This window comes from Flavobacterium sp. KACC 22758, assembly GCF_028736135.1.
GTDB classification, from domain to species: domain Bacteria; phylum Bacteroidota; class Bacteroidia; order Flavobacteriales; family Flavobacteriaceae; genus Flavobacterium; species Flavobacterium johnsoniae.
The window spans coordinates 4,785,520-4,843,190 of sequence record NZ_CP117878.1; the positions used below are offsets into that span (position 1 = coordinate 4,785,520).

At 32.9% G+C, this 57,671-nt stretch carries 51 protein-coding genes, 2 tRNA genes and 1 pseudogene (2 of these 54 only partly in view); 19 read left to right on the forward strand and 35 right to left on the reverse strand.

Annotated elements, in window-relative coordinates; genetic code table 11:
• From PQ462_RS20225 to PQ462_RS20260, 8 genes are all read right to left on the reverse strand, one after another.
• On the reverse strand, window positions 1-532 hold the 5' portion of the coding sequence (locus PQ462_RS20225; RefSeq protein WP_274251338.1) for a magnesium transporter CorA family protein. The gene continues 395 nt to the left of window position 1, outside the view; the window shows 532 of its 927 coding nt (coding positions 1-532); the start codon lies at window positions 530-532; its stop codon lies beyond the left edge, outside the window.
• Window positions 533-951: 419 nt separating this feature from the next.
• A complete protein-coding gene (locus PQ462_RS20230) occupies window positions 952-1,839 on the reverse strand; it encodes a bifunctional 5,10-methylenetetrahydrofolate dehydrogenase/5,10-methenyltetrahydrofolate cyclohydrolase (protein ID WP_012022350.1) in 888 nt (295 codons plus the stop codon).
• A 138-nt stretch (window positions 1,840-1,977) separates the two neighbouring features.
• Window positions 1,978-3,330, reverse strand: a complete 1,353-nt coding sequence (ffh, locus tag PQ462_RS20235) for a signal recognition particle protein (RefSeq protein ID WP_012022351.1) — start codon at window positions 3,328-3,330, stop codon at window positions 1,978-1,980.
• A gap of 360 nt (window positions 3,331-3,690) precedes the next feature.
• Window positions 3,691-5,373, reverse strand: coding sequence for an MBOAT family O-acyltransferase (locus PQ462_RS20240; RefSeq protein ID WP_274251339.1), 1,683 nt, complete (start codon window positions 5,371-5,373; stop codon window positions 3,691-3,693).
• Between the two features lies 1 nt (window position 5,374).
• Window positions 5,375-6,706, reverse strand: coding sequence for an SGNH/GDSL hydrolase family protein (locus tag PQ462_RS20245; RefSeq protein ID WP_274251340.1), 1,332 nt, complete (start codon window positions 6,704-6,706; stop codon window positions 5,375-5,377).
• 82 nt (window positions 6,707-6,788) lie between these two features.
• Window positions 6,789-8,261, reverse strand: coding sequence for an SGNH/GDSL hydrolase family protein (locus tag PQ462_RS20250; RefSeq protein ID WP_274251341.1), 1,473 nt, complete (start codon window positions 8,259-8,261; stop codon window positions 6,789-6,791).
• 279 nt (window positions 8,262-8,540) lie between these two features.
• On the reverse strand, window positions 8,541-9,953 hold the full coding sequence (locus PQ462_RS20255; RefSeq protein WP_274251342.1) for an HmuY family protein: 1,413 nt from the start codon (window positions 9,951-9,953) through the stop codon (window positions 8,541-8,543).
• A gap of 12 nt (window positions 9,954-9,965) precedes the next feature.
• On the reverse strand, window positions 9,966-12,128 hold the full coding sequence (locus PQ462_RS20260) for a TonB-dependent receptor plug domain-containing protein (protein ID WP_274251344.1): 2,163 nt from the start codon (window positions 12,126-12,128) through the stop codon (window positions 9,966-9,968).
• 103 nt (window positions 12,129-12,231) lie between these two features.
• On the opposite strand from PQ462_RS20260, the gene PQ462_RS20265 reads away from it, so the two are divergent.
• Window positions 12,232-13,134: a DUF6607 family protein gene (locus tag PQ462_RS20265; RefSeq protein ID WP_274251345.1), complete on the forward strand. Its 903-nt coding sequence runs from the start codon at window positions 12,232-12,234 to the stop codon at window positions 13,132-13,134.
• 483 nt (window positions 13,135-13,617) lie between these two features.
• Here the strand turns inward: PQ462_RS20265 and argS are convergent, their stop codons facing one another.
• Entirely contained in the window at window positions 13,618-15,396 is a 1,779-nt protein-coding gene (gene argS, locus PQ462_RS20270; RefSeq protein WP_274251346.1) for an arginine--tRNA ligase, read from the reverse strand.
• 322 nt (window positions 15,397-15,718) lie between these two features.
• Between argS and PQ462_RS20275 the strand changes: the two genes are divergently transcribed.
• Window positions 15,719-18,136, forward strand: a complete 2,418-nt coding sequence (locus tag PQ462_RS20275; protein WP_274251347.1) for a TonB-dependent receptor domain-containing protein — start codon at window positions 15,719-15,721, stop codon at window positions 18,134-18,136.
• A gap of 98 nt (window positions 18,137-18,234) precedes the next feature.
• Here PQ462_RS20275 and PQ462_RS20280 read toward each other — a convergent pair whose 3' ends face one another.
• The 6 genes and pseudogenes from PQ462_RS20280 to PQ462_RS20305 all read right to left on the reverse strand — a co-directional run bounded on the left by PQ462_RS20280 (window position 18,235) and on the right by PQ462_RS20305 (window position 23,182).
• Entirely contained in the window at window positions 18,235-18,906 is a 672-nt protein-coding gene (locus PQ462_RS20280) for a copper homeostasis protein CutC (protein WP_012022359.1), read from the reverse strand.
• Between the two features lie 104 nt (window positions 18,907-19,010).
• Window positions 19,011-19,335, reverse strand: a pseudogene (locus tag PQ462_RS20285) (GIY-YIG nuclease family protein).
• Between the two features lie 317 nt (window positions 19,336-19,652).
• Window positions 19,653-20,660, reverse strand: a complete 1,008-nt coding sequence (locus PQ462_RS20290) for a 3-oxoacyl-ACP synthase III family protein (protein ID WP_073408971.1) — start codon at window positions 20,658-20,660, stop codon at window positions 19,653-19,655.
• Between the two features lie 253 nt (window positions 20,661-20,913).
• Window positions 20,914-21,864, reverse strand: coding sequence for an ABC transporter ATP-binding protein (locus PQ462_RS20295; RefSeq protein ID WP_012022363.1), 951 nt, complete (start codon window positions 21,862-21,864; stop codon window positions 20,914-20,916).
• A 106-nt stretch (window positions 21,865-21,970) separates the two neighbouring features.
• Entirely contained in the window at window positions 21,971-22,666 is a 696-nt protein-coding gene (locus tag PQ462_RS20300) for an OmpA family protein (RefSeq protein WP_012022364.1), read from the reverse strand.
• Window positions 22,667-22,684: 18 nt separating this feature from the next.
• Window positions 22,685-23,182, reverse strand: coding sequence for a lipocalin family protein (locus PQ462_RS20305; RefSeq protein ID WP_012022365.1), 498 nt, complete (start codon window positions 23,180-23,182; stop codon window positions 22,685-22,687).
• Window positions 23,183-23,386: 204 nt separating this feature from the next.
• Here PQ462_RS20305 and htpG point away from each other — a divergent pair, with 204 nt between their 5' ends.
• The 5 genes from htpG (at window position 23,387) to PQ462_RS20330 (ending at window position 28,944) form a co-directional block, all read left to right on the forward strand.
• Window positions 23,387-25,270, forward strand: a complete 1,884-nt coding sequence (gene htpG / locus PQ462_RS20310; RefSeq protein WP_274251348.1) for a molecular chaperone HtpG — start codon at window positions 23,387-23,389, stop codon at window positions 25,268-25,270.
• Window positions 25,271-25,473: 203 nt separating this feature from the next.
• Window positions 25,474-25,890 (forward strand): hypothetical protein, encoded by a 417-nt coding sequence (locus PQ462_RS20315; RefSeq protein WP_274251349.1) that lies wholly within the window; start codon window positions 25,474-25,476, stop codon window positions 25,888-25,890.
• Window positions 25,887-26,996: a hypothetical protein gene (locus tag PQ462_RS20320; RefSeq protein WP_274251350.1), complete on the forward strand. Its 1,110-nt coding sequence runs from the start codon at window positions 25,887-25,889 to the stop codon at window positions 26,994-26,996. Before PQ462_RS20315 ends, PQ462_RS20320 begins: the two co-directional genes overlap by 4 nt.
• A gap of 236 nt (window positions 26,997-27,232) precedes the next feature.
• Window positions 27,233-28,045, forward strand: a complete 813-nt coding sequence (locus tag PQ462_RS20325) for a hypothetical protein (RefSeq protein WP_274251351.1) — start codon at window positions 27,233-27,235, stop codon at window positions 28,043-28,045.
• Between the two features lie 134 nt (window positions 28,046-28,179).
• Complete coding sequence (locus tag PQ462_RS20330) at window positions 28,180-28,944, forward strand: DUF4369 domain-containing protein (protein ID WP_274251352.1); 765 nt, start codon at window positions 28,180-28,182, stop codon at window positions 28,942-28,944.
• A gap of 243 nt (window positions 28,945-29,187) precedes the next feature.
• Here the strand turns inward: PQ462_RS20330 and PQ462_RS20335 are convergent.
• The 7 genes from PQ462_RS20335 to idi all read right to left on the reverse strand — a co-directional run bounded on the left by PQ462_RS20335 (window position 29,188) and on the right by idi (window position 32,297).
• Window positions 29,188-29,261 (reverse strand) — tRNA-Thr (locus tag PQ462_RS20335).
• A gap of 108 nt (window positions 29,262-29,369) precedes the next feature.
• A tRNA-Thr gene (locus tag PQ462_RS20340) sits at window positions 29,370-29,443 on the reverse strand.
• A gap of 76 nt (window positions 29,444-29,519) precedes the next feature.
• A complete protein-coding gene (locus tag PQ462_RS20345) occupies window positions 29,520-29,786 on the reverse strand; it encodes a hypothetical protein (protein WP_012022371.1) in 267 nt (88 codons plus the stop codon).
• A 57-nt stretch (window positions 29,787-29,843) separates the two neighbouring features.
• Window positions 29,844-30,812 (reverse strand): type I phosphomannose isomerase catalytic subunit, encoded by a 969-nt coding sequence (locus PQ462_RS20350; RefSeq protein WP_274251355.1) that lies wholly within the window; start codon window positions 30,810-30,812, stop codon window positions 29,844-29,846.
• A 63-nt stretch (window positions 30,813-30,875) separates the two neighbouring features.
• Window positions 30,876-31,334: a peroxiredoxin gene (locus PQ462_RS20355; RefSeq protein ID WP_012022373.1), complete on the reverse strand. Its 459-nt coding sequence runs from the start codon at window positions 31,332-31,334 to the stop codon at window positions 30,876-30,878.
• A gap of 3 nt (window positions 31,335-31,337) precedes the next feature.
• Window positions 31,338-31,748 carry a 6-carboxytetrahydropterin synthase gene (locus tag PQ462_RS20360; RefSeq protein WP_053470926.1) on the reverse strand — a complete coding sequence of 137 codons (411 nt, stop codon included), beginning with the start codon at window positions 31,746-31,748 and terminating at the stop codon, window positions 31,338-31,340.
• Window positions 31,749-31,769: 21 nt separating this feature from the next.
• Window positions 31,770-32,297, reverse strand: coding sequence for an isopentenyl-diphosphate Delta-isomerase (gene idi, locus PQ462_RS20365; protein ID WP_274251358.1), 528 nt, complete (start codon window positions 32,295-32,297; stop codon window positions 31,770-31,772).
• A gap of 293 nt (window positions 32,298-32,590) precedes the next feature.
• On the opposite strand from idi, the gene msrB reads away from it, so the two are divergent.
• Together msrB and msrA are read left to right on the forward strand one after the other, a co-directional pair.
• On the forward strand, window positions 32,591-33,145 hold the full coding sequence (gene msrB / locus PQ462_RS20370) for a peptide-methionine (R)-S-oxide reductase MsrB (protein ID WP_274251359.1): 555 nt from the start codon (window positions 32,591-32,593) through the stop codon (window positions 33,143-33,145).
• 7 nt (window positions 33,146-33,152) lie between these two features.
• Window positions 33,153-33,758, forward strand: coding sequence for a peptide-methionine (S)-S-oxide reductase MsrA (msrA, locus tag PQ462_RS20375; protein WP_274251360.1), 606 nt, complete (start codon window positions 33,153-33,155; stop codon window positions 33,756-33,758).
• 279 nt (window positions 33,759-34,037) lie between these two features.
• On the opposite strand, the gene PQ462_RS20380 is transcribed toward msrA, so the two are convergent.
• Window positions 34,038-34,475 carry an META domain-containing protein gene (locus PQ462_RS20380; protein ID WP_274251361.1) on the reverse strand — a complete coding sequence of 146 codons (438 nt, stop codon included), beginning with the start codon at window positions 34,473-34,475 and terminating at the stop codon, window positions 34,038-34,040.
• Window positions 34,476-34,735: 260 nt separating this feature from the next.
• Between PQ462_RS20380 and PQ462_RS20385 the strand changes: the two genes are divergently transcribed.
• On the forward strand, window positions 34,736-36,139 hold the full coding sequence (locus PQ462_RS20385; protein ID WP_274251362.1) for an aminopeptidase P N-terminal domain-containing protein: 1,404 nt from the start codon (window positions 34,736-34,738) through the stop codon (window positions 36,137-36,139).
• Between the two features lie 102 nt (window positions 36,140-36,241).
• The gene (locus tag PQ462_RS20390; protein WP_012022383.1) at window positions 36,242-37,201 is read left to right on the forward strand and encodes a quinone oxidoreductase family protein; all 960 of its coding nucleotides are present in this window, start codon (window positions 36,242-36,244) and stop codon (window positions 37,199-37,201) included.
• A gap of 109 nt (window positions 37,202-37,310) precedes the next feature.
• Here PQ462_RS20390 and PQ462_RS20395 read toward each other — a convergent pair whose 3' ends face one another.
• A complete protein-coding gene (locus PQ462_RS20395) occupies window positions 37,311-38,399 on the reverse strand; it encodes a DUF6630 family protein (protein WP_274251363.1) in 1,089 nt (362 codons plus the stop codon).
• A 73-nt stretch (window positions 38,400-38,472) separates the two neighbouring features.
• Window positions 38,473-40,032, reverse strand: coding sequence for an NAD(P)/FAD-dependent oxidoreductase (locus PQ462_RS20400; RefSeq protein ID WP_274251364.1), 1,560 nt, complete (start codon window positions 40,030-40,032; stop codon window positions 38,473-38,475).
• 259 nt (window positions 40,033-40,291) lie between these two features.
• Between PQ462_RS20400 and PQ462_RS20405 the strand changes: the two genes are divergently transcribed.
• On the forward strand, window positions 40,292-40,531 hold the full coding sequence (locus PQ462_RS20405) for a hypothetical protein (protein ID WP_012022386.1): 240 nt from the start codon (window positions 40,292-40,294) through the stop codon (window positions 40,529-40,531).
• Window positions 40,532-40,629: 98 nt separating this feature from the next.
• Here PQ462_RS20405 and recQ read toward each other — a convergent pair whose 3' ends face one another.
• Window positions 40,630-42,825: a DNA helicase RecQ gene (gene recQ / locus PQ462_RS20410; protein WP_012022387.1), complete on the reverse strand. Its 2,196-nt coding sequence runs from the start codon at window positions 42,823-42,825 to the stop codon at window positions 40,630-40,632.
• A gap of 88 nt (window positions 42,826-42,913) precedes the next feature.
• On the opposite strand from recQ, the gene PQ462_RS20415 reads away from it, so the two are divergent.
• The 5 genes from PQ462_RS20415 (at window position 42,914) to PQ462_RS20435 (ending at window position 46,240) form a co-directional block, all read left to right on the forward strand.
• The gene (locus PQ462_RS20415) at window positions 42,914-43,879 is read left to right on the forward strand and encodes a KpsF/GutQ family sugar-phosphate isomerase (protein WP_274251365.1); all 966 of its coding nucleotides are present in this window, start codon (window positions 42,914-42,916) and stop codon (window positions 43,877-43,879) included.
• The gene (gene tatC / locus PQ462_RS20420; protein WP_012022389.1) at window positions 43,879-44,694 is read left to right on the forward strand and encodes a twin-arginine translocase subunit TatC; all 816 of its coding nucleotides are present in this window, start codon (window positions 43,879-43,881) and stop codon (window positions 44,692-44,694) included. The genes PQ462_RS20415 and tatC overlap by 1 nt, the downstream gene beginning before the upstream one ends.
• A complete protein-coding gene (locus PQ462_RS20425) occupies window positions 44,687-45,037 on the forward strand; it encodes a carboxymuconolactone decarboxylase family protein (RefSeq protein WP_012022390.1) in 351 nt (116 codons plus the stop codon). Before tatC ends, PQ462_RS20425 begins: the two co-directional genes overlap by 8 nt.
• A gap of 160 nt (window positions 45,038-45,197) precedes the next feature.
• Entirely contained in the window at window positions 45,198-45,938 is a 741-nt protein-coding gene (gene lptB, locus PQ462_RS20430; RefSeq protein WP_012022391.1) for an LPS export ABC transporter ATP-binding protein, read from the forward strand.
• Between the two features lie 77 nt (window positions 45,939-46,015).
• Window positions 46,016-46,240 (forward strand): DUF5808 domain-containing protein, encoded by a 225-nt coding sequence (locus tag PQ462_RS20435; RefSeq protein WP_073408992.1) that lies wholly within the window; start codon window positions 46,016-46,018, stop codon window positions 46,238-46,240.
• Between the two features lie 52 nt (window positions 46,241-46,292).
• On the opposite strand, the gene PQ462_RS20440 is transcribed toward PQ462_RS20435, so the two are convergent.
• Window positions 46,293-47,132, reverse strand: a complete 840-nt coding sequence (locus tag PQ462_RS20440) for a glycoside hydrolase family 25 protein (RefSeq protein WP_012022392.1) — start codon at window positions 47,130-47,132, stop codon at window positions 46,293-46,295.
• A gap of 10 nt (window positions 47,133-47,142) precedes the next feature.
• Window positions 47,143-47,901, reverse strand: a complete 759-nt coding sequence (locus tag PQ462_RS20445) for a CDP-alcohol phosphatidyltransferase family protein (protein WP_274251366.1) — start codon at window positions 47,899-47,901, stop codon at window positions 47,143-47,145.
• Between the two features lie 233 nt (window positions 47,902-48,134).
• Between PQ462_RS20445 and PQ462_RS20450 the strand changes: the two genes are divergently transcribed.
• Window positions 48,135-49,202, forward strand: a complete 1,068-nt coding sequence (locus PQ462_RS20450) for a putative type IX sorting system protein PorV2 (protein WP_443135206.1) — start codon at window positions 48,135-48,137, stop codon at window positions 49,200-49,202.
• A gap of 38 nt (window positions 49,203-49,240) precedes the next feature.
• A complete protein-coding gene (locus PQ462_RS20455) occupies window positions 49,241-50,380 on the forward strand; it encodes a lipoprotein N-acyltransferase Lnb domain-containing protein (RefSeq protein ID WP_274251367.1) in 1,140 nt (379 codons plus the stop codon).
• Here PQ462_RS20455 and PQ462_RS20460 read toward each other — a convergent pair whose 3' ends face one another.
• The 7 genes in view from PQ462_RS20460 to PQ462_RS20490 are tightly spaced (at most 57 nt apart) and all read right to left on the reverse strand, a layout consistent with a single transcriptional unit that may run on beyond the window.
• Complete coding sequence (locus PQ462_RS20460) at window positions 50,381-51,775, reverse strand: sugar transferase (protein ID WP_274251368.1); 1,395 nt, start codon at window positions 51,773-51,775, stop codon at window positions 50,381-50,383. It lies immediately after the preceding gene.
• A 57-nt stretch (window positions 51,776-51,832) separates the two neighbouring features.
• A complete protein-coding gene (locus PQ462_RS20465; RefSeq protein WP_337992966.1) occupies window positions 51,833-53,179 on the reverse strand; it encodes an O-antigen ligase family protein in 1,347 nt (448 codons plus the stop codon).
• Window positions 53,179-54,285, reverse strand: a complete 1,107-nt coding sequence (locus tag PQ462_RS20470; protein WP_274251369.1) for a glycosyltransferase — start codon at window positions 54,283-54,285, stop codon at window positions 53,179-53,181. The genes PQ462_RS20465 and PQ462_RS20470 overlap by 1 nt, the downstream gene beginning before the upstream one ends.
• Window positions 54,282-55,400 (reverse strand): glycosyltransferase, encoded by a 1,119-nt coding sequence (locus PQ462_RS20475; protein WP_274251371.1) that lies wholly within the window; start codon window positions 55,398-55,400, stop codon window positions 54,282-54,284. Before PQ462_RS20475 ends, PQ462_RS20470 begins: the two co-directional genes overlap by 4 nt.
• A gap of 2 nt (window positions 55,401-55,402) precedes the next feature.
• Window positions 55,403-56,383 carry a glycosyltransferase gene (locus PQ462_RS20480; protein ID WP_274251372.1) on the reverse strand — a complete coding sequence of 327 codons (981 nt, stop codon included), beginning with the start codon at window positions 56,381-56,383 and terminating at the stop codon, window positions 55,403-55,405.
• A 14-nt stretch (window positions 56,384-56,397) separates the two neighbouring features.
• A complete protein-coding gene (locus PQ462_RS20485) occupies window positions 56,398-57,414 on the reverse strand; it encodes an ATPase (protein ID WP_274251373.1) in 1,017 nt (338 codons plus the stop codon).
• Window positions 57,414-57,671: the end of a glycosyltransferase family 4 protein gene (locus PQ462_RS20490; protein WP_274251374.1), read on the reverse strand. 900 nt of this gene lie beyond the right edge of the window; only the last 258 of its 1,158 coding nucleotides appear in the window; its start codon lies beyond the right edge, outside the window; it ends in the stop codon at window positions 57,414-57,416. The genes PQ462_RS20485 and PQ462_RS20490 overlap by 1 nt, the downstream gene beginning before the upstream one ends.

Consider the following 57,671-nt stretch of genomic DNA (forward strand, 5'->3'; position numbering starts at 1 on the left):
CAAAACATTTTTCGATTTGAAGCAGGGCCTGCAATTCTTCATTTTTGATAGATTTCTCTAAATTGTCTTCTGCAAGTTTTATTTTCTGATTGATTTGTTTTAGATATTTCAAATACCATACACTTGATGATAAAAGCAATCTAAGAACTAAATTGAAGTTATCTTCTATTTCGATGTTTTTGCGCTGTGAATAAGCAACAAAATCTTGTATGATTTCTGTTTTATAAAAACTGATTGTAACACATATATCGTCTTTAAAAATGATTCCGAGCGGAACAGTATGAAAAGGAATTTTGACATCTCCGCTTTTAATGGGAATGCGCATGATGATAAGTGTCCAGCCGTCTTCAATTTCAATACGGGGTCTTTCGTCGATATCCTCGATATCATTGTAAAAAGCTTCAGGAATTTGAAGTTCTTCTAATAAGTAATTTTTATCTGATTCTGTTGGAGATTCGATGTGAATCCAGCAATTTGAAGTCCACTTTTGGATTTCTATCAATCCGTTGTTGTTTGTGTAAAAGGCTTTCATTTCAAAATACAGGTTTTTAGCGCAGCATTTTGAAACTTCAAAAGCTGCTTAATTTAATACTAACGAATAATAATAATCGTCCATTTGGAGAAGTGTTATTTTTTTAAGTGCTGCAAAAGTATCCTTTATTTTTAAGAACCAAAATTTTAAACTATTAATAATATATTAAAATGGCAGTTTGGGCAGATTTTTTAAACATATAGAGACATAGATATTGTAACTGTAAAAAAAGGCGTTTCACTTTTTTTAAAACAACATAGCAGCAATCGATCGAGTAAACTATGTGAGAGAAATTTGTTTTTCTTTTAAATTCTTTTTTAAGAATTTAAATCTTATGTTCCTATCTCTTTAAAAAAATTAATGCAATAAAAAAGCCTGTTCTATATAGAACAGGCCTTAAAATATATTTTGACGCGATTTTATTTGTTTTTTGCGCTTCTCATTTTTCTTGCTAAAAGCGTATTTTTAAGCAGCATTGCAATTGTCATTGGTCCTACTCCACCTGGAACTGGTGTAATGAATGATGCTTTTTTGCTTACGCCTTCAAAATCAACGTCGCCTTTAATAACGTATCCTTTTGCGTTTGATGCATCTTCTACTCTAGTAATTCCAACATCGATAACTGTTACGCCTTCTTTTACCATATCTGCTTTTAAGAATTCCGGAACTCCCAAAGCAGTAATAATGATATCTGCATTTTTAGTGAATTCAGCTAAGTCTTTAGTACGGCTGTGTGTTAATGTAACAGTAGAGTCTCCAGGATTTCCTTTACGGCTCATTAAGATGCTCATTGGACGTCCTACGATGTGGCTTCTTCCAATTACAACAGTATGTTTTCCTGCAGTTTCAACTTTGTAACGCTCTAACAATTCCATAATTCCGAATGGTGTTGCCGGAATAAAACTTTCCATTTCCAGAGCCATTCTGCCAAAGTTAGTTGGGTGAAATCCATCAACATCTTTATCAGGATCGATTGCTAATAAGATTTTCTGCTCATCGATATGTTTTGGCAATGGTAATTGAACGATGTATCCGTCTAGGTTATCATCTTCATTTAACTCTTTAATTTTAGCTAGAAGTTCATCTTCGGTAATCGTTTCCGGCAGACTTACTAAAGTAGAATCAAATCCAATTTCCTGGCATGATTTTACTTTACTTCCTACGTAAGTTAAACTTGCTCCATTGTTTCCAACCAAAACAGCTGCTAAATGAGGCACTTTTCCTCCGGCTGCTTTTATAGATTGAACTTCGGCTGCAATTTCGTTTTTAATGTCGTTAGATGTTTTTTTACCGTCTAGTAGCTGCATTTGTTTTTGTTTCAGGTTTAAAGTTTTCTTTTGTTTCACGTTTCAAATTGAAAACGAAACTTAAATATTATGTAATTAAAAAAGTTTCAAGTTTTGGTCTCTTAACTTGAAACCTTAAACTTGAAACTTTTAATTATTTTATCTCGGCATTCCTCCTGGCATTCCTTTCATGCCTCCCATCATTTTCATCAGATTTTTTCCGCCTGGCCCCTGCATCATCTTCATCATCTTGCTCATTTGGTCAAACTGCTTCATTAACTGATTTACCTGCTCGACTTTAGTTCCGGAACCTTTAGCGATTCTGGCTTTTCTTTTTACGTCGATAATGGCTGGTTTACTTCTTTCTCCCGGAGTCATCGAGTGAATGATGGCTTCGATATGTTTAAAAGCATCATCTTCTATTTCTACATCTTTCATGGCTTTTGAAGCTCCTGGTATCATTCCTACCAGGTCTTTCATATTACCCATTTTCTTTACTTGCTGAATCTGCGTTAGGAAATCATCAAAACCAAATTCGTTTTTAGCGATTTTCTTTTGAAGTTTTCTAGCTTCTTCTTCATCAAATTGCTCCTGAGCTCTTTCAACAAGGGACACAACGTCACCCATACCTAAGATACGCTCAGCCATACGATCTGGATAGAAAACATCAATTGCTTCCATCTTCTCGCCTGTACCCACAAATTTGATTGGTTTGTTTACAACCGATTTAATTGAGATTGCTGCTCCACCACGAGTATCACCATCTAATTTCGTTAAGATAACTCCATCGAAGTTTAAGATATCGTTGAAAGCTTTTGCTGTGTTTACAGCGTCTTGTCCTGTCATAGAGTCGACAACGAACAATGTTTCTTGCGGCTGAATTGCTTTGTGAACACGGGCAATTTCATCCATCATTTCCTGATCTACTGCTAAACGCCCTGCAGTATCGACGATAACTACATTAAATCCGTTTGCTTTTGCGTGTTTAATTGCGTTTTGAGCAATTTCAACAGGATTTTTATTTTCTGGTTCTGAATATACTTCAACACCTATTTGATCTCCAACTACATGTAACTGATTGATCGCCGCAGGACGGTAGATATCACACGCTACAAGAAGTGGTTTTTTATTTTTCTTCGTTTTTAAGAAGTTGGCTAATTTTCCTGAGAAAGTAGTTTTACCAGAACCTTGAAGTCCCGACATTAAAATAACGCTTGGATTTCCAGATAAATTAACTCCGGCAACATCACCTCCCATTAATTCAGTCAGCTCATCTTTTACCAGCTTCACCAATAATTGTCCTGGCTGAAGCGTTGTTAAAACGTCCTGACCAATTGCTTTTTCTTTTACTTTGGTTGTAAAATCTTTAGCAATTTTAAAGTTAACGTCGGCATCAAGTAAAGCACGACGAACTTCTTTTAAAGTATCGGCAACGTTTACTTCTGTAATTTTACCGTGTCCTTTTAATATATGGAACGCTTTATCTAACTTATCACTTAAATTATCAAACATATCTTTTTCTTTATTTGAAGTGCAAAGATAATCTAATTAGATATTTCAGGCAATTTTTATTTAGCTGCATTTAACCGCACAAGTTCGCAAAGGTTTACGCAAAGAACGCTATGTTTTTTTGCTCGTAAAATCGCGAGGTTGCAAAGTTTTTTTTTACGCTCCCGATAGCTATCGGGATAAAAAGATTTAAGCAGATTCACAGAAATTATTATTCAAAAAAAATAAAATAAAATCTGCCATAATCTGTAAAATCTGCGTGAAAAAGAATCATTTTAATCCTTCTAATCTGCGGCAAAAGAAAAAAGGCGCAAAGAATAAAACCTTTGCGCCTTTGTAACTTTGTCACTTTGAACCTTAAAATTAAAACTGGAAGTAAATGAACGGCTGTGAACCGGCAACGGCAGTCGCATAAACAATCCAGTAAACAAAGCCCAGAATTATTGCTTTTATTAATAATGGTGTTCTGTCGAAAACGAACTTCATTTTGTTTGTAATAACTTCCGGCAGGAAATGCCAAACGTATCCAAACAGCATTAACAAAAACACATTTTTATATCCTAAAACAATAGCCTGCCAATGTTCTGGCTCGAAAGTTAACTGACCAATATTATTAATTACCTGTAATGCAGTTTCGAAATCTCTGGCGCGGAAAAAGATCCAGCAGAAAACTACAAAATGGAATGTGATTAAAATTGAAAAGAAAGTCCACAAGAAATTACTTTTTCCGTCTTTTCTGGCAGGAAAGAATTCAAGGAAAATTTTATGAACCGCTAAAGCTAACCCGTGTAAAGCTCCCCAAACAATAAATTGTGCTCCGGCTCCATGCCATAATCCGCCTAAAAGCATTGTGGTAAAAAGGTTTAGATTGGTTAACAGAGTTTGTTTCTTTTTGCTTGAAAGCAGAAATGACAAACAAAAAACAGCAATCGAAACTGATGCAACAATCAACGGAATTATACTGATATTGTAATTTGTAATTCCCCAAAGCAACAATCCAAAGAAGAACAAACTCGGGAATAAATATCCGGCGAATGAACCTTCTCTGTTTCCACCAATCGAAATGTATAAGAAATCTTTTAACCAGGTTGAAAGAGAAATATGCCATCTTCTCCAAAAGTCTGTAATCGAAGTTGATTTATAAGGTGTTCTAAAGTTGGCAGGCAGTTTAAATCCTAACAACAAAGCGATTCCGATTGCCATATCTGAATATCCTGAGAAATCACAATAAATTTGAATAGCATATCCATAAGAAGCCATCAAATTTTCAAATGACGTATAATTCATTGGCGTATCAAAAACACGATCGACAAAGTTTACCGAAATGTAATTTGAAATTACCGTTTTCTTAATTAATCCGCCAATAATTAAAAACAAGGCGTTGTTTACATCTTGTTTAGTCAGGTTTAATTTTTGATAAATCTGCGGCAGGAAATCTTTTGCACGTACAATTGGCCCGGCAACTAACTGAGGGAAAAACGAAACAAAAAATAGGTATTCGATGTAGTTTTTTGTAGGCTTAATTTCTTCGCGATAAATCTCGATAATGTAACTCATCGATTGAAAAGTATAAAACGAAATCCCGACTGGAAGAAATATGTCATGAAATTTCAAATTACCATTGAACATATCATTATATGTTCCAATCATAAAATTCATGTATTTGAAATAACCCAATAATCCTAAATTCAGGATAACGCTTATTACCAAATATATTTTCTTGGTGCTGTCTTTGGTTTCTTTGTATATAATCTGGCTTAAACCATAATCTACTACCGAAGAAAGCAATAAAAGTAAAAAGTAAATACCGCTTGACTTATAGTAAAAGAAAAGCGAAAACAGAATAACATACGTTAATCTTAAATAAAATGTTTTGCGTAAAAAACCATACACAAAATAAAACACCAGAAATAATCCTAAGAATAAACCGGTATTAAATAATAGTTTCTCATCTGGATTATAAACAAACCAGCTTTCAACTTGTTCTATTGTAATTGCACCAAAATTTTGAATGAACCAATTATTAATGCTGTCTATTGTTGTCAACTTACTTTTTTAATTTAAAATTATCGTATGCTTTTAAAAACGCCTCGGTAAACAAACTTCCTTGTTTTTCATATCCTTTTTTAGAATAATGAACCCAGTCTTTACCTATTAACCCTTCTGCTTTCAGCTGTCCTATTCCGCTTAAGCCGCCTAATTCATCATATAAATCCCAAACGGCAAATCCATCTTTTTCGGCAATATCATTTATCCGCTGTGCATATTCTCCAACAAAATGATTTGGTTTTCTTCCTCTAAACAAAGAAGGAGGCGAAGTCATGACGATTATAGGAACATTTATATTCTGCTCTTTTATGTTTTTGATAAACTCTCTCAATCTTCTAATGTATTCAGATGCTTCCAGTTTATCGAAACTTTCATTTGTTCCTAAAGAAAAAATTAAAAGATCAGGATGTAATGCTTTTAACTGTTCAAAAAACAAAGGATATTTATTATAATCTGAAAATTTTGCACCGTTTACACCAATACCGCTGTAGGTTATTCCCGGAGCGTTTTTCTCTAAAACAAGTCCGTTTAATTCAAAATCTTTAGCTTCTTTATTCGGAATAAGAAAAATTCTGTCTAAAGCTTTTTCTGATTTATAATAATGACAAAATGCATCAGATTCAAGATTCAGAGGTACAAACTCTGATGTTTTAATATTTTTTGGCTGCGTTTGATTGGTTGGAATTTTTAAAATCCTTCCTGCACGAATATTATTTGATTTCAGCTGATTTGCCCTTTTAATTTCAGCAACCGAAACATCATATTTATCTGCAATTACAGAGATTGCTTCTCCTTTTTTAATTTTATGAGTTATTACTTTTCGTTCTGTGGTTTCTACAAACTTGGTTTGAGATCCCGAAGCCAGATCAAACATATTCTCATTTTTCGGCGTGATGATTTGAATGGTGTTAAACTTATATGCAGCATCTTTAATGCTCATTTCCATTACAAATCCACCGGTATCTCTCCAAAGTCCAATACCGCTTAAACCTACAGGATAATTTCTAACCGGATAAATATTTCGGTAGCTTTCCCAAATTCTGTTACAGCTAAAACGTTCATTATACGATCCGTTTGTTTTGGCTAATTGATATGGAAAAACAAAACCTCGGCCTGCGTTTCCAAATTTTTGCTGCAGTAATTTTCTTATTTTATTGGTCATTAAATCACCCTGAATGTGTGAATCTCCAATATGAACAATATTTATTTTTTGATTGTTGTCGCTTTCATTATCCCTCAATCTCTTAAAAACACTTTCTAAAACTTTAGCGTTATAGATGTGATTTCCTGTATAAGTTTCGACCGATGCTGAATCGATTTTGCTAACCATATTTTTAGTTATTGGAAGTGAGACTGTTGTTTCGGGTTTGTCATTTGTTGAGAAAAAAAGACAACAAAAGAAAATAAGTAGTTTATTCATTTACGCTATCTTTTTTGACAGATACGGAATCTGCTTTAGGTTTTCTAATCGCTTTAGGTTTAACGCTTCCATCACGCTTTTTACGCAGAATTTTATATTCTTCGTATCCCTTATTTAACTGACTGTACAACAAATTACCAATGGCTTTTGCTCCTCTTTGGTTAAAGTGTGTATAATCTTTATTTGCTTTTGCCGGAGATTCGTCGACCCATTTTACCATAGAGCCGTCACCGCCCATTAAAGTATATAAATTTACAAAACCTGACTCAGTATCCAAAGCATATCTTTTTTGAGCATTCATTAATGGCACAACGGCAGAATCTGTTTTCATTTCTAAATCATATTTAGTCGATTTATCAGCTGTTGAAACGATCAAAATAGAAACTCCCGGAAACGACTCTTTTATTTTGTTTACCGTTTTAGTCATTCCTTTTTGATACCATGAATAATTTTTAGTTCCGTAATTCAATACGTTTGTTCCGTAATGAAGAATAACCAAATCGTATTTTAGACTATTATTGAAAGCCTGCATTACATTAGCATCAAACATAGAAATTGGCAGTCCTGAGTTTCCTCTTTGAGAAAAGTTATCAACGTGTACTCCTATTCCGTTATCAAAATTAAATCCAAAAATAGGAATAGAATCGGCGTGGATAAAATTAGCTTTGAAAGATTTTATACTTCCAGAAGTTACTTTTAAACTGTTCACCAAATTGTTTGGTGAAAGATTTTTTCTTAAAGTGTCTTTTCCAATAATAAAATTTACATTTCCTTTTTTAGAAGATCTTCCGTAAAACAATGTTGGATTATCTAAAGAAGTTGAATATTTGTTTAATCCTGCCTCATATTGAACCCAGGTCGTATTAGATTTGTCATTTGCAAAAAACACATGACCGTTTACTCCAAACGGACTTGTTGGTTTCTTTACATTTAAATAAGATTGGATCTTCCAGTTTTTAGAAAACAATGTTTTTACAGAACCTCTTGAAGCCGATGATTCTGAAATAATAGAAACGAAACCAACTCCATTTCCTCCAAAATGTTCCTGATAATTCATACGAACATCCTGCACGATCAAATCTCCATCAGTCATAGAGTCTCCATAATAAGCAATTCTAACATGTCCCTGCGGATTTTGTTCTAATTGATATAATTTTTCATAAAAAGAAATCAGGTATTGATATCCTTTATAATTATCAAATGTTTCAGAAGGAAATTCAATTCCTTCAGATGCATCATAAACGATTTTTTCCTGACCAGATTTATCTGCAATACTACCTCCATCGACAGACAAAGAATCTTTTGCCACTGATTCAAGAAGCAGACTATCAATAAGTACATTTTTGGAATCTACTTTTCCTTCTGAAAAAATCTTATCCGGAAGAATTTGTTTAAACCCAATGAAAGCAACAAATGCCAATGCAACTATTGCAAAAGACTGAAAGAAATATGATTTTGTATTCACTTATTAATTATATATTGAGAATGGGATCACAGAAATTAATTATCAATATTCCTGTTAATTCCGTTTTAAAAAATTGCTGCGCAAAGATAGGATTAAATCGTTCATTTCTATTTGATTTTAACAAGAAAGAAAATAAAAAAAAGAGGTTAGAAAATTCTAACCTCTTAAATCAAAAAAAAATAAAAAAACAAAGCTAATGATTAACTAAATTTAAATGCCGTGCATTATTTTTTAGAATGAATAATCTTTATATTTTTTTTTTAGATTTTCATTTATGTATTATTTCAATATAGCGTATTGGAATGTAGGATACCCTCTTTCACCAGCTGCATTTACACCTGCTGTAAATCTCACTTTATATACATTTCCTGCTGGATCTTTAACAACGAAGAAACGATCTGTTCTAGCATTAAATCCAGAAGTTGGATTACCATTTGCATCTGTTCCGCCCACTGTTCCTCTCCAGTTTGAACCAATATTTCTTTGATCATCTGTGAATTTAGTGTTGTCAACATTTGCCAATGTGAAAGCATCATATGTAAAAGCTGTTGTAAGTACTTGATATGCTCTTGCACCACCTTTAACGTTATTTAAAACGAAGTCTGCAAAATTATAAGGAACTAAACCTGATCCCATTGATGTTGTATTTGTAAAACTTGTGAAACTAATGTCCCATAGTAATTTTTGAGGCTCTACATTAACTGGTTTCTTATCTAATAAACTTAAGAAAGTAAAGTTATAAGCTGCATTTTTTGAAACAGTGATTTCTTCGTGAGTTGTAGCTGCAATATCTGCATACTGAACTTTATAATCATTACCGCTTCTTAAAATTCTAACTTTTTTCCATCCTCTAGAAGGTCCTGTTCCTGTTCCTTCTGATCCAACAGCAGGATTAGTTGTTCCAGGATTACTTCCCATATTAATTACATATACTTTGTTATCAGCATCTGTCGCAGATACAACTGCAATAGCTGTTTTAGTAATATCTCCTGCAGGATCATCAACTTGAGTAGTACTTCCGCCTCCATTAACAAGCATAGTTGCATCTTCTGCTTGAACTTCATCAATATTTACACTAGTTGTTTGTTTAGCAGACATTCTCACAGTGTGATTTATTATTACTCTAAAATCTGTTCCAGAGTAAAATCCTAAATCCCATGAAACTCTAGGAACAGCAGTCATTTTTCCGCTGCTTAAATCAACAAAAACCTGATTTGGCTGTGTTGGCCCTCCAACTTCAGGAGCTAATGCATTTCCTAAAGACGCAGTTTCGTTAAAGTTTACCTGAATTGATTTGTTTTCAGAGATTACAGCATTAATAGTTGCACTGCTAATAGTAAAAACAACATTTTTTACTTCACCTTCAATAGCTTCTTTTAATTTCTTAAAGCTAAAAGTTACAGAAGAAACATTTTTATCAAAAGGAACTATTACTTTATTTGCAGCGATTGCCGGTGTAGTACTATAATCTGTACCATTTGCAACTGCAGTTTCAACGTAAGTTAAAGTTAAAGATCCTGCTGATGCAGTTGGAGAAGCAAATTTGATTTCGATCGGAGTTGTTTCTGCCGATAAATTTAACGAAGTAGAAGCAAAAGCTACAGCATTTGGCTGTGCCGCTTCATCATCACTACTACAAGCCCCAATGGCAAGTAATACAAAAGATAATATTAAAATAAAGTTCTTTTTCATGGTATTGATTTATTAATTAAAATTTAGATTATATGAAAGTTTTAAGAAGTAAGATCGGCCGTAACCCAGCATTTCCGATGTTGCTCCTCCGCCTCCGTGCGCGCCGCCGCTTGCATCACCTCCGCCTCCATTTTGCACAGATTGCAGATTAGTAACATCAAAAAGATTTCTGGCCCCAACGGTAACTTCAAATTTATTTTTAAAGAATGTTTTTCGAACTGAAGCATCCATCCAGCTAAATGGAAGAAGTTCATCCAAAAAGAAACCGGCTTTTCCATCAGTATCGGTTCCTGCTGCATATTGCTGCTGCTTTCCATTGTATTTGTAGAAAACAGCTAACAAAGTATTCCATTTTGGAATATTATAAGATATACTTGAATTTAATCTGAATGAGTAGAAGAATTTATCATCAGATACTAAGTTTTGTGCTGCCAAATCAAGTCTTCTGGAAATTCCAACCACAGCAGCTCCTAACATTACATTCCAATTTTTATAAGTATATTGTTCTACTGTTGAAATGTTCCACATTTTATATCTGTTGATGTTTAGATATTTATAATGCAGAGGATTTACCTGTGTTGTAACTAAATCTATTCTATCATCAACATCCAGATAAGTAACCGCTAAGTTGTTCGAGATCTGAGCACCAGAATCAAAAGTACAAGCTCTTTTTAAGCTGACTTCATAAGAAGTACTTGTTTCAGGAATTAAATCCGAATTTCCCTGCATGTTGTGGTTTGAATCTACAAAATAAGTATACAACTCATCAAAGTTTGGAGTACGATAAGATTTCCCCAAAGAAGCTCTTGCTTCAAGTCCTTTTTCAAAAAGATATCTTAAACCTAAAGAACTTGCATATTGATTATCAAAAGCACTTTGAAAAGAAAATCGAAGTCCTGGACGAATTGAGAATTTATCATTTACAGCTATTTCGGCAACCGAAAAAACATCATAATTTTCTAATCTCTTTCTGATATTTACACCTTGCTGATTATCATTTCTAAAAGGTCCAACTGAAGAATCATAAAAACCATTTTCGTTTGTAATCTCGTAACCAAGCTGAAAGTCTACCTTTTCATTTTCAAAGAAATTACTAAGTGTTCCTGTTGAATAGAAAACCTCTTTTGATTGATAAGTGAATCTTTTGTTATCTACCTCTTGTTTTGCATCTATGTGATAAACGAAATTCTCTAAATCACGCTCCTGTTTTTGCTGCGAAACAGAAACATTGTACTTTAACTTTGAAAAAAGATTTCCATTAGCATTTAAATGATGATAATAACGATTGGTGATATATCTTTTATCTCTCGAAAAATAGGTATCTGCAAATGGATAATTGTCTTGTATATTTACAACTGGATTATAGTAATCAACTGTTTCACCATAATAATCAAATTTGTAAAAAATTCTGAAAGCATCTTTTTGGTAACCTAGAATAGCATTTCCTACTAATTGTTCTTTTGGAAGCTGTGTATATCCTCTAAGTCCATCATTTTTATCATAATCTTTTCCCTGCATATTATCATAATAACCTGCCATTACATTACGATTTCCTCCAATATTCACAAACCAGTTATCATTAAAATTATGACCAATTTTAGCTGATTGTATATGACGGCCTTTATCAAAAAATGCAAATTCATCTCCAACTGTTTCTTCCTGAACAGCGGCACCAATCTGCCATTTATATCCACCGCCTTTTTTAGTAATAATGTTTAGAATACCACTTACAGCATTTGCACCGTGAGTTACTCCCATCGATCCTTCTATAATTTCAATACGCTCAACGTCATCAAGATTTACCTGCGTTAAATCGACACTTGTCCCCATTCCTGTATCACTTACCAAAGGAATATTATCAATCAAAATCTTAAAGTATTGAGAATCTAATCCAAACATCGAAACTTTTGAACGTCCATCATTACCATTTGATGTCACACTAATATTCAAATATTGATTTAAAACATCAGCTAAATTATTTGCTGCAAGTTGTTTTATATTTTCTTTAGTAATAACTCTAACATTAAACACAGACTTCTTAATAGATTGCGGTTCAAACTGCCCTGTAACAACAACTTCAGAAAGTTTTTCTCGAGATGCAATAGTATCTTTTTGCTGCGCAAAAGAAATTTGACATAAAAGTATTACAGCAAAAAAAGTAATTTTTATTTTCATTATTTTTATTAAGTCTTAATAACCGATGCAAATATATAACTATTTTTAATTGTTCTAAATTAAATTTATATATTTGCAAAAAAATTAAAAACCAACAAAAGTTATGATTACAAAAAGCCTTTATCTTTCAGCCATTATGGCTTTAACTTGCAGTCTTGGATTCAGTCAGGACAAAAAACAACAAGACATAAAATCAATCAAATCTATGTGCGGTTGTTATGAAGTAAAGTTTAATTTCACAGAAACATTTTCATATCCTAAAGATTCTCTTACATACAAACCATCTGAAACAAAACATGAATCGGCTTTAGAATGGGTAGAGCTATTAGAAGATACTCCAAATAAAATCTCAATGCAGCATTTATTAATTGTAAGTGATGATATGATCATTAAACACTGGAGACAAGACTGGTTATATGAAAACACAGATTTATATTCGTTTGATAAAGGAAATTCTTGGAAATATAAAAAATTAGACAAAAAAGCGGTTAAAGGTCAATGGACTCAAAAGGTATATCAGGTAGACGACAGTCCAAGATATGAAGGATCTTCAACTTGGGTACATGTAGACGGACAGGATTACTGGGCTAACGTTGCAGATGCTCCGCTTCCAAGAAGAGAGCAGACAAAACGTAACGATTATAACGTATTAAAAAGAAGAAACATTCACGAAATAACTGCAACAGGATGGAATCATGAGCAGGATAATGATAAACTTGTTCGTGACGATGCTGGTAAAGATGTTTTATTAGCTCAGGAAAAAGGATTTGATGTTTATACTAAAGTTCCGGATATCAAATGTATCGCTGCTCAAAAATGGTGGAAAGAAAATAATGCTCTATGGAAAAACGTTCGTGACAAATGGCAGACTCTTTTTGACAGACATCAGGATTTGAATTTAGAAGCTAAAGTTGACAGAAAAGCACTTTACTCTTTATTGTTTGATTTAAAACCAAACGCTGCAAAAGCAGAATCTGATGCGATCATCAATAAATTCGTAAAATAAAATATTTGTGTTAGTTATAAAAAAGCCGGTAGTTTAAAAACTGCCGGCTTTTTTTATTAATTAAAAAACCGTCTTGAGAGACGGTTTGTTCCTTATTATTTTTACTAAAAGGGTTACTAATTCAAAATAGTTAAAAATGAATATAAGGAGGTATCTTTAAATTCAGCTATTCACTCAATTATACATCTATCTTTTATCTCTGCAGCAGCAATTTAACTAAAAAACCTTGCCCATAAATGCATTTCACAAAATGCTAAAATTCATTTAAAAAAAACTAAAACAATGCCTAATCTTAAATAAAGCAGGAAAATTAATACAATTAAAAAACTCTTCCTACAAAAATTACGCTTTTAACTTAAAAATTAACTTCTACAACGTTATAGAACTGTATTACGTCTAAATTATCTATAGAAAAATTAAACAAAAAAAGCCGAGAGTTTTAAAAAACTATCGGCTTTTAAATTTTCATTATTATTAAGTTTCTTACATTCTTTCCGGAACTTCAATTCCTAATAAGCTAAATGCTGATTTTATGACTTCGGCAACCTTTTGAGAAAGCTGCACTCTGAAAATTTTCTTTGTTAAGTCTGCTTCACCTAAAATATGAACAGATTGATAAAATGAATTATACTCTTTTACCAAATCGTAAGTGTAATTTGCAATTAATGCCGGGCTGTGATTTTGTGCCGCATTTTGAATTACTTCAGGGAAAAGTTCGATTTGTTTTACCAATTCTTTTTCTTTTTCGTGCAGTTCTTCAATTTCAATTTTATTAGAAAAATCAAAATCGGCTTTACGAATAATGGATTGGATTCTTGCATAAGTATATTGAATAAAAGGTCCTGTATTTCCAGCAAAATCTACAGATTCTTCCGGATTAAACAAAATACGTTTTTTAGGATCAACTTTTAAAATATAATACTTTAAAGCACCAAGCCCAATTGTTTTATACAATTTTGCTTTTTCATCTGCCGAATAGCTGTCTAATTTCCCTAAGTCTTCAGCAATTTGTTTAGCTGTATCGGTCATATCCTGCATCAAATCATCGGCATCAACAACAGTTCCTTCACGGCTTTTCATTTTTCCTGAAGGCAAATCAACCATTCCGTATGATAAATGATATAAACTTGAAGCCCAGTCAAAACCAAGTTTTTTCAGGATTAGAAATAATACTTTAAAATGATAATCCTGTTCGTTACCTACAGTGTAAACCATTCCGCCTACATCTGGCATATCTTTTACACGCTGAATTGCTGTCCCAATATCCTGAGTCATATAAACTGCAGTTCCATCAGAACGTAATACAATTTTACGATCCAGACCTTCATCTGTCAAATCAATCCAAACTGAACCGTCAGGATCTTTTTCGAATACTCCTTTATCAAGACCAACCTGAACTACATCTTTACCTAATAAATAAGTATTGCTTTCATAGTAGTATTTATCAAAATTAACTCCAAGATTTGTGTAAGTTGCTGCAAAACCATCATAAACCCATTGGTTCATTTTTTTCCAAAGTGCTATAACTTCTTCATCACCTGCCTCCCATTTTTTAAGCATTTCTTGTGCTTCAATAATAATTGGAGCCTGTTTTTTAGCTTCTTCTTCGGTTTTACCCGCTTCAATTAATTGATTAATTTCTGTCTTATAAGCTTTATCAAATTCCACATAATATTTACCAACTAACTTATCACCTTTTAAATCTGAACTTTCAGGAGTTTCTCCGTTTCCAAATTTTTCCCAGGCCAGCATCGATTTACAGATATGAATACCACGGTCATTGATAATTTGGGTTTTGTATACTTTTTTGCCAGAAGCTTTTAGAATTTCTGCAACAGAATATCCTAACAAGTTGTTACGAACGTGACCTAAGTGTAATGGTTTATTGGTATTTGGTGAAGAATATTCAACCATTACTGCTTTTTCTTCTGGATTTGGAGATAAAAAGCCAAACTGCTTTTGATCTTTTATTCCGTTAAAGAAATCTACATAATAACTGTCTGAAATTACAATATTCAAAAAACCTGAAACTACATTAAAGCGGGCAACTTCAGAAACATTCTCTACCAGATAAGTTCCTATTTTATTTCCCAGTTCTGCCGGATTGCTTTTAATAACTTTCAACAAAGGAAAAATTACCATTGTAATATCGCCTTCAAACTCTTTTCTAGTAGTCTGAAACTCGATTTTATCGACAGAAACGTCAAATAATACTTGTATTGCTTTTTGTATAGAAGGTGTAAGAATTTGTGATAATGACATGTAAACTTATTTTAAAGTGAGCAAAGATACTGCTTATTCGTCAATTAGAGAAAATGAAAAACATATAAAATAACATATTTCTCTCAGAATTTCTTAAAAAACGTTTTGAGTTGAATGTTAAAATTATCAAAAAACCAAAACGTTAATCTCTTACAAAACAGCGGTTCACAAAAAAATAATCTTTTTTTTCATTTTTTTATGTAACATAACGTTCACATATGAGTCTTAATAAGAGCTTCAAATTAAATTGAAGGAAAAAATCAAAAAACAAAAAAACAATAATCATCATCATCAATCAAATCAAAATAATCAAGTAAAAGTTATGAAACTAAAATTTTTTCTGTTTGCAATATTGGGGATAATTGCAACAGCACAAGCTCAAAACTCGGGATCGGTCTCGGGAAAAATTGTAGAAAAATCTAATAATGCGCCTATTTCTTACGCAACTGTTTCTCTTAAAGAAAACGGAAAAGTAGTGACAGGCGTTAACACAGATGACAATGGAGATTTTACTTTTAAAAATTTAGCTCTAAAAAGCTACACAATAGAAATTCAATATATTGGTTTTAGAAAATATGTTGGTTCTGTATTTTTAAATGACAATAAAAAAACAGCAACAGTAAATGTTTCTCTTGAAGAAGAAGCAACGCAGTTAAAAGGAGTAAATATTGTTGCAGAACGTTCTACAATAGAACAAAAAATCGACAGAAAAGTAGTCAACGTTGGTAAAGACTTAACAACAGCCGGAGCTTCAGCATCAGATATTATGAACAATATTCCGTCTGTAAACGTAGATCAGGATGGAAAACTTTCGCTTCGCGGAAATGACAATGTTCGTGTATTGATCGATGGGCGTCCATCAAATATTGATCCTGCACAGTTGTTGAAACAAATTCCATCAACTTCTATCAAAAAAATTGAGTTGATTACAAATCCAAGTGCAAAATATAACCCAGAGGGAATGTCTGGAATTATCAATATCATTTTACACAAAAATGCTAATACTGGTTTTAACGGAAGTTACAGCGGCGGTATTACTTTTGGAGAAACTGCAAAATACAACCAGTCTTTAGATTTGAATTATAAAACCGGAAAAGTGAATTTCTTTGGAAATGCCGGCAATAACTTTGGAACTTATTTCAACAATGGAAATATTCAAAGACTAGATCAGGATGTAGTGCAAAAATTAAAAATTTCAAATGACAATGATAATTATTTGTACAAAGTAGGTATGGATTATTTAATCAACGATCACAATACTTTATCTTTTTACACTAATCAAAATAAATCTTCTGGAACTGGTATTGTAAATACCGATATTGATTATAACAACGGTGATCCGAATATTAAAAACATTTATCAAAAATCAAGATATCAGGGGCCTAACCAAACCGGAACTTATAATTTAGCATACAAACACATCTTTAAAAAAGAAGGACATACGCTGGATTTTGAAGGAAATTATAGTAAAACTTCAGAAAGTCAAGATGCAAACTTTGACACACAAACAACAAATCCTGCAAATGCAGTAAATAATGTAATTTACAACGATTATATTCATGAAAGCAGAAAATTAGGAACTTTTAACGTTGACTATGTCAATCCATTAAACGATAAAACAACACTTGAAGCAGGAGCTGAAGCAAGAATCACACGAACAGACAACGATTATAATACAAGCAATCCTTCTGTTCCAACTGCTGAACAAATTTCTAATTACAAATACGATACTGATATTTATTCTGCTTACGTAACTTTGGGCCAGAAATACAAAAAATTCAGCTATCAGTTAGGAGCTCGTTTTGAGAGCTATAAAGTTGCTGCGAACTTAAACAGCGGTCAAAGTAAATTTGATGATGATTATATTACATTATATCCATCAGCTTATTTGACATATAATTTGAATGAGAAAAACGTTTTACAATTAAGTTACAGCCGTCGTGTAGACCGTCCGAGTTTAGAGCAGACAAAACCTATTCGTGAGTTTTCTACTCCATTAGTAACTTCATACGGAAATCCTGAGTTAAGGCCTCAGTTTACCAATTCGGTTGAAGTAAATTATACTAAAACTCTTGAAAAAGGAAGTATTACCGCAGGAGTATTTGTAAGAAGTATTAACGATCAAATCAGCAGAACTTTAAGCCCGGATCCAAATGATGCTTCTGGATATAAACAAATTTTAAGTTTTGCAAATTACGATCACAATAGTGCTTATGGTTTTGATGTTTCTCTTAACTATAAACTTACAAAATGGTGGGATATTCAGCCAGCAATTGATTTCTCCAGCATTAAACAGGAAGGTGTTGTATTTCAGTTTGATCCGGCAACAAACACAAGTTCACCGTTTCAACGCAGTGTTACAACTTCTGCATTTAATGCTCGTATGAACTCAAACTTCAAACCAACAAAACGCTTAAGCTTTTTATTATTTGGTTTTTACAGAGGTCCGATTGATGAGATTCAGCAGAAAAGAAACGAAATGTACAAAATTGATATTGGTTCACGCTATACTTTGTTAGACAACAAAATGAATATCAGCGTACGTTTTAACGACGTTTTCAATACAATGAAATTCTCATTTGACGGTATTTATCCTTATCCTCAAACTGGCCAGTTTACATGGGAAAGCCAAACTGTTTATTTAGGCTTAACTTACAACTTTGGAGGAGCTAAAATTAAAAAATTAGAACGTAAACAAAGAGAAGACAACACGAATCAAGGTGGCGGCGGTATGTTCTAACTACCACCCTATTAGATGATATTTTAATAATTTTGAATAATTTTCTTGTAGAAAAGCCTGGAGTATGCCAACTCCAGGCTTTTTTTTTATTTTATAAACTAAAGAAAATTTTTCAGTTCTTTTACTTCTTCGGGATTTGCAGTTTCTGAATTGTTTGTTATGGCCGATGAATGGTAAAAAGTCAAATCTAATTTTTCCTGTAATAACTTAATATTTGAGGATCGCAAACCTCCTCCGGGCATTATTTCAATTCTATTTTTAGCAAGTTCTTGTATTCGTTCTAAAGCTAAAATACCTTCTTCTACATTTACTGCCTGACCTGAAGTTAAAATAGTTTTAAATCCGCAGTTGATAACATCTTCAAGAGATTTTTCTACATTTTTAACCACATCAAAAGCGCGGTGAAAAGTACAAGGAAGCGGATGCGCCAGATGCACTAATTCTTTGTTTTGTCTTTTATTAATATTGCCGCTGTCTTTTAAAATTCCAAAAACAAAACCATCAACTCCAAGTTTTTTATACTGTTTAATATCCTGTTTCATTTCGGTAAGTTCTTCATCCGAATAAACAAAATCACCGCCTCGAGGCCTGATGATAACATGCATTTTTATATTTAAACTTTCACGGACTTTTACCACCAAAATAGAATTTGGCGTTGTACCGCCTAGTTTCATATTTTCGCACAGCTCGATTCTATCTGCGCCGTTCTCTTGCGCAATTATCGCCGACTCGTAATTAAAACAAGCTATTTCAAGTTGATTTTTTTTCATTGTAAATTATTTAAAAGGGGCTTTGACTTTCCTCAGCCTGACAAATGTTTTCAGAAATCTCAACACGAGTGTCACCCTGAGCGAAGTCGAAGGCTAATTTACTACTAAACCTCCTTTTTATAAAAATTTTTATGACTTGTTTTATTTAAACATTCTGCTAACTTTTTCAAATCCTCCCATTTATCATTAATTATCGCTTCTTTCTTTTTCCTGCTCCAGCCCTTTACTTGCTTTTCAAACGCAATTGCTTGATGGACATCATTAAATTCGGCATAGAAAACTAATTCCAAAGGTCTTTTATTAAAAAGTATAATATTCTTTATTTATTCCGGAATTATGTTCGTTTAATCTTCTTTCAATATTATTTGTAAATCCGGTATAGTAACTATTATCAGAACATTTTAGTATATAAACATAATATCGTTTCATTTATTTAAAATTTTAAACCTCAAATAAAAGTAAGAAAAATATTTCTTTTAATATTAAAATCTATTAACCGTTGTTTGTCAGGCTGAGCGAAGTCGAAGCCCCGTTCCAATGAGAACGCCCTAAATTCAAAACTACTTTTATAAAAATATACGATTTAATAGTATTGCTGCCAATCAGGACGTGGGCTTCGACTTCGCTCAGCCTGACAAGTCTTTGAATCCAGACCAAGGAAGCCTTAGACTTTCTCTAAACAAAACGATATAAAAAAACCTGCTCCAAACGAAGCAGGTTTTAAATATAATGTAAGATGAATTAATTTACCATTTAATAATAGCACTTGCCCAAGTAAATCCACTTCCAAAGGCCGCTAAAACTACAGTATCTCCAGATTTGATTTTTCCTTGTTCCCAAGCTTCAGTCAGAGCAATTGGAATGGATGCTGCCGTTGTATTTCCGTATTTCTGGATATTATTGTGAACCTGATCATCTGTCAGTTTAAATTTATTTTGAATGAATTGCGAAATTCTCAAGTTAGCCTGATGTGGAATCAGCATATCGATGTCTGAAACCTGAAGTCCATTTGCTTCTAAGCCTTCATTAATTACCTCTGCAAAACGAACAACTGCATTTTTAAATACAAACTGACCATTCATGTAAGGATAATAGCTTTCGTCATTTGGGTCATTATCAGCAAGAATATCTGTTACCCAGCGCGCTCCCATTCCCGGTGCCTGCAAAGCCAATTCTTCGGCGTGCTGCCCTTCTGAATGTAAATGTGTTGACAAGATACCTTTTGTTACATCTTCTTCACGGCTTAGAACAGCTGCTCCGGCTCCGTCTCCAAAAATTACTGAAACGCCTCGCCCGCGGGTAGTCATATCTAAACCAGTTGAGTGAACCTCAGAACCAATTACCAAAATGTTTTTATACATTCCCGTTTTAATATATTGATCTGCAACAGAAATTGCATAAACAAAACCAGAACATTGATTTCTAACATCTAATGCTCCAACCGTTTTTAATCCTAAATCACGCTGTACTAAAACTCCAGGTCCTGGAAAATAGTAATCTGGACTTAATGTAGCAAAAACTACAAAATCAATATCTTCTTTGGCTACGCCAGAACGTTCTATTGCAATTTTAGCCGCTTTTACTCCCATAGAAGTTGTAGTGTCTTCTCCGCGAATAATATGTCTTCTTTCCTGAATCCCGGTTCTTTCCTGAATCCATTCGTCATTGGTATCCATTATCTTAGACAAATCATCGTTTGTTACAACATTTGAAGGAACATAATATCCTAAGCCTGCTATTTTTGAATGATACATATTGTATTGTTATTTGTTAAAAATTTAGAATGCAAATTTAAGTATAGTTTAAAACATTAGAGTACAAATTACTATTTTTTTCGTTATTAGCAATTTAATATACTTTAATTATCAGACTATTTAAAAACATTTACTTTTTGAAAAAACAGTTTTTAAACCAAAACATTGAAGAAAAACGAAAATTACAATTTAGGACAGTAAAAACTCCTTTAAAAAAAACAAACCCGACAATTTATACCTGTCGGGTTATTTTTTATAAATAATTCAAGCCAAGAAAAATTTCCTGTTCGAGCGGAAGATCAATTTCGCTTTCGAAGAATATTAATTGTCTTTTATAAACAGTTTCAATTAAATAATGACTTCCTCTAAAATAAGTTCTTCTAATTTTTACCGGAAGTTTTGACTCTGCAACCATTTTAAACTGATGCGGATATACCAAAGTTTTATGTGTTTCATCTTCATAAGGAAGCAGTAAATGTGTTGCAACTTCATTTACTTCTCCAAACAACGAAGCAACATATTTTGTCTGAGGATCTTCGTAAATTTTTGAAGGATCTCCTTTAACAACAATTTCACCATGACGCATTACGATAGCTTCATCTGCAAACGACAAAGCATCAGTGCTGTCATGTGTGGCAATAATACACGTAATCTCTTTTTGTTTTAGATATTTGAATAAATTTCTGCGCAGAGCATTTTTACGGAAAGCATCAATCTGGCTGAAAGGTTCATCCAGCAGAATAACTTCTGGTTCAAGAGCCAAAACTCTAACCAGTGCTACTCGCTGCTGCTGTCCGCCGCTCAAAAATTTAGCTTTTACATTTGAAAACTGGTCCATCTCGACCATTTCCAATAACTCCTGAACGCGAAGTTTTTTCATATTGGCAAATCCATTCGAAAGAAACTTTCCAACGTTTTCAGCAACAGTTTCGTAAGGAGACAAATCGAAATCCTGCGCCAGATATTTCATATAAGGCATCCCCGGTATCAAATTGTATTTTGGTCCCAGAATAGGTTTTTCGTTATAAAATATTTTTCCTTCATCTAAATCGAACAAACCGTACATAAGCTTTAAAAGCGTACTTTTTCCACAACCGCTTTCACCAATAATGGCAATATTCTCGCCTTTATTGATCGTAAAAGAAACATTATTTATAACTGGTTTGTCAGTATACGAAAAAGATATATTTTGAATATCAAGCATGTGTTGTAATTAGAGAGGTCAAATTTACGATGTTTAATTACTAAAGTCAAAAAAAAGCTGCTTCAATTATGAAACAGCTTTTTTTATATTTTATTTTATCTGAAAATTATTTTCCAGCTTCAGCTTTTGCGTCGTTAACCATTTTGTCATTTGCTGTAATTGAGAATTCAACACGACGGTTTTGAGCTCTTCCTTCTGGAGTATCATTTGTTGCAATAGGATCAGCAATACCTAAACCTGAAGTTTTAAAACGGCTTGACTTTAATCCTTTTGAAACTAAATAAGCCTGCACAGATGCAGCTCTTTGTCCAGAAAGTGTTAAGTTATATTCTGGTTTTCCTGTATTATCTGTGTAACCAAAAATCTGAATATCAGTATCTCCATATTCATTAAATACAGGAACTAATTTATCTAAGTTAGCTTTTGCAGTAGGTGTTAAAGTTGATTTGTTAGTATCAAAACGAACAGAATTTTCATTTAAAGTTAAATGAATCCCTTCACCTACTCTTTCTACAGAAGCACCTGGTAAAGCCTGGTCGATCTCACGAGCCTGTTTATCCATTTTGTTTCCAATAAGAGCACCAGTTCCACCACCAACAGCAGCACCAATTGCAGCTCCTAACGCAGCGTTTCCGCCTTTCCCTAAATTATTTCCTAAAACAGCACCAATTACACCACCGGCAACAGCACCAATTCCAGCTCCTTTTTGCGTGTTATTTGCATTTTTTACTGAATCACAGCTTGTAAAAAAACTAGTGAATATAAATAAAGCACTTAAGCTTAAAACAGTTATCTTTTTCATATTTTTCTTTTTTAAATATTAATTAGCTCTTTGAAATTGGTAAACAACATCTTTTACTTGTCCGCCAACATTGATGTTGTCAATTAACTGAAAAGAACTTTCAGTTACACCTGCAACTTTAAGCAGATAACCATCTCTTACTTTCTTAGCTTTTTCACCAGCATCAAGAATTTTAAGAATAAACATTCCCTGATTGTTAATACTCCACACAATTGGCGAAGAAAATGAAGTACAGCTTGGTGAAGTTAAAGCCATAGTACCTTTATTATTATTTGAAATAAAACTCCAGGTACTGCCAATAAAACATTTAGAATCTGCAAGATCAAATGAATTTACTTTGATATAATCTGAACCTGGATAAGACACATTTGTAAGCACCCAGTTTCCTTTAAGAGCAACCTGAGTTGGTCGGTCAAGCTTTTTTGAAAGCGTTGTGTCTGTTGAAGCTGTGGACGAAGCAGATTTGCACGCAAAAAACATTGCGGCAATCATGCACATTAAGATACTCTTCTTCATTTTATACAATTTTTTAAGATTATTATTTTGCCTTTTTAACAATTATTGTACCACAAATATACGATTCATTAAGAGAATTCCCGTTTTAGAATCTATTTATTTTCTTTCAAAATTAACATTTACGCCAATTTGTCACCTTAAAAAAAATGGTATTTTATTTGACTAAATGAAAATCATCAAGTTAAATTCAAAAAATAAAAAAATATGACAACAGGTAAAATTAATGTTTCGGTAGAAAACATCTTTCCCTTAATCAAAAAGTTCTTATACAGCGACCACGAAATCTTTTTACGTGAGCTGGTTTCAAACGGAACAGACGCTACTTTAAAGTTAAAACACCTTATCAGCATTGGCGAAGCTAAAGTTGAATACGGAAATCCAATTATCGAAATCAAAATTGATAAAGAAGGTAAAAAAATCCATATTATCGATCAAGGTTTAGGTATGACGGCTGATGAAGTAGAAAAATACATTAATCAGGTTGCTTTTTCCGGAGCCGAAGAATTCCTAGACAAATACAAAGATTCTGCTAAAGATTCAGGAATTATTGGACATTTTGGTCTTGGTTTTTATTCTGCTTTTATGGTTGCAGAAAAAGTAGAAATCATCACAAAATCATACAAAGATGAGCCAGCTGCACACTGGACTTGTGACGGAAGCCCTGAATTTACTTTAGAACCGGCTGACAAAACTTCACGTGGTACAGAAATCATTCTTCATATTGCTGAAGATTCTTTAGAATTCTTAGAAGATTCTAAAATTTCTGGCTTATTAAACAAGTACAACAAGTTTATGCCCATTCCAATTAAATTTGGAACAAGAACTGAAACTCTTCCAAAACCAGAAGATGCTCCGGAAGATTACGTTAATGAAACTGTTGAAATTGACAACATCATTAACAACCCAAATCCGGCATGGACAAAACAGCCTTCTGAATTATCTGACGAAGATTACAAAAACTTCTACAGAGAATTGTATCCAATGCAATTTGAAGAGCCGTTATTTCACATTCATTTAAATGTAGATTATCCGTTTAACTTAACTGGAATTTTGTATTTCCCTAAATTGGGTACAGATATGCAGATCCAGAAAGATAAAATTCAATTGTACCAAAACCAGGTTTACGTTACAGACAATGTAGAAGGAATTGTACCTGAATTTTTGACAATGTTAAAAGGTGTAATTGATTCTCCGGATATTCCGTTAAACGTTTCTCGTTCTGGCTTGCAGGCAGACGGCGCTGTTAAGAAAATTTCAAACTACATTACTCGTAAAGTAGCTGATAAACTGAAATCTTTATTTAACGAAAACCGTGCTGATTTTGAAGCAAAATGGAACGATATTAAAATCGTTTTAGAATACGGAATGCTTTCTGAAGAGAAATTCTACGAAAAAGCCGGTGCATTTGTTTTATACCCAACGGTAGACGATACTTATTTCACATTAGATGAATTGAAAGAAAAACTAAAAGAAAACCAAACTGATAAAGATGGTAAACTTGTAGTTCTTTATGCTGGAAACAAAGATGCTCAGCACTCTTATATTGAAGCTGCAAAAGATAAAGGATACGAAGTATTGCTCTTAGATTCGCCGATTATTTCGCACTTAATTCAGAAAATCGAAAATGATAACAGCGGATTAACTTTTGTTCGTGTAGATTCTGACCATATTGATAACTTAATCAAAAAAGAAGAAAATACAATTTCAAAATTATCTGATGACGAAAAAGCAGCTTTAAAAACTTCATTAGAAGCTTACATTCCAAAAGCTTACAGCGTTCAGCTAGAAGCTATGGATTCTCAGGCAGCGCCATTCATTATTACGCAGCCAGAATTTATGCGAAGAATGAAAGAAATGAGCCAGACTGGCGGTGGCGGAATGTTTGGAATGGGTAATATGCCGGAGATGTACAATTTGGTTGTAAATACTAACTCAGATTTAGCATCGAGCATTTTAAATACCGAAGACAAAACACACCAAGAGCATTTAGTAAAACAAGCTTTAGATTTAGCTAAATTATCTCAAAACTTATTAAAAGGCGAAGCGTTAACGGCTTTCGTAAAAAGAAGTTTTGAAATGATTAAATAATCTTTGATATAGAATATTTCTTAAATCCTGCAAATTAGCTTTTGCAGGATTTTTTATTTTTACAATATTAACAAAAAGATAATTCACTAAAAAACAAGTATTTGTACGCACTCTAAGAATTCCATTTTATGTAATTTTACTTCATTACAATTAACAGGAAATTGCATTGTAAAAACCCAAAAACATAACTTAACCAATATACTATGGAAACTTTTAAAACAAAAGAACCTAAAAAATCCAAACTATTTTTGCAGGTTAATTTTGACTACAAGTATTTATCCCGAACCTGGGTTGAAAAAGAAGATACTGAAACCTGGAAAAAAACAACCATTAAAGATTCTACCCCCGGAAACGGAAATATTGATTTCTTTGAAGCTGGCAAAAGCAGCGATTATCAAGATAAATTCAGGATTCTAATTAAAACCTATTTTGATCTTCAAAAAATAAAAGATACAGATGAGTTTATAAAAAAACTCAAAATCAACTACAATCTGCTTGAAGATGATGATAAACCCGGAAACTTTCATCAAAGTATAATTTACAACTGCAAAGCAGATGAGATGATCATTTCTGATAATAAAATGATTTTATTAGTAACTAAAATAATCGAAATCAAATGAAAACAAAGCTGATCTTCGTACTGTTTCTAATAACTCTTAAATTATTTTCGCAAGCAGCAAACGAAATTAAAATAACTGATCTAGAACTGCCAAATGCTCCGGCTTTTACAATACTTGATTATTCGCCTACTATTATCAGCACACCGTCTACCACACAAGCTTTTACTTTAAGCGTAATAAACAGCGTAAACGAAAGCAAAGGTTTTCCAACTGATTATGCGCTGGAATTTACACCTTATTGGGTATTTTCTGAAAAGAAGCGAAATCTGACTGATTATGTGATTAAAGAAAATCAAAAAGCATATTCCAAGCCTTATAAAAACCTTTCTTTTTCATTAGCAGCAGTAAAAAAAGATACCATTCAAAATGTTTCTATTGGAATTAGAACCAATCTAATAACAGTCAATAGAAAAGAAAGACAGGCATTTGTCGACACTCTTTTAAAGAAACTGGACAAATTTGCCGAAATAGTCGATAAAAATTTAATGCTTGATACAAACCCTTATCAATCAGGAACTCCAGAATACAATCAATGGGATCTAGATAAAATCAATAAACTTTCGACAATAGATGAATATAAAAAGTTTACTGCTGAAATTTATACTTCAATTGATACTTTAGAAACTATAAAACCATTATTTACGGCTGATTTTGGAACAGCTTACAATCATTTTTTTGATCAAAATGAATTTAAATCAGGCAAATTTGGCCGTTATGGAGCATGGCTTACCTTAAACACAAATGTAAAACTTGGCAAATCCAGCAAAAATTATCTAAACTTTTACCAATATACACGATATTTAATTGACGAAACAATTTTTGATCCCGCGGTTCTGGCTTATAAAAAAGAAAAAAATCTGGACGTTGGAGCAAAAATCGAGTTCCAGTTTAATGATTTTTCAATTGCGTATGAATATATCAATCGAACAAATCAAAAAGACAATTACAGATCTGTTGGAAATCTTAAATATAAAATAAATGAAAGATTTACCATAAATGGAGGTTTTGGTAAAAACTTTGAAAAAACAGACAATCTGGTTTCTTTTCTTGGAATAAGCTGGGGAATAGCCTCAAATAATGATCTCGATCTCGTGGCAAAAAAATAGTTTTAAAAACATTCTTTACTAAAATCCTGCAAATGCGGGATTTTTTTATGATTTTCAATAGCGAAAAAAGCAATTCTCTCGTTTTAAAACTAACAATAAATTTACGCTTACACATACTGACTTACAACTAGTTAAAATTCAAAACAATAAAAAGCAGAATTTTCAAGTTTTAGTTTACAGATTCTTTTTTTTATTAAATTTGATCGCCTTTAATCTAATCTTAAACAAAAACCAATATGAAAAAAACAGCTATTTTAATTACCGCTTTTTGTGCTTCGGCACTTATGTACATTTCATGCACAGGCAATGATGATGTTGTAAACCAAGCAGACACAACCACTGTAAGTGCATCATTAGTAATCGATGCGATAAATGAAATGGATATTAAAACCGCATTGTCTGCAACAAATAGTAATCCTGCAGCAAAACCATCTGAAGTTTCACCAGGAACCTGTGCAAACATTACCATACCTTCAGAAACCACATACCCAAAGGTTTTTACTGTAGATTATGGAACAGGATGTACAATTAATCAAATTACAAGAAAAGGCAAATTAAAAATTACTCTTTCTGGTTCAATAATTACTACTGGAAGCAAAATGACTATCGAAAGAATAGATTATTATGTTGGCCCTTATAAAATTGAAGGAACAATAGAATACACTAATACAACAACTGCTGCAACGGTACCGCAATGGACAAGAAAAGTAACTAACGGAAAACTTACTGATAATCCTGGCCGTATTTTTACAAGTTCAGGAACTGAGACAGTTAAACAAACTGCCGGCGTAGACACTCCTTATGTTTTAGAAGATAACGTTTACGAAATGCCCGAAGGAAACCACACTATAATTTCAGACAAAGGAACTCTGACTTTAACGGTGCAGGAAACACTGTTAAAAAAATACTCCTGCGAATATATTTCTAAAGGGAAATTAAAAATTGAAGGCGGCTCATTAAATGGTGTTATAGATTACGGAAATAATGCCTGCGATGCTCAATATACTTACACGCATCAAAATGGAGCAACTTATAATTTAGGAATGTAACTCATTCATTTTAAAAAAAATATACAAATCCCAATCTAGAAACAGATTGGGATTTTATTTTTTAGAAAAATTAAACAGCGTCTTATTTACATTCAAACTATTTTCTTTATTTTGCACCAAAATCCAATAAACTAATGAAAAAATCAATTATTGCCTTTGTTACTCTTGCACTGCTTGCATCGTGCGACAAAAAAGAATCTGCTGATAACTTACACATTACAGGAAACATAAAAGGTTTAAAAACCGGAACTTTATATATCCAGAGAATTGTAGATACATCTCTTGTTGCCATTGACAGTATTAAAATCGACGGAAATTCAGCTTTTGAAAGAGATATTAAATTAGAATCTCCAGAAATGCTTTACTTATTTTTAGATCGCGGTGTAACGAATTCTTTAGACAATAATATCTTATTCTTTGCTGAGCCTGGAAATATGAATATCGAAACTAATTTGGATAATTTTATTGCAAGCGCAAAAATCACAGGTTCTAAAAACCAGGAATTATACGAAGAATATCAAAAAATAAACACTCGTTTTAGAGATGAAAATCTTTCGATGGTTGAAGCAAAATTCAAAGCTTTAAAAAGACAAGACCAAAAAACTCTTGACAGCCTTGACGCAAAACAGCAGTCAAACATTAAAAGAAAATATTTATATGCTACAAACTTCGCCATTAACAATAAAGATCACGAAGTAGCACCTTATATTGCTTTAGCAGAGATTTACGACATCAATCTTAAGTTTCTTGATACGATTCAAAAATCAATGACTCCAAAAGTAGCGCAGTCACTTTACGGAAAGAAATTGACAAAATATGTAGCTGACATCAAAAAAGAAGAACAAAAAGCTCCTACAGCTGCTCAAACTGAAACTACAGCAGCTGAAGCACAAAAATAATTTTCGTTTACAAACACAAAAAAAGCCCTGAGAAATTCAGGGCTTTTTTTATGCCTTAAATCAACAAATTTCTACCCGAAGACGTTAAGAAATCGTTATTAATAATTTGAAGCATTAAAAAGCAGGTATATCATCAAAACAAAATTACTTAGACCTTTTTTTTATTAGCAACAAACAGAAATCTTAAAATTGGGATCATTTTTGAGCATAAAAAAAACCACCACATTTCTGTGATGGTTTTTGAGCCGATAGAGGGACTCGAACCCACGACCTGCTGATTACAAATCAGCTGCTCTAGCCAGCTGAGCTACATCGGCCTATTTTGCGAGTGCAAAGATATAAATGTTTTTTAATATTCCAAAAAAAAATTCACACCTCTCTCTATAATTAAAAAAACCACCACATTTCTGTGATGGTTTCCGTTGAGCCGATAGAGGGACTCGAACCCACGACCTGCTGATTACAAATCAGCTGCTCTAGCCAGCTGAGCTACATCGGCGTCATTACGGGTGCAAATATAAAGCGGTTTTTCAATTTCCCAAAATAAATTTGCACTTTTTTACACTTTTTTTTGCTTAAAGCGCGTTGATTTTTTCAATCAATTGATTAGCAGTTTGTTCTAATTCAACATTGATTTGTTTGAAATGTGCTTTTTTATTTTCAACGTTCTTAGCGTTCACTTTTGTAATTAAAGTATCAAATGCAGCAATAGCTTCATCGATCAAAGCATTCGTTTCTGGAGTTGGATTTCCTGTTGTAGACATCTCAAACAAGTAAACTGCCTCAATAATATCTCCTAATACAAAATTGATGTCTTTCTTTAAATTTTTAACGTTTGCCATTTTTATTATAATTTTAATTTGCGTCTGCAAAAGTACATATTATCTTTAGAATAAGTGTTAAGAAATGTAAATTTCTAAAATTGAAGCTTTTCCGCTCAAAACAAATGCATTTATCGCAGCTGGAACCAAAACAGTATCTCCTTTAATGTAAGTGTGTTTGAACCCGTCATATTCAATTTCAAAACTTCCTTCAATACACATATAAACGGTAAATGTTTCTCCAGATTTAGAAACCTGTACTTTATCTTCTAACGGAATAAAATTTGTCGTGAAATAAGGACAATCTACAACTGTATTTGAAGTATTGGCTTTTGAATCGTATTTCTTCTGCGTATCGACTTTATTGTAGTTTATAGCATCAAGTGCTAAATCTACGTGTAATTCTCTTTTATTCCCCTGTGCATCTACACGATCAAAATCATATAAACGATACGTAATATCAGATGTCTGCTGAATTTCGGCAACTACTAAACCTGCTCCAATTGCATGAACGGTTCCGGTTTCTAAAAAGAAAACGTTTCCTGCTTTTGCTTTTACGCCATCGAGAATAGAAACTAAGGTATTATCGTGCAAATGTTTTAAATATTCTTCTTTACTCGAATTTTCTTTAAAACCTACAATAATTCTAGAATCAGCATCGGCCTGCATAACATACCACATTTCAGTTTTTCCAAATGAATTGTGACGTTCTTTTGCCAGTTTATCGTTTGGATGCACCTGGATCGAAAGATCTTCGCGTGCATCTAAATATTTAAAAAGTAAAGGAAACTGTTTTCCAAAACGCTCGTAAACTCTTGTTCCAAGAATTTCGTCTGGCGTTTCATTAATCAAATCCATTAATGATTTTCCTTTTAATTCTCCGTTAGCTACGGTGCTTACATCTCCTTCTACAGTAGACAATTCCCAGCTTTCACCGGTGATTTTAGAAGTAATCGGTTTGTTTAATACTGTTTTTAATTTCTCACCTCCCCAGATTCTTTCTTTCAGGATTGGTTCAAATTGCAATGGGTACAAGTTTGGTTTCATGTTCTAATTTTAAGGGCTAATATCTATATTAATTAAACAACGATCTAATACTATTTTTTAAATCTACAATACTAATTCTTTTATAATCTCCAGTGCTTTCGGAATATGTTTTGCAGCATTCATGCTGTCAAAAATATAAATCACTACTCCGTTTCTGTCAATAATAAAAGTTACTCTTCCTGGTATAAGTCCAAACAAATTGTTTTTAACACCAAAAAGATGTCTTAATCGTTTGTCCTCATCAGAAAGTAAAATAAACGGCAGCTGATGTTTGTTGGCAAATTTATGGTGCGATTTTACACTATCGGCACTTATTCCAATTACCTCAGCCCCTAAATCTTTAAAATCTTCGTATTGATCCCTAAAACTGCAGGCTTCTGTAGTACAGCCAGGCGTATTATCTTTAGGGTAAAAATAAATCACTAAGGGCTTTCGTCCTAACACATTTTTGCTTTCAAAAACTTCTCCGTGACTATCTTTGGCAGTAAAATTCGGAACTATATCTCCTATTTTCAATGACATTTATTATTCTCCTTTATAAGTTACAAAATTGCGGTCTGTTTCATAAAGCACGATTTCTAAATCAAAATCGGGCTGAATTCTTTTTCTAATTTTATTCCATATCACAACGGCAATATTTTCTGCAGTTGGATTCAAATCCTGAAATTCCGGAACGTCCAGATTCAGGTTTTTGTGATCAAACGGAATTTCTACTTCTTCCAGTATAATATCCGCTAATACTTTCACATCTAAAACAAAACCAGTTTCCGGGTCAATTTTTCCTGTAACACTTACTGTTAAACCATAATTATGACCATGAAAATTGGGATTGTTGCATTTTCCAAAAACGGCATTGTTTTTTTCTAATGACCAGTCCTTCCTATGCAGCCGATGTGCAGCATTAAAATGCGCTTTTCTTGATATGGTTACTCTCATTTAGGTCTTTGGTTGGTTTGGTTATAATTTATGGTCATCCAGATAATGATCAAATTCGTCAAAAATTATCTTAAACCATACGGTATAAATTTCGGGCTGTTTTTCAATATCTGCTTTAACATCTTCAATACTCATCCATTTCCAGTCTTCTACCTCATCAGGGTTTATGTTTGGTTCTTCATTATAATAACCAATCATAACATGATCCAGCTCATGCTCTGTTAAACCGTTATCAAAAGGCGCTTTATATATAAAATGAAACAACTCTTTTAATTCGGCTTTAAAACCCATTTCCTCAAACAATCTTCGGCTTCCTGCTTCAATATTTGTTTCGCCTTCTCTTTGATGACTGCAGCAAGTGTTTGTCCAAAGTAAAGGAGAATGGTATTTATGATGTGCTCGCTGCTGCAGCATAATTTCGTTTTTACTATTCAAAATAAAAACCGAAAAGGCACGATGCAAAAGCGCTTTTTCATGTGCTTCTAATTTTGGCATTAAGCCAATCTGTTCATCGTTTTGATTAACTAGTATTACGTTTTCTTCTGTCATAAGGCTTCTTAAGCAAACAAAAATACGAAAAAAGAAATGGCTTAAAAATGCTAATTAAGATTGTCAAAAGTTCAACTCCAGACTGAATTTCTATTTTTCTGATTTACAGTATTATAATTTATGCTAAAAATTAAAAGCTGTTAAAATTAAGACATAAAAACTACACTGCATTATTTTACGTAACTAATAAAAAGTTAAAACACACTTAAAAAAATCTCAATAATAAGAAACACTGTAATTTGAAGCTAAATCTCGACGTATCTTTGAAATACAGATAAATACATCAAAAATTTATGAAATCTAAAAACCTAATTTTCAGCCTTTGCTTTTTGATTCCGCTTTTTATTCTTCAGGCATGCGGGCAAAACACAAAAAAACAACCTGCAAAAACGGCCATTATGGAAAATAAAATCAATAAACCCGGAAATCCATATTATTCAAATACCGACACAACAAAACTCAATGTAAGCAACGCCGAATGGAAAAAAGTCCTTCCCGAAGATGTGTATGCCGTAATGCGTGAAGCCGATACCGAAAGACCTTTTACAGGCAAATATTGGAATACTGACGAAAAAGGAACCTATTACTGTGCTTCATGCGGTAACTTGCTTTTTAGATCGACCGCCAAATTTTCGAGCAGCTGCGGATGGCCGAGTTTCTTTGAACAGGAAAACAAAAAAAGCATTGTTTTTAAAGATGATAACTCACTTGGAATGGAAAGAACAGAAGCGCTTTGTGGACGTTGCGGCGGACATTTAGGCCATATATTCGACGATGGTCCGGAACCAACCGGAAAACGTTACTGCATGAATTCGATTGCTCTTGATTTTGTTCCGGATACTAAATAATCTACAAATGAAAAATATACTTTTAATATGTCTTTTAGCGCTTTCGCTGAATGGCATTTCGCAAAATAAAAAGGCGAATCTGGAAACTATTACACTCGGCGGCGGCTGTTACTGGTGCGTTGAAGCCGTTTATGAAAATCTGGACGGAGTAAAATCTGTTGTTTCTGGATTTTCAGGAGGGAAAGTCGCAAATCCTTCTTACGAAGAAGTCTGTACCGGAACAACTGGTCATGCCGAAGTAGTTCAAATAACATACGACAAAAACATAACTGATATTAATGAAATCTTCAAAGTCTTTTTTACGGTTCATGATCCCACAACTTTAAATCGTCAGGGAGCTGATGTTGGAACACAATACCGTTCTGTTATTTTCTACAAAAATGACGAACAAAAAAAAGCTGCTGAAAGTATTATTGCTGAATTGAACAAAGCAAAAGTGTACAACAACCCAATTGTAACAAAAGTAGAGCCTTTTAAAGTTTTTTACAAAGCCGAAGATTACCATCAAAATTATTATGCAAACAATAAAAACCAGCCGTATTGCAAAATGGTAATTCAGCCCAAACTAGAAAAGTTTGAAAAAGTTTTTAAAGACAAACTCAAAAAGAAATAAAGAGCATTAACGTATATTTAAAAGACTGTCTTTTTTTAAGCTTCGGAGAAGCGAAATATTTATAGCAAAGAATAAATGTATACAACATAAAAGCTCCGGAGGAGCGGCATATAATTAGATTATTAAAAAATATGTCGCTCCTCCGGAGCTTTTTAATTTGTCTTATGAAATTCTATAAATATTTTACCCCGCTGGGGCTTTACAAATTTTATAATATTTCGTCCAATAAAAAAGCTGTCCTTTTGAGACAGCTTGCTTTCCTTATTTTGATTTTGAATACTATTGCTTTGCTGCTTTTTTAAATCTCATCATTGGCACATCGCCCTGAATTAAATTTAATTTGCCATCTTTATCAATAGAATAACTTGTAATTAGCCTGATTTGTTTTAAAAACTGCTGTTCTCCGCCACCTTCACAAAACATCATTGTAGTTGGCCCCTCTTCTCCAAAAGTCAAAGACTTTCCTTTTAAGACATAAGCTGCACTGTAACCATTACATCCGTTATTACCATACACTTTTGTTTCTTTTTGGTCAAAAGTAAGCTGTGGTTTTTTATTTGGATATAAGCCTTGAAAAGCAATTCTTGGTCCAGAGATATATTCTAATTCCCAAGTTGTACCAAATAAATCGTCGGCACTTTTATCTGTTTTTGCAGTCTTGCATGAAGCAAATAATAGCGTTAAAACTGAAAGGACGGCAATTGTGTATTTTTTCATAAAATGTTTTTTAAAGATTTATAATTTGTTTTGTTTTTTGAACTAAAATAATTCTATAAAATCCTATTCTCAATATTCATGCCCAGTTACAGCTTTTCTTAAGTTTAAATTTTATCTAAAGCCGTTATTTTCTGTCTCTAAGTTACTACAAATTATTTAAAGTTTTACAGCCCAGATGTTTAAAATAAAACAAGTGACACTATTTTTTTTGTAATTTGCATCTATCAAAAAGACCAAAATCATCAATAAAAAACCAAAAAATGAAACAATTCCTATTTTTGTTTGTATTTGCATTGACCACTTCGCTTGTTCAATCGCAGGAAAACCTTCCAACAGATTATCTCACAAAAGAATTTCATCAAGGACGACGCGAAGCTTTTAGAAACTTAATGCCTGCAAATTCTGCAGCTGTAGTTTTTTCTTATCCTGAAAGAGTCTTCTCTAAAGACGTCAATTACAATTACCATGCAAATCCGGATATGTATTATTTAACCGGTTATAAAGAACCAGATGCTGTTTTATTGCTTTTTAAAGAACCGCAGGGAACCGAAAAATATACCGAAGTTCTTTTTGTAAGAGAGAGAAATGCACAAAAAGAAACCTGGACAGGAAGACGTTTAGGAATTGAAGGCGCAAAATCGAAACTAGGATTTACAAAAGTTTACAACGGTAAAGACTTTAATACTTTTGAAATTGATTTTAAAAAATTTGATAAAATCATTTACGATAATATCCCAACAGATGTTGAGGCAAGCAAGAACATTGACAATTTATATTCATTATTACAATTTTTTAAAACGAAAACCGGAATTATAGCAGAAGATAAAGCTTCTGTAGATTTGTTTAACAATATTACCAATTCGCTTCGTGAAATTAAAACTCCCGAAGAATTAGTAGTAATGCGCAAAACTGTAAAACTTTCCTGTATTGCTCACAACGAAGTAATGAAAGCTGTAGGCCCTGATATGAGCGAAAACGAAGCAGATGGAATTCATGCTTACGTTCATAGACATTATGGTGCCGAAGGCGAAGGTTATCCGCCAATTATAGGCGCCGGAGGAAATGGCTGTATTTTACACTATAATGACAACAACGCCACTAAAATTGACAACCAATTGTTATTAATGGATGTTGGATCAGAATATCACGGTTATTCTGCAGACGTTACCAGAACGATTCCGGCAAACGGAAAATTTACTGAGGAACAAAAAGCTATCTATCAGATAGTTTACGAAGCTCAGGAAGAAGTTTTTAAGCTTTGCAAAGAAGGAACACCAATTCAGGATTTAAACAAAAGGTCTAAGGAAGTTGTAGCTGCAGGATTAATTAAATTAGGAATTATTACAGATCCAAAAGATGCCCGAATTTATTATCCGCACGGTTGTTCTCACTTTCTTGGTTTAGATGTTCATGACAAAGGAAACTATATGGGAACTTTAAAAGAAAACATGATTCTTACTGTTGAACCCGGAATTTATATTCCGGCAAACAGTAAATGCGATAAAAAATGGTGGAACATTGGTGTTCGTATCGAAGATGACATATTAATGCTTAAAGATTCATACGAAAACCTGTCTGCAGATTCTCCAAGAAAATGGCAGGATATCGAAGCTTTGGCTAAACAAAAAAGTACTTTTAATGATATGAAGTTTCCTAAGATATAATTAGTTCTTCTGCCGTTCCCGATAACTATCGGGAGTGGCAAAGAAAAAATAAGCTTTTCCTTTTGATTTTTCCCGAACTTTACATTCTTAAATAAATTAAAAATGAAAGCACTTACCTTCTCTACTTTCGGAGATTCAGATGTTTTAGAATATATCGAAATTCCGAATCCACAATTAAAAAACGATGAAATTTTAGTCGAGATGAAAGCTATCGGACTAAATTTTGCTGACGTTTACAGACGAAAGGGAAATTATCATTTAAAAGGAAATCCGCCTTTTATTGCAGGTTATGAAGGAGCCGGAATCGTAGTTAATGCTAATAATCACTCTGAATATAAAGTTGGCGATCGTGTAGCTTTTGCCGATGCGCCATTTGCCAATGCAGAACTGGTTGCTGTAAATATAAATCACGTTTTACCATTACCTGAAAATATTTCGTTTGAAACTGCTGCTTCTGTCTTACTTCAGGGTTTAACAGCTCATTATCTGGCTACAGACAGCCATAAAACTCAAAAAGGAGAAACTGTTTTAATTCACGCTGTTGCCGGCGGAGTCGGTCAGATTCTAACTCAAATTAGTAAACTTCTTGGCGCATCTATTATTGGTTTAACCTCATCAGCTGAAAAAGCAAAAGTTGGTTTTGACCAAGGTGCAGATCATATTTTTCTTTATAATGACGATTGGAAATCTCAGGTTTTTAAAGTTGCTGCAAATGGTGTCGATGTTGTTTATGATAGTATTGGGAGCACTTTAATGGAAAGTTTCGAAGTCACAAAAGAATGCGGACAAGTCGTTTTCTTCGGAATGGCGGGCGGTGATCCAGCACCTGTAGATCCAAGAATGCTGATGGACGGTTCTAAGACTTTAACCGGAGGCGATTTATGGAGTTATTTAAATTCAAAAGAAGAACGAATTAAACGTGCAGCTCAATTATTTAATTGGATTATCGAAGGAAAGATCAAACTTTCTGAACCAACATCATTTAAATTATCTGAAGGAAAACTGGCACATGATTTCTTGGAAAGCAGAAAAAGTACAGGGAAAATTATTTTAATTCCTTAATTGTCGTTATAAATTTTCAGGATCAATTTCAGCGCAATCTTCTCATCCCTTTGTCAAAGTTTAAACTTTGACAAAGGTTCTATAAAATAATTTGTTGCGATTAATAAAGCTACAATTGATCAATCTCAATCTTAGTAATTTCAGATAATTCTAAAATCCTGCCAACATTTTCTTTATTGGCAACAAAAAACAAATAATTATCTCCATTTGTATTGTAGCTCATTAATTCTAAACCTCGTTTTTCTAATGCCGATTGAATGTAAGGAAACAAATCGTGGCTGTAGGTTTCTTCGGGATATTCGAAATTAAGATTTTCACCAATCATTTTAGAAATAAAATATTCAGCATCTTCGGGGTCAAATTTCCAGTCGCTGTTCCAGGCATCAATACTTTCGAAAAAATCAAAATGCCCCTCGACAATATCATGATATTCGTCAGTGTCTTTTTGGTAGTTTTTGAAAAGCTTTTTGGATTGTTTTTTTAGTTCTTTTTCTTCAATACTGCCTCTTGAAACTAAGTTTATAAACTCTTCAAAAGTTTCCAGCTTAACTTCTTCGGTTTCTATTAAATTTTCCTGAGAAGGAAGCTCAACGCTTTCCGGAATTTCGAGATTTAAATACTGGGAGATTCCTTGTAAAACCAATTTAAAATCTTTAACTCCTATTACCTGACTTTCATTTTTTGGATTATTAAAATCTAAAAGTTCACTTTCCAGCAGACCTTTTGTATAATCGAAGAAATGTGTTCCTGAATACAGAATTTTAAAATCGTTTATTTCCAGACTATTGGTACAGCAAAAAAAGATAACGAAATTTTTAATGGATTGTTTAAAAAACTTTTTTTCATCAGAAGTAGGTTCTGAATAAAACTGAATATGCATAAAATCATATTCTAATCCTTCTTGAATCTGCTCATCAGAAAGAATCCCAATATTCATTTTCTTATAAAGCTCATTTAAAACTTCATACGAATTATTAAAACCGGCTTTTTTGATTTCTGCCCTGCCTTCTTCGTGATCTAATGAACCGGGAAAATAAAATAAATTAACCGTAACATTATCTTTAATGCCTTTTACTTTAAATTCAAGACTTGACTGCTGGTTATACAAATAAGAATATATGGGATCAATAACATCAAAAGAAATTATCGATTTTGGATCGTTGTTTCTATTAAACAAATTAGAAAAGAAGTTTTTCATTGGGCGTATAATTATTAAAATATAGCAATAAATATATTACAAAATTTGATAACCCGAAAGCCCCGCCAACGAATTATTTCAATGATTCAGCAATCATCAAAGCACATTTTTCACCATCAATTGCTGCCGAAATAATGCCGCCCGCATAACCTGCTCCTTCTCCACAAGGATACAAACCTTTAATCTGCAAATGTTCTAAAGTCATTGGATCTCTTGGAATTCTGACTGGTGATGAAGTTCGGCTTTCAGGTGCGTGTAAAATAGCCTCGTTAGTTAAATAACCACGCATTGATTTCCCAAATTCTCTAAAACCTTCGCGCATAATCTGTGATAAAAATCCCGGAAGAACCTGTCCCATTTCTACCGAAGTAGTTCCCGGAACATAAGAGGTTTTAGGAATATCAGCAGAAACTTTATTTTGAGTAAAATCGACCATTCTTTGTGCCGGAACTTTTTGAGTCTGCCCTGCCAAATGCCATGCTTTTTGTTCGATGCTTTTTTGAAATTCCATTCCGGCTAAAGCTCCAAATTTGGCAAAAGGTTTAAAATCTTCTAATTTTAATTCAACAACAATTCCAGAGTTTGCAGTACTCTGATCACGTTTTGATGGCGACCAGCCGTTTGTAACTACTTCGCCGGGACTTGTAGCACAAGGTGCAATTACACCTCCCGGACACATACAAAACGAATACATACCGCGTCCGTTTACCTGCTTTACAATAGAATATGGCGCCGGAGGCAGATGCTCCCCACGGAAATCGCAACTGTATTGAATGCTGTCTATTAATTCCTGAGAATGTTCGGCACGAACGCCTAAAGCAAAAGGTTTTGCTTCTATTAAAATTTTCTTTTTATCCAGTAATTCAAAAATATCACGCGCTGAATGTCCGGTTGCCAAAATCAATTTATTGGCGTGAATTTTATCTCCATTTTGAGTAACGATTCCCTCAACTTCATTATTCTTTACCAAAATATCTGTAACTCTGGTATCAAATAAAACCTCACCGCCAAATTCGATAATTTTGTTTCGAATATCTTCGATAATTTTTGGAAGTTTATTGGTTCCGATGTGTGGATGTGCTTCTACTAAAATATCTTCTGAAGCTCCAAAAGCTACCAAAAGTTCTAAAATTCTAGTTACATCGCCGCGTTTCTTAGAACGGGTATATAATTTACCGTCAGAATACGTTCCTGCTCCGCCTTCGCCAAAACAATAATTAGAATCTTCGTTAACGATATGTTCACGGTTTATTGCTTTTAGATCGCGACGACGACCTCGAACGTCTTTTCCGCGTTCAAGAACAATTGGTTTTAAACCTAATTCTATTAATTGCAAAGCTGCAAAAAGTCCGGCCGGACCTGCACCCACGACAATAACTTCTTGTGCAGAAGAAACATCTTTATATATAGGAAGTTCTATTTTAGTTTCCTGAAACGGTTCACCTTTTAAATAAATAAGAACTTTTAAATTGATTTTAATCGCTTTTTGGCGCGCATCAATAGAGCGTTTTAAAATTGAAACATGCTGAATTTCCTGCGCAGAAACTTTTATTTGTTTAGATAAATAGTCTTTAAGCAGTATTTCGTTTGCTGCAATTTCTGGTGTTACCTGAAGTAAAAGTTCTCTTGGCATTGTGTCTTATTTATTCTATTAGCTTTTCTTTCTATGAAAAGAAGATGCAAAAGTACTATTTTGAAATGAGATTTTATGTTTAGTGTAAAATTTGGCCACAGATTATTATGATTAAAAAGATTTCTTTTAATCAGTTAGATACATTGCAGTACGTCTCTACAGAAAAAACTTAGAATCTTAGTCACTCAGAACCTCAGCACCTTTTTTTCAACTAACCTTTGTACCTTTGCAACTCAGAACCTTTGCACCTATAAAAAAAATGTCTAGAAAAATAAAACTGATTTGGGATTTTCGCGGTCCGGCTTCTGCAAAAACGGCAGAACATCACGAAATACACCTTAAAGAATATATAGCAATTGAGAAATTACCTTTAAATATTACAGGCTTTTCAATTCTTAATGATATGCATGCAACCGCTTTTATGGTGGTTACTGACGAAAATATGATTCAGGTAAGAGATGCATTAAAACCGCATCGAGGGGAGGTTTATGAAGGATGATTGAAGTCACAGTTTTCGGTCGCAGTTTACAGTTTCTTCACTGAGACTAAATTTCAAGCCGCAGTTTACTGAGACTGTAAACTGCGACTGTAAACTTCTTAATTAGCGACTTCGCTGATGAACTTAATACGCATTAAACGCAATTCATCAATATCGTAGTCACCATCAAATTCTTTTAAGGCATCTTCTATTTTATCAGATTCTGATTCCATGAAGTAATCGTGAATTTCTTCCTGCTGGTCATCATCTAAAATATCATCTAACCAGTATTTGATATTTAATTTGGTACCAGAATAAACGATTTGCTCCATTTCTTTTATTAAAGCATCCATCGTTAATCCTTTTGCAGAAGCAATATCGCTCAATGGCAGTTTTCTGTCTATATTCTGAATAATGTATAATTTATTGGCAGAATTTACTCCGGTAGATTTTACTACTAAATCATCAGGACGAATGATATCATTGTCTTCAACATATCGGCTGATTAAGGCAACGAATTCGCTTCCATATTTTTTAGCTTTTCCTTCACCTACACCATGAATATTATATAATTCCTGTAAAGTAATTGGATATTTTAAAGCCATGTCTTCAAGAGAAGGATCCTGAAAAACTACAAATGGAGGAACTCCAAGTTTTTTGGCAACTTTTTTGCGAAGTTCGCGAAGCATTCCGGTTAAAACCTCATCGGCAGTACCAGATGATTTTCCTCCGGTTACAATAGTTTCGTCATCAGCTTCTGTGTATTCATGATCTTCAGACATCATAAACGAAACTGGTTTTTTAATAAAGTCTAAACCTTCCTGAGTAATTTTAATTACTCCGTATGTTTCAATGTCTTTAGATAAATATCCTGTAACTAAAACTTGTCTAAGCAAAGCCATCCAGTATTTTTCGTCATGGTCTGAACCTGAACCAAAATAAGATTGTGTATCGGTTTTATGCGCTTTAATTACCGCATTTATACGGCCAATTAATGTAAATACAATTTCTTTTGACTTATAAATATGTTTGGTGTCACGAACAATTTCAAGCAGTTTGACAACTTGTTCTTTGGCTTCAATTTTATTTTTCGGATTACGAACGTTGTCATCCATATCGGCGCCTTCTCCGGTTTCGCTGTCAAATTCTTCTCCAAAATAATGCAGAAGGAATTTTCGGCGTGACATCGAAGTTTCGGCGTAAGCCACCACTTCCTGCAAAAGAGCAAAACCAATTTCCTGTTCGGCAACTGGTTTTCCCGACATGAACTTCTCAAGCTTTTCTACATCTTTATAGGAGTAATAAGCCAAACAGTGTCCTTCTCCTCCATCACGACCGGCACGACCCGTTTCCTGATAGTAACTTTCTAATGATTTTGGAATATCGTGGTGAATTACAAAACGAACGTCTGGTTTATCAATTCCCATTCCGAAGGCGATTGTTGCTACCACCACATCTACATCTTCCATCAAAAACATGTCTTGATGTTTTGCACGGGTTTTAGCATCTAAACCTGCGTGATAAGGAACAGCGCTGATTCCGTTTACCTGTAGCACTTCGGCAATCGATTCTACCTTTTTACGGCTTAAACAGTAAATGATTCCAGATTTACCTTTATGTTGTTTTATAAACCGAATAATATCCGATTCTATACTTTTTGTTTTTGTACGTACTTCGTAATATAAATTAGGTCTGTTAAATGATGCTTTAAAAGTGTTTGCATCAGACATATCCAGATTTTTAAGAATATCTTCCTGAACTTTTGGGGTTGCAGTTGCAGTAAGTCCAATAATAGGTACTTTTCCTAATTGCTTAATAATGGTTCTAAGATTTCTGTACTCAGGCCTAAAATCATGTCCCCATTCTGAAATACAGTGCGCTTCATCAATCGCAACAAAAGAAATAGGCACACTTTGTAAAAAAGCAACATATTCTTCTTTTGTTAAAGATTCGGGAGCAACATATAAAAGTTTGGTTAAACCAGAACTAATATCTTTTTTTACTTGTGCAATTTCTGTTTTGGTAAGAGAGGAATTCAACACATGTGCAATTCCGTTTTCTGAAGAAAGGCTTCGAATTGCATCGACCTGGTTTTTCATCAAAGCAATCAAAGGAGAAACAACAATAGCTGTTCCGTCCTGAATTAAAGCGGGCAATTGATAACAAAGAGACTTACCGCCGCCCGTAGGCATAATTACGAAAGTATTCGTTTTACCTAAAATACTCGTAATGACTTGCTCCTGCAAGCCTTTAAATTGGCTAAAGCCGAAATACTTCTTTAATTCCTTGTGTATTTCAATTTCGTTTGAATTCATTCTTTATTTAAATGGATATTTTTGTATAAATTTGCAACACATAAAGATACAACTTTCTTTTATACATACAAATTTTAAATATTCTGTTTTGATCTCAAAAGAAAATATACTGGCAATCGCCAAAAAAACCATACTTTCTGAAAGTGAAGCAATTACAAAGCTAATTGATTTTCTGGACGAAAATTTCTTCGAAGCTGTCCAGCGTATTTACGAAACTAAAGGCCGATTGATCGTTACCGGAATAGGAAAAAGCGCCATTATTGCTCAAAAAATGGTCGCTACTTTTAACTCAACCGGAACACCTTCTATGTTCCTTCACGCTGCAGAAGCAATTCATGGAGATTTAGGAATGATTCAAAATGACGATATCATAATCTGCATTTCAAAAAGCGGAAACAGTCCTGAAATTAAAGTTTTGGTACCGCTTTTAAAACGCTTTGGAAATACGCTTATCGCTATCACTGGAAACACTACTTCTTTTTTAGCAAAAGGTTCTGATTTCGTTTTAAATACTACAGTTGACACAGAGGCCTGCCCAATAAATTTAGCACCAACAAACAGTACTACAGCACAGCTTGTAATGGGCGACGCTCTTGCGGTCTGCTTAATGGAAATGCGCGATTTTAAACCAGAAGATTTTGCGGTTTATCATCCGGGAGGTGCTTTAGGAAAAAAATTACTGCTTCGTGTAAAAGACATGATCGAGCATTCATTAAAACCAGCTGTTACTCCGGACACTTCGGTCAAAAAGGTAATTTTTGAAATTTCAGAAAAAAGATTAGGCGTAACTGCTGTTATCGAAAATGATAAAATTGTGGGAATTATTACCGATGGAGACATCCGAAGAATGCTAAATGACGTAGATACTATTGCTGACTTAACTGCAAAAGATATTATGTCAAGAAATCCAAAATTAGTATCATCAGAAACTATGGCAGTCGATGCTTTAAATATTTTAGAAGATTTTTCGATTACACAGCTTATTGTTTCTGACAACGGCGAGTACAAAGGAGTATTACATTTACATGACATTTTAAAAGAAGGAATCGTATAATGGCAAAGAAAAACCTTGGCGAGATGTCATTTCTTGATCATCTTGAAGAACTAAGATGGTTATTAGTTAGAAGTACAATTGCAATATGCATTATGGCATTTGTTACTTATTTTATTAGTGATTATTTATTTGATGAAATCATTTTGGGACCAACCCGACCAACATTTTTTACTTATGTATGGTTTTGTGATTTATCACATCAATTAGGTTTTGCAGACAGCATCTGTATTACTGAACTGAATTTTATTATTCAAAACACCGAAATGGAAGGTCAGGTAAACATTTTTGTATGGATGTGTCTTTTGGCCGGTTTCATTTTAAGTTTCCCTTATATTTTATGGGAACTTTGGAAATTTATCAGTCCGGCTCTTTATGAAAAAGAAAGAAAGCATGCTAAGATTTTCATCTTTACTTCATCTTTACTTTTCTTTTTAGGAGTAGTATTCGGATATTATGTTGTAATCCCAATGTCTGTAAATTTCGTTGCTACTTTCTCAATCAGTGATGTCGTTGTAAATCAGTTTACTTTAGACTCTTATATGGGAATGGTAAAAACGAGTATTTTGGCAAGCGGATTGTTTTTTGAACTGCCTATTATCATTTATTTCTTAACCAAATTAGGATTAGTTACTCCTCAATTCTTAAGAAAATATTGGAAATACGCTGTTGTTATCATTCTAATAATCGCTGCAATTGTAACACCTCCAGATGTTGTGAGCCAGACTATTGTAGCAATTCCAATGTTAATTATCTACGAAATCAGTATTTGGATTTCGAAGGTTGTCTATAAAAATAAATTAAAAGAAAATGTCTGATTTAGTTCAAGAATTTAACGACTATCGTTCTAAAATGAACGAAAAATTATTAGCTGACAATAATAAAATTGTAAAGCGAATTTTTAATCTTGATACCAATGCGTATGCACCGGGAGCTCTAGATGTAAAAACAAAAGAACTTTTAGGCTTAGTGGCTTCGGCAGTTTTACGATGTGATGACTGCGTAAAATACCATTTAGAAACAAGTTATAAAGAAGGCATTTCTAAAGAAGAAATGATGGAAGCAATGGGAATCGCAACTCTTGTTGGAGGAACAATCGTAATTCCGCATTTAAGAAGAGCTTACGAATTTTGGGAAGCTTTAGAAGAAGCGGGAAAATAATTAGAGAATGAGATAATTAGTCAATTGGATAATTTTCATATGATATGTTAATTCGTTTAATTGATTAATTTATTTTATCTTATTTTGCCAACAGAGATAATAATTATCTCATTATCAAATTGACACATTATCTAATTAAGATATTATCTAATTAAAAAAAATGAAGCTAAGAGCCGATAATTTAATCAAAACCTATAAAGGACGTAGTGTTGTAAAAGGAATTTCTGTTGAAGTAAACCAAGGAGAAATCGTTGGACTTTTAGGCCCAAATGGCGCCGGAAAAACAACTTCATTTTACATGATTGTGGGATTGGTAAAACCAAATCAGGGAAACATTTATCTTGATGACTTAAATATTACCGATTATCCTATGTACAAACGTGCACAGCAAGGAATTGGTTATCTGGCACAAGAAGCTTCTGTTTTTAGAAAACTAAGTATTGAAGATAATATCCTAAGCGTTTTACAATTAACGAAACTTTCTAAAGAAGCTCAAATCGCTAAAATGGAAAGTTTAATTGAAGAATTCAGCTTAGAACATATTCGTACCAACCGAGGCGATTTACTTTCTGGAGGTGAGCGCCGTCGTACCGAAATTGCACGCGCCCTGGCAACTGACCCAAAGTTTATTTTATTGGATGAACCTTTTGCCGGAGTTGACCCGGTTGCAGTTGAAGATATTCAGAGAATTGTAGCGCAGCTAAAAAATAAAAATATTGGAATTCTTATTACCGATCACAACGTTCAGGAAACTTTAGCAATTACAGATAAAACGTACCTGATGTTTGAGGGAGGAATTCTGAAAGCGGGAGTTCCGGAAGAATTAGTAGAAGATGAAATGGTCCGCCGTGTTTATCTTGGGCAAAACTTCGAACTTCGTAAGAAAAAATTAGAGTTTTAAAAAAGTATTCAGTTTTCGGTCGCAGTTTTCAATTTTTGACTGTGACTGAAAACTGCGACTGAAAACTTTTTAAAAATATGAATTCCGAAAAACCAACTCAGGAAGATTACGACAATTGGCACAAAGATCCAAACAATTGGTATTTGGGATGTTTTTATTATAACCCGAAAGACAAACGATTGCTTCCGCCAAAAAGAATTCAATGGATGGGATATACAGTAAATTTTGCTAATCCTTATTCAGTTTTAATTTTTCTAGCTTTTATCGCCTTAATTCCGCTCGCACTTTTATTCTCAAAATAATACCTTTAAAAGTATTCAGTCTCCAGTAAATACTGAAAACTGCGAGTGCAAACTATTCAACCGTAATAAACTGCAGCTGTTCTATATCACCATTATAAATATTTACATCAACACGATGTTTAATTCCCGGCAGAGAAGCTTTTTCTGTAAACTGCCAAAACAGCCAGTCATCTTCAATTTTTTCTCTGTAGAAATTATAATTAGCAATCCAGAATAAATATTCTCCAAATTCTTCTTTTAAGAAATCAGAATAATATCTTTCTCCGGAATAAATTATCGGACGAACCTGATAATGTTTCTCTACTTTAGTTAACCAGCGTTTCAAACCTTTTTTCAAACTGTCTAAAGACTGATTTTTCGGTAGTTTTTCAATATCTAAAACTGGAGGCAGATCTCCTTTTTGCAGTTTTACCGTTTTAATAAAAAGATCGGCTTGTTCTATTGAATTTTCATTTGGACGGTAATAATGATAAGCGCCACGCATGATTTTATTTTCTTTTGCACCTTCCCAATTACGCTTAAATTGTCTATCAACACGGTCATTCCCGGCTGTTGCACGAATAAAAACAAATTGCACAGGATATTTTTCATCCAGAATTTCAACTTCTTCCCAATCAACTTTTCCCTGAAACTCAGATACATCAATACCAACCACTTTTCCTTTGTGATTTTCGAGAACGCGAATATTTCTAACATCTGAAAGGTGTTTATCAACCTCATCTTCATCTAAAACTTTGTCTGTTTTAAATCCAAGATAATATGCCAATCCGGCTCGATAATGATAAATTGTTCCGAAGAAAAGTACTGCCAGCAGAGAAAACACGATAAAACGAATTACTCTGCCGAAAAAAGATCCTCCTTGTTTTGTTTTTCTGGTAGTTCTTCTTGCCATTCGGATATAACTACTTTTTCAAAAAGATATTATTTACTATTGACAGCAATACGTAGATAATAATAATTAACGGTACTGCTGTAAAATGAAGCAGTAAAACCAAAATAAAGGAAATTATCAAAAAGATAATCTGTAACGCATTATCTTTAAAATTGAATTTCTTAACTTTTAAAGAAAATAACGGAATTTCAGCATTTAAGATATAAGCACTGCATAAAGTAATTCCTAAAAGAACCCAGTGATTGGTTAGCATTTCAAAAATCATTAATGATTCTGAAAACTTAATAACTAAAGGAAGACTTAAAATAAAAAGCGAATTTGCAGGTGTTGGCAGACCAATAAATGAATCTGTCTGACGTGTATCGATATTAAAATTAGCTAATCTGTAGCAAGAACCTAATGTAACTATAAATCCTAAAAAAGGAATATATACAGATGAAATTACATCATTCGGATTTGCACTTTTTAAAAACAAACTGTACATAACATATCCCGGAGCAACACCGCTGGTAACCATATCTGCAAGAGAGTCTAACTGAAGACCAAGCGGACTGGAAACCTTGAATAATCTGGCGAAAAAACCATCAAAAAAATCAAAAAAGATTCCAAGGCAAACCATAAAAAAAGCTATTTCATAGTTATATGTAGCCATTTCATTATTAGCCAAATTACCTGCTTCAATAGCTTTAGCAATAAAAACTATTGCAACGCAGCCACAAAAAAGATTAATTAGAGTAATTAGATTCGGAATGTGTTTTTTGATATTCATGTTTAGATTTGATAAATTTTGAATGACAAATTTCGCATAAATAAGCGACATTAATTACTATTAGTTATAAAAATTGTTACTAAAGTTTGAATTAAACTTTATCAATTATTAAAGCTTGCCAAGTAAAAACATCTCTTTCGTAATATTTATCAAAAGGAATAAATTAGATACGCAAAATATTCTATTTTTGATGAAAATTTAAAAACAGGCCTCAGTCTGCAAAAAACTAACTTTTGAAGAAACTTTTAGCGTTTTCATTATTTTGGATTTTTACTTCACAGTATGCCCAAACCGTTCGAAAATATTCGAATGAGTTTATGAATATTGGTGTCGATGCCGCTGCATTAGGAATGTCGAGCGCAGTGACAGCTTCTACAAATGATGTAAATGCTGTTTATTGGAATCCCGCAGGTTTAACTAATCTTGAGGATCATCAACTATCTTTAATGCACGCCAGTTATTTTGCCAATATCGCTCAATATGATTTTATTGGATATGCAAGCCCAATTGACGACAGAAGTGCGTGGGGAATTTCGATGATCCGTTTTGGTGTCGATGATATTATGGATACCACCCAATTAATCGACAGTCAGGGAAATATTGATTACAATAGAATTCGTTTATTTTCTACTGCTGATTATGGTTTTACTTTTTCATACGCCAGAAAACTTCCTGTTGAAGGATTTCAGTATGGAATAAATGCAAAAGTTATTCGAAGAGTTATTGGAAAATTTGCCAATTCATGGGGTTTTGGTTTTGATGTTGGATTACAGTTTACACACAATAACTGGAAATTCGGTTTAATGCTCCGCGATATTACAACAACTTACAATGTTTGGAATATTGATGAAGAAGAGTACAAAAAAATTGCTGATGCTATTCCTGGAGAAAACAACGAGCTGCCAGAAAGTACCGAAATTACGCTGCCAAAAGCTCAATTGGGTGTTTCAAGAAAATTTGAATTTCATAACGATTACAGTCTTTTAGCAGCTGCAAATTTAAATATGCGTTTTGAGCAGACAAATGATATTATTTCTTCTAAAGCAGTAAGTATTGATCCTGCAGTTGGTTTTGAATTTGGATATACTGATCTTGTTTTTTTAAGAGCTGGTGCAGGAAATTTTCAAAATGTAATGCAGTTGGATAACACCGAAAAACTAAGTTTTCAGCCTAACATTGGTCTCGGTTTTAAATACAAAGGCATTCAGATTGATTATGCGTTAACCGATTTAGGAAATCAAAGCGCTGCTTTGTACTCGAATATTTTTTCGATAAAAGTAGATCTTGGTATTTTTAGATAATTATTAAACCTCTTTGAACTTCTTCAAAATTTTAAATTATGAAAAAAGTCCTTTTTCCAAAAATACTTTTCAGTTTAGTATTATTTCTAAATTTTACAATTAGCTTTGGGCAAAATGTGCCTCTATCTAATTATGCTAAAATAAGCGTGATTACCTGCGGATTAGGAAATGAAACTTATTCTTATTTTGGTCATACTGCGATTCGTGTTGCAGATCCAATCAACAATCTTGATGTAGTTTACAATTACGGTGCTTTTGATTTTAGAACTCCAAATTTCGTTGCCAAATTTGCAAAAGGCGATTTACAATATTTTGTCGTCGCTCATTCCTTTGCTGATTTTGTAAATGATTACACTTATGAAAAAAGAAGCGTCTTTGAACAGGAATTACTTATTTCACAAGATTTAAAACAGAAACTTTTTGACAAGTTAAATGCTGTTTTACTATCAGACGAGCGTTATTATACTTATAAATTTATTGACAAAAATTGTACTTCAATGGTTGTTGATGTTATCAATTCGACTCTAGGCAGCAGTGTAATTGTTAAAAAAGGAGATACAGACAAAACATATCGTTCTATTTTATTCCCTTATTTCAATGGGCATTTTTATGATCAGCTGGGAACAAGCATTATTTTTGGAACGAAAGTAGACCAATTAGGAACCCGAATTTTTCTTCCTTTTGAATTAAAGAACAGTTTAGATGAAACTACTTTTCAGGGGCATCTTTTGGCAGCAAAAAGTAAAACACTTTTAAATTTTGAAAAAGAAACACCATCATCTTGGTGGAATAATATTTACACGTATCTGTTTATTCTGGGATTTGTAGTTTTGGCACATAACAAAATAGTAGACAAAATCTATTTGTTGATTTTATCTTTAATGGGAGTATTTTTTGTTTCGGTTGGATTTTATTCTTTTCACCAAGAACTGGCGATGAATTATAACGTGTTGTTATTTAGTCCGCTTTTATTGGTTTTGCTTCTTTTTTCGATTGCTAAAAACAAAAAATGGACTTATAGATTTGCTGTTTTACATTTACTCTTTTTAATTGTTTACAGCATTTTTATAATAAACAAGGCGCATTTTTTAATTGTACTGCCAATGATTATTACGAGTGGTTTTGCTTTGGTGAGAGTGGCAATACGAAATAAGAAGCGTATTCCAATAATAATTTAATTATTGTCCGCGATAGAATAAAACCGTGGTTATGGTTTTAAAAGTGATACTTAAATCGAGGAAAATACTTCGATGTTTGATGTAGTAAAGATCGTATTGTAATTTGATCAAACTCTCGTCTATAGATTCTCCGTATGAGTAATTTACCTGTGCCCATCCTGTAAGTCCCGGCTTAATAACGTGGCGGGTTTCATAAAAAGGCATTACTTTGGCAATTTCTTCAACAAAAAAAGGCCTTTCAGGTCTTGGACCAATTACAGCCATATCGCCTTTTAAAACATTATAAAACTGCGGTAATTCATCTATTCTGGATTTACGCATGAATTTCCCAAAAGGCGTTACACGTTTATCGTTTGAAACGGCAAAAACAGCACCATTAGTTTCTGAAGCTGCAATCATGGTTCTGAATTTATAAATCTTAAAAACAACACCATTTTTTCCAACCCTTTCTTGTGTGTAAAACAAGCTTCCTTTATTTGCTAAAAGATTTCCAATAAAAATAAAAGGAATAAAAACAAAACAGACCAATAACCCTGTAAAAGAAAACAACAGTTCTAAAAATCGTATTAAAAACAGATATAATTTATTGTTATTACTTCGGCTGAAAGGAAAGAAACGATAAAAATCACGTTCTATATAATGTACTGGTATACGTTGTGTTTTACTCTCGTAAACCTGAGTATATTCTCTAATAACATTTCCCGATTCTAATAAATGTAATAATTGCTGGTACAAATCAGCAGTAATACCGTCTGTTTTTTGAGAAGCAATCACTATTTCAGAAACATTATGTTTGATTACAAACTTCTCAAGGTAACTTTTCTTAATTTCTTTTACGTAATAGGAGTTAGAACTTGTTTCCATAAGTGAATCTGAATTTACAAAACCAATTATTCTATAATGCGGATCAACATTCTCAAGTCCAGAAACCAATTCTTCCACCTGATCTTTATCACAAATTAAAATTACATTTTGAGAGAATCGATGTGAAGCAAGAAAAATAGCATAAAAAAAACGCCAAAGCAGCATCATAAGTAATACTGCAAAGTAAAAAATGACAATTACTAAACGTTGTTTTGGAAGTTCTGGTGATAAAATTGGAGTAAGTAAATAGACCAATACTGCAGTAGAAACAGAAAGCACTACACTTTTAACTATTTGAAATTGATTGCTGGCAATCTGAAGATTATACATCTCGAAAATAGTTCCAAAAATCAATAAATAGCCAACAAATATAATCGGTCTATAAATAATACTGCTTTCAAATGCAAAGTAATGAAACTCAAAAAATAAATTTAAAAGATACAATATCGCAATAACGAAAAAAGCATCAAATACAAAAAGTAAAACTTTTCGTTCTGAGATTTCAAAATGCATTTTCTTATTTGAACGCATAGTTTTATGTAGATTTAAGGGCTTAAATTCGAGGCAAATGTATTATAAAAAAACAATTTACCTAATAGAGTGTTCAGTTTTTTCGGGAATTTTTACCTGAACAGAAAGAAGGCATAGAGCGTAAACAAAAGCTGGCGCCGCTATTCGCATTGCCGCATGGTTTATTGTAAGAAGCCAAAAAATAAAAAAGGATAGAAAATATAAGTGTTGTCTATTATTGACATAAAGTATAAACGGAGTAACAACTAAAATTAACAATCCAAGGATTCCAAACATGCCGTGTTCACTTAACATACGTGAAATTTCGTTATGTGAAGCCACTTCAGTTCCATATGATTCTTTACGAGCTTCTTTCCCCATTCCAACTCCCACTCCCAAAATTGGATTGTCTAAAAATATTTTAAGATCTGCATTCATAATAGCTTCCCGCCCTCCAAGTTTGTCTTTTTTTATCCTTCCTTTAGCGTCTTGATTTGCATATCTTTTCTCTATAAGTCCGCTGGTTTGTAAAGAACTATAGGTCCAGATTCCAACACTTAATAATCCTGTTAATATCACTAGTATACCAACTTTAGTTTTACCTTTAGAGTTTGAAAAATAATAAATCAATAATAGAACACACAAAATCATTGCGGCTCCAGTAATGACTCCTCCTCTGGAGAAAGTAACAATACCTCTATAGCTTATAAAAATAAGGAGTGCAGCATTTAAAATAATCAGCCTTTTTGATTTTGAAAACAAGATCGATTGTGTAAAAAAAACAAACATTCCTAGTCCTAAAATAGTTGAAACCTGATTAGGTCCAAAACCTCCTGAAGTAATAAAATTGGAGCTTGTTCCTGTCACTACCTCTTTAATACTTGGAGTGTATACAAACAAATAAACTACAGTTGTTACAATTGGCAGCCCCATTGTAAATAATATATTTTGTAAATCGGAAAATGCAATTCTACGCTTGAATGTATAAATAGAACAAATAGCCAAACAAAATGGACCTGACAAATTAAAAAATAATGCTTTTCTAATATCTGTTTCAAAAGAAGCAATTGCATTGGTGATTAAAATTCCAGGAATTAATAAAATTAAAAAGAAGGCATATATAAAAGCAGTTTTAGAAAAATTACTATAAATCATACCCAGTAACATAAAAAGAGCTACTGTCACTTTAATATATTCATTATTAAAATTACCTCCTGTCATTCGTAAAAAAACTTCAGCTCCAACTAAATATGCAGAAATGAAAAGAACTTCATTGTTTTTATTCTTATTCCTATATACAATAAAAAAGCCCACTACAGGAATGACGAAAGCATAAACTTTGGATAGAAAGGGAACAACAAAGACTGCCAGAGCAATTCCTGCATGAAGCAACAACAAAAAACTATATGACAATTTACTCTTCATTATAATAAGAAATTATCAGTCAATTTAAAAGTAAAAACAGAATCTATCCAAAAAAGATATTCTTTTATGATCGACTCCTGACCATAATGCAGTTCTATAAATTTACTTAGTTCTATTCCCATTTCTATTCGGACATTTTCATTTTCAATCAGCTTTTGGATTGATTGTACTAACTGGTTTAGATTATTTGATTCAACAACTAATCCATATTTATCTGAAATAATTACTTTTGAAATCTCTCCAACATTCGTCGCAACTACGGGCAGCTTGTGTAATCCATATTCTAGAACTGCCAAAGGAAGGCCTTCTGAAAGTGATGGTAAAACTGCAATATCAAAGTTTTTTAAAACGTCGCCTATATTGTCTACAGCTCCATAAAAAAAGACGTTTTCCTGAAGCTGTAAATCTTTTACTTTTTGTTTTAATAGTTTTGAATAGCCGTCAAAAAAGTCCTTCCCAAATAAATGAAAAGTCCATTCCGGGAATTGATTTTTAATAACATTTGCTGTTTCTATCAATAAATGATGATTTTTTTGGGGACGCAAATTGGCAACACAAACAATTCTTTTTCCATGAACTCCTTTCAATAATTTTTTTTCATCTGTGTTAGATAAATCACTCACAAAATTCGGAAAATATTTCACATTTGAACACCATAAATATGATTCACTCCAATTTTTTAAAGCTGAATTTACAGAGATAATACCTCCAAAAAAAAATGAACTAAATTTTAAAACCAAATTTTTTCGCGAATTTAAATCTTGTGAAATTCCATAATGATCATGCCATACAATTTTAATTTTAGGATAAATAATTTTCACTAAAACTGCTGTAAAAAATGAAGAACTGTGAGCTTGAATTAAATTTATCTGATTGTTTTTAAGAAATCTTCTTAATACAAAAACCGCTTTTAAATCAACTTTTTTATTTTTATTTAAAAACAAATAAGAGACCTTTTTATCTATTTGATTCAAAAGCAATCCTTCTTTTCGTGTTGAAATCAACCCTGAAAATTCGATTTTTTCACTTAGAACATTAGCATAGTTTACCGCCATTCGCTCTGCTCCGCCAGGTTCTAGAGAATCTATAATTTGTACAATTCTCATTGTCTCAGTAATTTTTCAATTTTGGTTTCAAAAACATCGGTAGTATAATTACGTGACCATTGCAATGCTAGTGCGCTTTTTTCAAAGAAGTTGTTTTTATCTGTAAAAGCATTTTGAATTTGTATTAGATCATTCTCTAAATTCATATCCATTAAAACACCTCTTTTACCATAATCCAGCATAAAAGGAACACAAGAAACCTTTGTCGCAATTGGAACACAACCCCAAAACATTCCTTCTGCAATGGCTTTGGGCCACCCCTCACTTTTTGATGGCAATATTACGAAATGACTTTCTTGAAATCCTTTTTTTATCACTTCTTTATTTTGATTTCCATTTAAAAAAACATTGTTATCAAGTTCATTTTCAACTATATATTTTTGCAAAACAGCTCTTTCAATTCCATCTCCATATAAATTCAGCATTACATTATTTCCAGATTTAATTAGTCTTTCTACTATTTTAACTGCATATATCGGATTTTTTCCTGTAACTAAACTTCCCACAAAAATAAATTTTATAAGCTGATCAAAATCCGTCTTTTTAATCAAAACCTTCTCCTTCTCTGAGTATGTTGCTGTAAAAAATGATTTAATATTTTTAGATTGGTTATTCCATTCTCCATACACTAAAACCTGTATATTCTGGGTCAAAAAGGTATTATTTAATATCCATTTCTGGAGCCTGTACGTCCATGGCTGTTTACTTTGAGGATCCCAATTACCTGCATATTTGGCTGTTTTCTTTTTTTTAGGAAAAAACACTTGAACTATACAAGCCAGCAGACCCATATTTCCCGGACATCTTAAGTGAATATGATCAGCACTTTTCATAACCCAAAATATCTTCCACATAATATATGGAATTTTGAAAAGACTAATCAAAATGTTTTTTATGGTTAAAAAATTAAAATCAGGAATTTTCGTAAAATCTATTTTATTATGATTATAAGAACTATCTATTTCAGCAGGAACTCCTCTGGATAAAGGTGCAACTATTACTACTTCATCAACATATTTTAACCAAATATTCATTTCACGCACATACGGCGCATAACCAAAATATTGTTTTTCTCTCTCTATATGATTGACGTGTGTGATTATTGCAAATTTCATTTCTATTTTTTTTCAATCAATCTTTTTACAACTTTTTCGGGCGCTAAATAATCATCAAAATACTTCTTACTTTGTGTCTCTAACATTTGTTTAAAATCATGATTCCCAATTATTTTATCGATTGCCAAATTTATTTCTTCAGTATTCTCTGCATAAATCAAATGATGATTATGTATTAATTCAGCAGGTAGTTTATTGTAATGATGAGTTGAAATGATTGCTTTTCCCAAAGCCAGAAATTCAGCTAATTTCCAGCCATGACATGAAAGTACAGCAGGAGTATTAAATACAAAAGCTGCTTTTTTATTTTTTTTAATATAAATTTCTAATGGTACTTTCTTTGGATATATCAAATGATCATATCCTAAATTATCACCATTACTTCTTGGTGCAAATCCTCCCTCAAAATGTATATTGCTATTACTTTTACAGCATTGTATAAACATAGCGCGGTTCGCATTGGTATTACTTTCTTTTTTCCAGATACTATTTATAAAAAAAACATCAGAACGAGATGACTCACTTGGTACATATTCCCTTAACTTCAGTCTTTTAAGCTGTCTCCAGTAGTTTACTGCAAATTCTTTTGCATTTGAAATTTGTTTTCTGAATCTAAAATAATTTAATGTAAGATGATAAAATGTTTGAAACAGGTTCCAAATTTTAACACCAAAACTTGGTCCTATAGAAATGATTTTTCCTTGATTTCCAGTTTCAATATTATTCGAATTATAATTTACTTTTCCGTAAATGTCGCACCAATCCAATGCTTTTAAATCGATTGTAGAAGCATCACCAGAATCGATAATTATCTTCTTGAAATTACTTCCTTCTTCAACTATAAATGCAAAAGTCCCTTGACTTAAATCTGGAAATTTAGAAACATTAAACTTATAATTCTTATATACTTTTTTAATCCCAAAGATATAATAGCCGTCATAAAAAACATTACAAAGACCATAAACATATACTTTTACACTCATTTACTCAACTTTACTTAAATCAAATCCTTTATGTTTTCATTTAACACGATAAGTTCTGTATTTTGATTTTCATCAAAAACATATTTGCCATAATATGCATCATAATAATTGATCACATTTTTGGCCATTTCATTTTTTAATTCTTGAGACAATGAAAGTGCCTTATCAATTATCAATTCAATATCTGAAATGCTTTGATACACCAGACAGTTAAACTCATCCTGCAATGACGGATTTAACCAATGCGGATAATTCAAAATTGGAATAACACCAACAGACATAGCTTCTAGAACATTATGACACATAGGCATTGTCATTCCGGGAGCGCAAAAAATAAAATCGGCGGCTGTTAAATAGTATCTCCATTTTTGATTTGGAATTGCGCCGGACTGCCATCGCATTGCAACCAGTTTATCACTGAATTTTTTAGTATCCAGATCTTCCATTAATTCTTTTCCAGAAATTGAAAGTACCCTTTTATGCTTTATTACTTCCTGATAAATATCCCATCTGTTAAGTAATCTAAAATTATCCGGAATTAAAGTTGTATTATAAATTTTTTCTTCAAAATTCCCGCTCAGTATTATTCCTATTTTTTTAGAAGAAAGATTAGCCTGAGTTTCTAAGTAATTGAAAGGGTGCATGATGTAAGGCAGAACATTTTTTTGATAATCACTTGTTGTATAAACTTTTTTATAATTATAATTCACAACAAAATCTGCACTTTTATGATGACTAAACGTTTTTAATTTATTGAGTTTTGAAAAGGGTTTAGCAAAATAAATATAATCGAGCTGTTTAAACCATTTTGCCAAAAGTAACATTCGGACAACTGAAAATTGAATTACAATAGGTTCTTTATATACTGCTTTAATTCTAAAAAAAAGATTTAAATAAGTTCTCACTTTTGTACGATGAGCTACATTAAGATATACTACTGGCTGATCACCTTCGTAAAAACGAACGTATGAATAATATTCCTTAAATTCCTTAAGCTTTTTTGAAATCTTTTTTTTAATTATATAAATCATTATTTATCGTGTTGAAATAATAACGACTGAAAAAATTCGATATTTTGTTTTATTATATGGGCTAAACCATATTTTTGAATTACAAATTCTCTTGCTTGTTTACCCATAATTTTTGCTTTTTCTTTATTAGAAAAATACCATATAATTTTATCTGCAATATTTTCCGGATTATATGGGTCGCATAATAAACCGGTTTTATAATCTTCTATTGTCTCTGGTCCCGGTCCTAAAAGTGTAAAAACGACAGGTTTTTCCAT

Coding starts and splice junctions, on each gene's coding strand:
- PQ462_RS20230 (WP_012022350.1), bottom strand. CDS start 1,839: ATGCAGCTACTAGACGGTAAAAAAACATCTAACGACATTAAAAACGAA.
- ffh (WP_012022351.1), bottom strand. CDS start 3,330: ATGTTTGATAATTTAAGTGATAAGTTAGATAAAGCGTTCCATATATTA.
- PQ462_RS20245 (WP_274251340.1), bottom strand. CDS start 6,706: ATGGTTAGCAAAATCGATTCAGCATCGGTCGAAACTTATACAGGAAAT.
- PQ462_RS20255 (WP_274251342.1), bottom strand. CDS start 9,953: ATGAAAAAGAACTTTATTTTAATATTATCTTTTGTATTACTTGCCATT.
- PQ462_RS20260 (WP_274251344.1), bottom strand. CDS start 12,128: ATGAAAATAAAAATTACTTTTTTTGCTGTAATACTTTTATGTCAAATT.
- PQ462_RS20265 (WP_274251345.1), top strand. CDS start 12,232: ATGATTACAAAAAGCCTTTATCTTTCAGCCATTATGGCTTTAACTTGC.
- argS (WP_274251346.1), bottom strand. CDS start 15,396: ATGTCATTATCACAAATTCTTACACCTTCTATACAAAAAGCAATACAA.
- PQ462_RS20275 (WP_274251347.1), top strand. CDS start 15,719: ATGAAACTAAAATTTTTTCTGTTTGCAATATTGGGGATAATTGCAACA.
- PQ462_RS20280 (WP_012022359.1), bottom strand. CDS start 18,906: ATGAAAAAAAATCAACTTGAAATAGCTTGTTTTAATTACGAGTCGGCG.
- PQ462_RS20290 (WP_073408971.1), bottom strand. CDS start 20,660: ATGTATCATTCAAAAATAGCAGGCTTAGGATATTATGTTCCTTCAAAT.
- PQ462_RS20295 (WP_012022363.1), bottom strand. CDS start 21,864: ATGCTTGATATTCAAAATATATCTTTTTCGTATACTGACAAACCAGTT.
- PQ462_RS20300 (WP_012022364.1), bottom strand. CDS start 22,666: ATGAAAAAGATAACTGTTTTAAGCTTAAGTGCTTTATTTATATTCACT.
- PQ462_RS20305 (WP_012022365.1), bottom strand. CDS start 23,182: ATGAAGAAGAGTATCTTAATGTGCATGATTGCCGCAATGTTTTTTGCG.
- htpG (WP_274251348.1), top strand. CDS start 23,387: ATGACAACAGGTAAAATTAATGTTTCGGTAGAAAACATCTTTCCCTTA.
- PQ462_RS20315 (WP_274251349.1), top strand. CDS start 25,474: ATGGAAACTTTTAAAACAAAAGAACCTAAAAAATCCAAACTATTTTTG.
- PQ462_RS20320 (WP_274251350.1), top strand. CDS start 25,887: ATGAAAACAAAGCTGATCTTCGTACTGTTTCTAATAACTCTTAAATTA.
- PQ462_RS20325 (WP_274251351.1), top strand. CDS start 27,233: ATGAAAAAAACAGCTATTTTAATTACCGCTTTTTGTGCTTCGGCACTT.
- PQ462_RS20330 (WP_274251352.1), top strand. CDS start 28,180: ATGAAAAAATCAATTATTGCCTTTGTTACTCTTGCACTGCTTGCATCG.
- PQ462_RS20345 (WP_012022371.1), bottom strand. CDS start 29,786: ATGGCAAACGTTAAAAATTTAAAGAAAGACATCAATTTTGTATTAGGA.
- PQ462_RS20350 (WP_274251355.1), bottom strand. CDS start 30,812: ATGAAACCAAACTTGTACCCATTGCAATTTGAACCAATCCTGAAAGAA.
- PQ462_RS20355 (WP_012022373.1), bottom strand. CDS start 31,334: ATGTCATTGAAAATAGGAGATATAGTTCCGAATTTTACTGCCAAAGAT.
- PQ462_RS20360 (WP_053470926.1), bottom strand. CDS start 31,748: ATGAGAGTAACCATATCAAGAAAAGCGCATTTTAATGCTGCACATCGG.
- idi (WP_274251358.1), bottom strand. CDS start 32,297: ATGACAGAAGAAAACGTAATACTAGTTAATCAAAACGATGAACAGATT.
- msrB (WP_274251359.1), top strand. CDS start 32,591: ATGAAATCTAAAAACCTAATTTTCAGCCTTTGCTTTTTGATTCCGCTT.
- msrA (WP_274251360.1), top strand. CDS start 33,153: ATGAAAAATATACTTTTAATATGTCTTTTAGCGCTTTCGCTGAATGGC.
- PQ462_RS20380 (WP_274251361.1), bottom strand. CDS start 34,475: ATGAAAAAATACACAATTGCCGTCCTTTCAGTTTTAACGCTATTATTT.
- PQ462_RS20385 (WP_274251362.1), top strand. CDS start 34,736: ATGAAACAATTCCTATTTTTGTTTGTATTTGCATTGACCACTTCGCTT.
- PQ462_RS20390 (WP_012022383.1), top strand. CDS start 36,242: ATGAAAGCACTTACCTTCTCTACTTTCGGAGATTCAGATGTTTTAGAA.
- PQ462_RS20395 (WP_274251363.1), bottom strand. CDS start 38,399: ATGAAAAACTTCTTTTCTAATTTGTTTAATAGAAACAACGATCCAAAA.
- PQ462_RS20400 (WP_274251364.1), bottom strand. CDS start 40,032: ATGCCAAGAGAACTTTTACTTCAGGTAACACCAGAAATTGCAGCAAAC.
- PQ462_RS20405 (WP_012022386.1), top strand. CDS start 40,292: ATGTCTAGAAAAATAAAACTGATTTGGGATTTTCGCGGTCCGGCTTCT.
- recQ (WP_012022387.1), bottom strand. CDS start 42,825: ATGAATTCAAACGAAATTGAAATACACAAGGAATTAAAGAAGTATTTC.
- tatC (WP_012022389.1), top strand. CDS start 43,879: ATGGCAAAGAAAAACCTTGGCGAGATGTCATTTCTTGATCATCTTGAA.
- PQ462_RS20425 (WP_012022390.1), top strand. CDS start 44,687: ATGTCTGATTTAGTTCAAGAATTTAACGACTATCGTTCTAAAATGAAC.
- lptB (WP_012022391.1), top strand. CDS start 45,198: ATGAAGCTAAGAGCCGATAATTTAATCAAAACCTATAAAGGACGTAGT.
- PQ462_RS20435 (WP_073408992.1), top strand. CDS start 46,016: ATGAATTCCGAAAAACCAACTCAGGAAGATTACGACAATTGGCACAAA.
- PQ462_RS20440 (WP_012022392.1), bottom strand. CDS start 47,132: ATGGCAAGAAGAACTACCAGAAAAACAAAACAAGGAGGATCTTTTTTC.
- PQ462_RS20445 (WP_274251366.1), bottom strand. CDS start 47,901: ATGAATATCAAAAAACACATTCCGAATCTAATTACTCTAATTAATCTT.
- PQ462_RS20455 (WP_274251367.1), top strand. CDS start 49,241: ATGAAAAAAGTCCTTTTTCCAAAAATACTTTTCAGTTTAGTATTATTT.
- PQ462_RS20460 (WP_274251368.1), bottom strand. CDS start 51,775: ATGCGTTCAAATAAGAAAATGCATTTTGAAATCTCAGAACGAAAAGTT.
- PQ462_RS20465 (WP_337992966.1), bottom strand. CDS start 53,179: ATGAAGAGTAAATTGTCATATAGTTTTTTGTTGTTGCTTCATGCAGGA.
- PQ462_RS20470 (WP_274251369.1), bottom strand. CDS start 54,285: ATGAGAATTGTACAAATTATAGATTCTCTAGAACCTGGCGGAGCAGAG.
- PQ462_RS20475 (WP_274251371.1), bottom strand. CDS start 55,400: ATGAAATTTGCAATAATCACACACGTCAATCATATAGAGAGAGAAAAA.
- PQ462_RS20480 (WP_274251372.1), bottom strand. CDS start 56,383: ATGAGTGTAAAAGTATATGTTTATGGTCTTTGTAATGTTTTTTATGAC.
- PQ462_RS20485 (WP_274251373.1), bottom strand. CDS start 57,414: ATGATTTATATAATTAAAAAAAAGATTTCAAAAAAGCTTAAGGAATTT.